The organism is Nocardiopsis suaedae (assembly GCF_027706745.1).
GTDB classification, from domain to species: Bacteria; Actinomycetota; Actinomycetes; order Streptosporangiales; family Streptosporangiaceae; genus Nocardiopsis_A; species Nocardiopsis_A suaedae.
On sequence record NZ_JAQFWP010000019.1, the window covers coordinates 56,790 to 97,633 of the forward strand.

A 40,844-nucleotide genomic window follows, 5' to 3' on the forward strand; every position below is an offset into this window, starting at 1 on the left:
CTGATCTTCCACCACAACTGGAAGGGCGCGGCCTCGGCGGTGAAGCGCCCCTACGACGCCTCCGACCACGTGCTCATCGGCGCCGCGCCGGACCTGGCCGCCGCCGACGCCGAGCTGGCGCCGCGCGTGACCGAGGGCCTGCTGCGCGATGTGGTGGGCCTGGTCCCCGAGGAGTGGCTGGTGGACGAGGCCGGGTTCGGGTCGGCCGGCGAGGTGCGCGAGGCCTACGTGGAGCACCTGCTGGCGCGCGCCTCCGAGCGTGTGTGGCTGCCGGAGGTGGGCCGGTGAGCGGCGGGCCGATGGTCTTCGAGTACGCGCTGGTGCGGGTGGTCCCGCGGCTGGAGCGCGGTGAGCAGGTCAATGCGGGCGTGATCGTCTACTGCAAGTCGGCCGGGTTCCTGGAGGCCCGGTGCGGCCTGGACGCCGACCGGCTGCGGGCGATCGACCCGGGGGTGGACGTCGAGGGCGTGCACCGGGCGCTGGAGGCGGTGCGGCGGGTGTGCCGGGGCGGTGCGGAGGCCGGTCCGGCGCGCACCGAGGCGCAGGGGGCGCGGTTCCGCTGGCTGACCGCGCCGCGCAGCACGATCGTGCAGCCGGGGCCGATCCACTCGGGGCTGACGAGCGACCCGGCGGCGGAGCTGGAGCGGCTGGCGGGCGCGCTGGTCGGCTGAGCGGTGGGCCCCCGGGAAGAGGGGCGCGGGGAGACCGGGTGGGCGCGGACGCGGGGCCCGTCCGCGCCCACTCCCTTTTTCGGCATTTGCTTAGTTAGGCTAGCTAAGTTTATGCTGGCCGGGTGCGACGGCACCACCCCGACCTGGCCCATCGGCTCGCCACGGCGCTGCGCGAGCTGGTCCTGCTGACCCGGCAGGCCACCGCCGACCAGAAGGTCTCCGCCCAGCAGCTCGGCGTCCTCGGGTCGCTGTCCGGCGGCCCGCGGCGGATGACCGCGCTCGCCCAGGAGCACGGTGTGCGCACGCCGACCATGACCGCGCACGTCTCCCGGCTGGAGAAGCTGGGCGCGGTCGAGCGCGGCCCCGACGCCGAGGACGCCCGCGCGGTCGCCGTGGGGCTCACCGGGCACGGGCGCGAGCTGCTGCGGGAGGGGCGCGCGGCGCGTGCGGCCTTCCTGGGCGCTCGGCTGGCTGAGCTCAGCGAACAGGAGCGCGCGGCCGTGGAGGCGGCGCTCCCGGCGCTGCGCAAGATCGCCGCCCCCAGGGACGGGGAGTAGGTCCTGCCGTCCGGATCCACCGGTTCCCCCGTCCGCCTACGGCGGACGCTTGATCGAGGAGGTCATAGGACGTCTATGTCCACTACGGATTTACCGCCCGCAGGCCGGTCCGTCCCCGCGCCCTCTGAGGGGGCGGGGACGGACCCGTGGCGCCAGCCGCTCTCGGTGTGGGCGACGGCGGGAGCCGCCGTCGTGGCGTTCATGGGCATCGGCCTGGTCGACCCGATCCTGCCGTCGATCGCCGAGGGGCTGGAGGCCTCGCCCAGCCAGGTGTCGCTGCTGTTCTCCAGCTACTTCCTGGTGACGGCCGTGGCGATGCTGGTGACCGGGTTCATCTCCAGCCGCATCGGCGGCAAGGCGACGCTGCTGCTCGGGCTGGCCCTGGTGGTGGTGTTCGCCGCGCTGTCGGGCGCCTCGGGGTCGGTCGGCGAGCTGATCGGGTTCCGCGCGGGCTGGGGCCTGGGCAACGCGCTGTTCGTGGCAACCGCGCTGTCGGTGATCGTCGGGGCCGCGGTGGGCGGCATGGAGTCGGCGATCGTGCTGTACGAGGCGGCGCTGGGCGTGGGCATCGCGTCGGGCCCGCTGGTGGGCGCGGTGCTGGGCGACTGGCACTGGAGGGCACCGTTCTTCGGCACGGCGGTGCTGATGGCGGTGGGCTTCATCCTGATCACCACGCTGCTCAAGGCGCCGCCCAGGCCGGCCCAGAAGACGCGGCTGGGCGACCCGCTGCGCGCGCTGGCGCACGGCGGGCTGTCCACAACGGCGACTACGGCGCTTTTCTACAACTTCGCCTTCTTCACGGTGCTGGCGTTCACGCCGTTCGTGCTGGGGATGTCGCCCTACGGGATCGGCGCGGTGTTCTTCTCCTGGGGCGTGCTGGTGGCGGTGTCCTCGGTGGTGGTGGCGCCGCGCCTGCAGCACCGGCTGGGGTCGGTGCGCACCCTGCACGTGGCGCTGGGGCTGCTGCTGGTGCTCCAGGCCGCGATCGCGGTCTCGGCGGGGCTGGACGCCCGCGCGGGCGTGGTGGCGGCCGTGGTGCTGACCGGTGTGCCGATCGGCATGAACAACACGGTGTTCACCGAGGCGGCGATGGAGGTCTCCGACGCGCCCCGGCCGGTGGCCTCGGCCGGGTACAACTTCGTGCGCTGGATGGGCGGCGCGCTGGCGCCGTTCGTGGCCACGAAGCTGGGCGAGGAGGTCAGCCCGGTGCTGCCCTATGTGGTGGGGGCGGCGTGCTGCCTGGTGGCCATGGGGGTGCTGGTGCTGCGCAGGCACCACTTGGGGGCGCTCACGGCCTGAGCGCCCGCGAAACAGTTTCTTCGGCGCCCCGCGAAGGGGCCGCGCGCGCAGGGGAGCCCAGGTCGGGAGGCCGACCGGGGCTCCCCTCGCCGTCTCCGGGGGCCGAGTGGGGCGTAAATCACTTCGTCGGGGGATGGGATGTATGCGTGAATGTGTTGTCGGGAGAGTCGGCGCCCCGTGACGGGGCGCCGTTCTTTGCGCCCCGCCCGCCCGCCGTCGAAAGGAGCCCCCGGCGTGTCCCCAGCGTCATCGCCCTCCGCCCCGCCGCCCACCGCAGGCCCGGAACCGGCTCCCGGCACGGGGCCCGGAAAGGGGCGCCGCCGCACGGCGGTGCTGGTCCTGGTCCTGGCCACGCTCACCGCGACCGGGCCGCTGGCGACCGACCTCTACCTCCCGGCGTTCCCGGTGATCGCCGAGGACCTGGGCTCCACCGAGGCCCAGATCCAGCTCACGCTGACCGCGATCATGCTCGGCATGGCCGTGGGCCAGCTCGTGATCGGCCCGCTCAGCGACTCCCTGGGGCGGCGGCGCCCGCTGCTGGTGGGCGTGGCCGTGTTCGCCCTGGCGTCGCTGGCGTGCATGGTGGTGCCCTCGGCGGGGGTCTTCGCCGGGCTGCGCTTCGTGCAGGGGGTGGCGGGCGCCGCGGGCGCGGTGATCTCCCGCGCGGTGGTGCGCGACATGTTCGAGGGCGACGACGCGGCCCGGTTCTTCTCCCGGCTCATGCTGGTGACCGGGCTGGCCCCGCTGCTGGGCCCGGTGCTGGGCGGGCAGCTGCTGCGGGTGGGGCCCTGGCAGCTCAGCTTCGCGGTGCTGGCGGCGGTGGCCGCGACCAGCTGGGTGGTGGTGTTCTTCGGGCTGCCGGAGAGCCTCCCGGCCCGGATGCGGCGGCCGCTGCGGGCCGGGTCGCTGGCGCGGACGGTGGCCGGCCTGGTGCGCGACGTGCGGTTCATGGGCCCGGCGCTGACGCTCGGGCTGGCCTTCGGGGCGATGTTCACCTACATCAGCTCCTTCTCCTTCGTGTCGCAGAACGAGCTGGGGGCCACCGCGCAGCAGTTCAGCCTGGTGTTCGCGGTGAACACGCTGGGGCTGCTGATCGGCACCCAGGTCAACGCCTACCTGATCGGGAAGGTGGGCACGCCGCGGCGGCTGGCCGGGGGCCTGGCGGGGATGCTGGCCGCGGTGGCGGCGCTGGGCGTGCTGGCGGCCGTCGGGGTGTCCGGCGGCTGGGCGCTGCCGGTGCTGACGGCGGTGTTCTGGTCGCTGATGTTCAGCGTGGGGTTCGTCTTCCCCAACGCCACGACGCTGGCGATCTCCAGCCAGGAGCCGTCGGTGGCCGGGACGGCGTCGGCGCTCATGGGGTCGATGCAGTTCGCGCTGGGCGGGGGCCTGTCGTCGCTGGCGGGGCTGACCGCGACGGGGCAGGCGAGCCTGGTGAGCATGGCGGTGGTGATGGGGGCGATCGCGGTGGCGGCCGCGGCGGTGTTCGCGGTGACCGCCCGCCGCACGGCCCGCGCGGCGGTCTGACCGCGCGGCCCCGCCCCCGCGGGCCCGGACGGAGGCGCTCCGGCCGGGCCCGCTTCCTGCTCCCCAGGGGCGGGGAGCGGGGGCAGTCCAGGTCGGGTCAGTCCAGGTCGTCGCCCTCGACGTGGAAGGGCTGTGCCTGGCCCTGCCCGCCGCCGGGCAGCGGCTCGCCGCGCTCGGGGATGTCGTCGGCGCTGTCCGGGTCGACCGCGAACAGGGAGCCGTCCGCGGCGCTCTCGGCGAGGGCGTACATGGAGTCGTAGGCCGAGGCGATCTGGGCCTGCTCCATGTCCGGGCCGGTGGCGCTCAGCTCCACCAGCACGCTTCCGCTGCCCAGCAGCCCGTAGGCGTTGCGGGCGATGCCCTCGTAGGTGCCGCCCGGGTACAGGCTGGCGTTGGCGCCGTCGTAGGAGTCCTCCATGGCCCGCGCCGAGACCGCCACCGCCTGGCGGGACAGGTCGCGCTCACCGTCGCCGACGCCGTCGTTGGTGGGCCACATGAGCGAGGCGGTGATCTCCTCGCCGTCGTCGTCGATGTAGCGGCCCTGCATGTGGTAGTCGACCATCAGGTGCGGGTCGAACGCCTCGTACTGGCGCCGCACCGCCGCCGCCTCGGGGACCGGGTTGTCCTCCGGGGCCAGGGCGGGGGAGTGGTAGCGGTTGGGGTCGTAGCCCACGCCCGGCTCGCCGTACTCGGGGTCGGCGTCGGGGTCGTGGTTGTAGCGCTGGTCGAGCTCGTGGCCGTCGGGGTTGGCGCGCACCACCACGGACAGGGTGACGCCGTCGAGCACGGCGCGTTCGTCCCTGCCGGGCCGCACGCCCAGGTCCTCCAGGAGTTCGAGCGCGGCGGGCGTGCCCAGCGGCTCGTCGCCGTGCTGCTGGGTGACGTACATCAGCCGCAGCGGGCCCCGGCCGACGGTGGCGTTGAAGATCGGGCGGCCCTGGTTGGTGGTGCCGATGGCGGCGACGTCCACGGCGCCCCGGCTGCGCTTCTCGATCTTCTCGAGGTGGCGGCGGAGCTCCTCGGTGCTGGGGCGGGGGTCGACGGGCCTGCCGGGGACCTCGGGGGCGTCGGCGAGGGCGGGGGAGGCGGGGGAGAGGAGGGCGAAGGCGGTCACGGCCGTAACGATGCGCCAGTTTCGCTTCATGGAGGGGCATTGTGCACTCTGTGGTCATCGGGGCACAAGGTGCGCACGGCACGCGCGCGGGCGCGCGCAGGGAACACGGAGGGGAGCGGAGGGAACCGCGCATTCGCCCGGTGCATCGGATCGGACGGCCGCCCCGACCCTCTAGGGTTCGGAGGGGACCCCGATGTGCGAGCGAGAAGGAGTTGCCGACGATGGAGTTCAAGCGGCTGCTGGCCGGCCTGGGATTCGGCGGGGCCGCGGTGCAGACGGTCCTGCGTGAGGGCGAGGTGCGCCCCGGCGGGGTGCTGGCCGGAACGGTGCACGTCGAGGGCGGCGAGGTCGACCTGCACATCGACGAGGTCACGGTGGGGCTGCAGGCCCGCGCGGAGATGGACAAGGGCGAGGTCGAGTGGGACATCGAGCTGCAGCTCAAGCATGAGCGCGTCAAGGAGTCCCTGGAGCTGGCCGAGCGCGCCAAGGTGGACGTGCCCTTCGAGCTGGAGCTGCCCTGGGAGACCCCGCTGACCCGCTACCGCGGCAAGCCGATCCGCGGCATGGGCGTGGGCCTGTACACCCAGCTGCACGTGTCGGCCGCCGTGGACCCCGAGGACCTGGACCCGGTCGCGGTGGCCCCGCTGGCCTCGCACACCGCCGTACTGGACGCCGCCGAGGCGGCGGGCCTGCCGCTGCGCCGGGCCCGCCTGGAGCGCGGCACGGTGTCCGGCATGGAGCAGCGGCTCCCGTTCTACCAGCAGCTGTGCTTCGGCGCCGCCGACCGCGGCCCCGAGGTCGACATCGTCTTCGTCACCGGAGAGCGGGCCTGCCAGGTGCTGGCAGAGCGCCGCGACGGGCACGGAGCCCCCTGGCAGGGCTCGGTGGACCACGACGGCCCGGCCGCGGGCGCGGCCGAGCTGTCCGCGTGGCTGGAATCGGCCGCGCGGCCCTGACACGCGGTGATCACCCCTGGTCACGCCCTGTACGCGGGTCCTTACCCGGGTTGACGGGGGGTGCGCACCCGGGCACAGTGGGCGGGATTCGACGCGCGCGCCCCGTCGGCATCGGCCGTACCGGGGCCACCGCGCGGACCCTGAGGTAGCGGGAAGGCGGACGCATGCGGGAGAGCGGCGCGTGGCAGGGGGCCGTTCCGGCCGGGACGCTGAACGGGCTGGCCGGGGTGCTCTACCGCAACGCGGAGGATCTGCCCGCCGCCGAGGTGGTCTCCCGGCGCGGCCCCGACGGCTCCTGGGAGCGGGTGACCTCCGCCCGCCTGCTCAGCGAGGTCACCGCGGTGGCCAAGGGGCTCATCGGCGCCGGGGTGGGCGTGGGCGACCGGGTCGTGCTGGTCGGCGACGCCCGCTACGACCAGGTGCTGCTGCAGTTCGCCGTGTGGGCGGTGCGCGCCGTGGCGGTGCCGCTGCCGGCGGCGTGCTCGCCCAAGCGCCTGCTGGCCGTGGTGCGCGACTGCCGCCCGGCCGCCGTGGTGCTGCAGGACGGCCGCCAGGCCGACGCCGCCGCGGCGGCCTCCCGCGAGGTCCCCGACCTGGGGCGGGTGTGGCGCCTGGACGGCCCCGAGGGGCTGGAGGCCGTCACCCGCCCCGGCGCCTACATGGACTCCTCCTCGGTGCGCTTCCGTATGGAGGAGGTCGTGCGCGAGGACCCGGCCGTCATCGCCTACCCGGCGTCGGTGGCCGGTCCCGGGCGGGGGGCGGTGCTCACCCACGGCAACCGGCTGGACGCCGCCGACGCCCTGGTGCGGCGGCTCTCCCCGGCGCTGGCCGGGATGGAGCCGGGGGAGGCCAGCGCGCTGATGCGGCTGCCGCTGGCCGACCACTTCGGGCAGGCCGCCCTGGCCGCGTGCATGGTCGCGCGGGTGCGGCTGGGGGTGCTGGAGCCCCGGGCCGACCTGCCGGGCGAGCTGCGCACGTTCAAGCCCACGGTGCTGGTGGCCGGCCCTGAGCTGCTGGAGCGGCTGTACCGGGCCGAGTCGGACAAGGCGCGCCAGACCGGCTGGGACAACCACAACGCCTTCGGCGCCGCCACCGAGCTGGCCGTGGACTTCGACAAGGCCGGGCGCAAGGGCGCCTGGCGGCGGGTGTCCAAGGCCATGTACGAGTGGATGTACACGCGCATCCGCGAGGCGCTGGGCGGCCGGGTCAAGCTGCTCGTGGTCGCCGGCGCGCCGATGGGCGCGCGGATGGACCACTTCTTCAACGGCGCCGGCGTCCCCCTGGTGCAGGTCGGCGGCACCGCCGAGTCGGGCGGGGCGTTCTGCGCCAATGGGCCCGAGGACCGGCGCGCGGGCACCCACGGGCGGGCCGTGGAGGGCACCGAGGTGCGCCCTGGGCCCGGCGGAGAGCTGTTCGTGCGCGGGCCGGGGGTGTTCCCCGGCTACTGGAACGACCCGGACGCCAGCCGGGAGGCGCTGCGCGACGGGTGGCTGGCCACCGGTGTGTCCGGGGAGGTCGACGGCGACGGGTACGTGACGGTGCAGGGGCGGCTGCGGGTGCAGGCCTGCGCGGCCCCGGTGCGCCCGCGCGGGGCCGAGGCGGCGCCCGGGGGCGCCGCGGCCCAGGGCGCCCACGACGCGCGGGACCCCCGGGCCGACGGCCCCGCCGGGGCGGGCGCCGCCGAGCCCGAGCGTCCGGCCGCGGCCGCGCCCCAGCCCTCACCGGAGGAGCTGGTGGCCGACCTGGAGCGGCGGCTGCGGTCGCACTCGCTGGTCGGCCAGGCGATGGTGATCGGCCGGGGGCGCCCCTACTGCACGGCGCTGGTGACGCTGGCCTCGGACCAGCTGGAGTACTGGCGGCTGGTGAACAACCGGCCGCTGAGCACCCCGCCGGAGGAGATCGCCTCCGACCCCGAGCTGCTGCGCGAGATCAGCGCGGCGGTGGGCGAGGCCAACCAGGCGGTGCCGCCCCAGCTGGCGGTGCGGGCCTTCCACGTGCTGGCCGAGGAGTTCACGGTGCAGAGCGGCCTGGTCCTGCCCGGGGGCGAACTGTGCCGCGACGCGGTGCTGCGCGCCTTCGCCGACGAGATCGAGGGCCTGTACCGCTCCCCGGAGTCCCACTCCCGTTGATCTCGGGAATAACGCCCCTAAAACCGCGCGTGTAGGGTCGTTTCTCCCGAGATCAACGCCGATGGCGGGCTTTTCCCTCGCACGGCCCGCACGTGCGGCTGCGGTCAGCGAATCGCTGCCGGGTAAGGCGGAACGTGGACAGCGGCGGCTTCGGAGAGGATGGCGTGACGTCTCTCGACCGAGAGCTCGCTGCCGCAGGAGGACGGCTGGTCACGGAACCGGACAAGGTGCGCGGCCTGCAACGCCTGTGGGCGGAACCGGCGGCACACGCGCTCTCCCCGCCGGACAGCCGTGATTTCATGAGAAGGGTTTCCGGTGCTCCCTGAGCAGTTCGGAAAGTCGCCGTACTCTCAGGCGCAAGGCGACTGCGTCGCCGCCCGGATCGACGACGAGGGGTGGGTGGAAGTCCAGGACACGGTGAACCCGGACCGGGTCCTTGGCCTTCCCTCCGCCGAACGGGTCGCACTCCTCAGAGCCCACGGCCGGTCGTCCGCGTCCTGACCCGCCGGCCTTCGTAGCGAGAAGGCGTTCCTCCACGGCTTCCGTCGAGAGGCACGCCCGTTCATGGCGAGGGGCGTCAGTTGTTGTTCAGCCACGCCAGGACCGCGCGTACGCGGCGGCTGTCGTCGGTGCCCGGCGGCAGGTCCAGCTTGGTGAAGATGTTGTTGATGTGCTTGCTCACCGCCTTCTCCGTGATGAACAAGCGCCCCGCGATCGCCGAGTTCGACCGGCCTTCGGCCATCTCGGCCAGCACCTCCTGCTCGCGCGGGGTCAGCGACGCGAGCGGGCCCTCGTCCCCGTGCTTGGCCAGGAGCTGGGAGATCACCGCCGGGTCCATCGCCGTGCCGCCCTCGGCCACCCGCCGCACCGCGTCCAGGAACTGCCCCACGTCGAACACCCGGTCCTTGAGCAGGTACCCCACCGCCCCCCGGTCATCGGACAGCAGCTCGCGCGCGTAGAGCTGCTCCACGTGCTGCGAGAGCACCAGGATCGGCAGCCCGGGCACCTGCCCGCGCGCCTCGATCGCCGCCTGCAGCCCCTCGTCGGTGAAGGTCGGCGGGAGCCGCACGTCCACCACGGCCACGTCGGGCCGGTGCTCCACCAGGGCGTCCCGCAGCTGCGGCCCGCTCTCCACAGCCGCCACCACGGTGAACCCGTGGGCCTCCAGCAGCCGGATCAGCCCGTCGCGGAGGAGGGCCAGGTCTTCGGCGATGACAACGCGCACGGCAGCTCCATGGTCACGATGGTCGGCCCGCCCGTCGGGCTGACGATGTTCATGGTGCCATCGAAGGAGTCCAGTCGGCGCCGGATGCCCCGCAGCCCCGAGCCCCCCGACTCCGCGGCCCCGCCGCGCCCGTCGTCCCCGACCAGGACCATCAGCCGTCCGCGCACGTGGGTGATGCGCACCCACGCCCGGTCGGCGCCGGAGTGCTTGACCGCGTTGGTCAGGACCTCGACCACGGCGAAGTAGGCGGCCGACTCGACCGGGTCGGGGGCGCGCCCGGGAAGGTCGATGTCGACGTCGATGGGCAGCTGCTGGGACACCGCGAGCGCGCGCACCGCCCCGTCCAGGCCGCGTTCGACCAGCACCGGCGGGTGGATGCCGCGCACCAGGTCGCGCAGCTCGTCGAGGGCCTGGCGGGTGGCCTCGCGGGCCTCGGCGAGCAGCCGCCGGGCGGTGTCGGGGTCCTGCGACAGCAGCTCCTCGGCCATGCCCAGGCTCATGCCCAGCGCCACCAGCCGCGCCTGCGCGCCGTCGTGCAGGTCGCGCTCGATCCGGCGCACCTCCGAGGCCTGGGCGTCGATGGTGTCGGCGCGGGAGGTGGCCAGGTGCTCGACGCGGGCGTGCAGGCGGGCCTTCTCGGTGGGGGCCAGCAGCCAGCGGCTCATCCGGGCGTACAGCCGCAGCAGGGCGGGGGTGGTGCGCCAGAACAGCGCCAGTTCGACCACGGCGGGCACGAGCGCCACGAAGGCCTCGGTCTGGTTCTGCACGGGCAGGCCGTACAGGTCGGGCACGAACCGCCACAGGACGGTGGCGTAGAGGGTCTGGTAGACGGCGTGCCCGACCAGCACCGCGGGCAGGCCGGCGACCATGGCGCCGACGGTGCCGTTGAACAGCAGCCAGGCCATGTCGCGCCAGGTGCCGGGGTCGGTGAAGACGGCGCGGATGCGCGCGGGGAAGGTGCCCTGCGGCAGAGGGCTGTAGGGGGAGGGGATGGGGCCCTCGTCGAGGAACTGGCCGAGCACGCGGCGGCAGGTGTCGGCCAGGCTGCGGATGAGGGGGGTGAGCATGACGGCGATGGGCAGGCCGATCCAGATCGCCGTCAGGACCATGGCCACGGAGAACAGGGCGAGCAGCACCACCCCGGTGGCGGCCAGCGCGACCAGCAGCAGCGACCACGCCAGCAGGTACAGGCGTCCGGCGGCGGCGGGTCGGTCGGCGCGGATCATGGGCGTCCTCGGCGGTGTCGGCGGCGCGGCGGGCGGCCGTTCGGCGCAGGGCACCGGGCCGCTCGGTCCATTGTGGCGGTGCGTGAGCACCGCGCGCAGTGGTGCGCGGTCCCCTGTCGGGGGCTCCCCTGAGGGGCCATGGCGCGGCGTCCGCGAGGCGTCGGGAACGGCCCGTGGGAGGATGCCCGGCAGCGCGCGGCCCTGCGACGACGGGGTGCGCGCCGACGACGGGTCGGATCGGACGAGGAGAGCGGACGGCGATGGGCGCAGCGGCACCGGAGCGGGGCGAGGGCGAAGGGCGTGTGGCGGTCGTCACGGGCGCCGGTAGCGGGATCGGGCGCGCGGTGGCGCTGGAGCTGCTCGGGCGCGGCTACGCGGTGGCCCTGGCGGGGCGCAGGCGGGAACGGCTGGAGGAGACGGTCGCGCTGGCGGCGGCGCCGGAGCGCGAGCGCGCTGCGGCGGTGGGCTGCGACGTGTCCGACCCGGACGCGGTGCGGGCGCTGTTCGGGACGGCCGACGAGCGCTGGGGGCGCGTCGACGTGCTGTTCAACAACGCGGGCGCGATGCCCGCCCCGACCGCGGTGGACGAGGTCGGCGACGAGGAGTGGCGGCAGGTGGTGGACGTCAACCTGACGGGGGCGTTCTGGTGCGCGCGCGAGGCGTTCGCGCGGATGCGCCGCCAGGACCCGCGGGGCGGGCGGATCATCAACAACGGGTCGGTGTCGGCGCAGGTGCCGCGGCCGATGTCGGTGGGGTACACGGCGACCAAGCACGCGCTGACGGGGCTGACGAAGTCGCTGGCGTTGGAGGGGCGCCCGCTGGGGATCGCGTGCGGGCAGATCGACATCGGCAACGCGGCCACCGAACTGACCGAGGGCATCGCGGCGGGCACGCTCCAGGCGGACGGGAGCCGCGCCCCGGAGCCGGTGTTCGACGCGGCCTATGTGGCCCGGGCGGTGGCGGACATGGCCGCCCTGCCGCTGGAGGCCAACGTGCAGTGGATGACCCTGATGGCGACGGGAATGCCCTACATCGGCCGGGGGTAGGCGGGCGCCCGCTTCCGCCGGGCGAATCCGGTCGCCGGTGTCGGAGGTGCCGGACCGGCCTGGTATCGGTCACGGTATGGAGACCACCGAGATCATCGCGACCGCCGCCGGATGCCTGAACCCCGCCGAGCGGGACGACCGGACGTCGGGCGGAGTGGCCGCCGCGATCGTCGCGCGCGGCGGGGAGGTGTTCCTCGGCGTGTGCATCGACACCGTGTCCGGTATGGGGTTCTGCGCCGAACACGCGGCGGCCGCGGCGATGGTCACCGCAGGGAGGTTCGAAATCGCCCAGGTCGTGGCCGTGACCCGCGACGAGGCGACGGGCGGCCTGCTGGTCCTGCCGCCCTGTGGGCGCTGCCGGGAGTTCCTGTACCGCATCGACCGCCGGAACCTCGGCGCCGAGGTCGTCCTGGGAGCGGACTCCGTGGCGGCCCTCGGCGACCTGCTCCCGGCCCGGGACGGCGTCCACGTACCCGGCACCGTCGCGTGACCGGTCCCGGTCGGCAGGGCCCGGCACCGTCGAACGGAGTGGGTGCGGCCCGACTCTCACTCCCCGGGCCGCCGTTCTCACGCGGCTCTTAGGAGGGGAGTCCAGGATGGGCCGCATGAGCGAGAGAACACACCCCCGACAGCGCCGCAAGCACCTCCGCCCCCGTGATGCGGTGCTCGTCGGGGCAGGGGCCCTGGTGGCGCTCCTGCTGGCCGGGCGCCTGCTGGTCCCCGGGGACCTCGGGGTGTTCCTCGACTCCGGACTGCCCTGGGTCGGGCTCCTCGTCCTCCCCGCCGCCCTGGGCGCCCTCCTGCTCCGCTCCCGCCCGGGCGCCGCGGCCGTCGGGGTCGCGGCGCTGGTCTGGGCGCTGCTGTTCGTCCCCGCCTACGTCCCCGGGCTCGGCGCGGGCGGCGGTCCGGACACGGGCTCGGGCCGCCTGACCGTGGCCACCCTCAACATCGGCGCCGACAACCCCGACCCCTGCGGGACGCTGCGGAAGGTGTCCGAATGGGGCGCCGACGTGGTGGCGGTCGTTGAGGCCGCCGGCCCCCTCGAATGCGCCGCCGACGAACTCGGGGACGAGGGCGCATGGGTCCGCCAGGGGACCGTGGGCCTGTGGAGCCGCCACCCCGTCGACGGGACCGCGCCGCTGGAGATCGCCGTGGGCATGAGCCGCGGGCTCCGCGCGACCGTGCACGCCCCCGGCGGCGACGTCGCGGTGCTGGTCGGCCATGTGGCCTCGCTGCGCCCCCGGGCCGTCGGCGAGCGCAACGACTCCTTGGAGGCCCTGGCCGCCGACGCCGAAGCGGAAGGGGGCGGGCCGGTGGTGGTCGCGGGCGACCTGAACACCGCCGCCACGGACCGCGCCATGGACGCCTTCGACGGCTTCGGCGAGGCCCAGCGCGCCGCCGGGTGGGGGCCGGGCTTCACCTGGCCCGCGTCCGCCCCGATGGTGCGCCTGGACCACGTCTTCTACCGGGGCATGGAGGCCCGGTCCGCCGAGGTGCACGAGGTCGCCGGCAGCGACCACCGCGGCGTGGTGGCCGAACTGGCCTATTGACCGCGCGGCGCACCGGCGCCGGGCCTATGGCCAGCGCACGTCCGTAGCGTACGGCAGGTCGCCGATGCGGGTCTCGGAGTGGGCGTTGAGCTCCTTGCGCAGCTGCGTCCACGCCGCCTTGGCCGTGTTGTCGGTCCGCTCGCACCCGCCGCGCTGCTTGCAGGCGATGCGCTGCGACATCGACCCCGCGAAGCGCACCGGCCCCCGGCCCCGGTCCGCGCCCCAGGCGCTGACCGCCGCCCACTGGCGGGCCTGGATGCCGTCGGTCCGGTAGATCTGCGGGACGGCGTGGATCCGGCTCGACGCCCCGGAGGACACGTAGTGCACGTCCGACAGCGTCCAGCCGTTGTTGCACCCGGTCGCGGACGACCCGTACTGCGGGCACCCGCCCGCGGAGTTGGCCGCGTACAGGCGGGTGGAGGAGCCCGAGGTGTAGGCGTCGACCCACGCCCGCGCCCAGGAGGCCGAGGACCACTCCGGTTCGGCGTCCACGGCCCCGGCCACCGACACCCGGCCGCCGGATATGCGCGCGGCGGCCCGGTCGACCACGTCGGCCCACGCGGACCCGGCGCCGGACCCCGAGGCCCTCCCGTCGGACTTGTTGTTGACGCCCAGGGCCAGCTCGGCCTCGGCGCCCCCGGAGGCGCAGTCCTCGAACCCGTCGGCCCAGGCCGCGGCGGCCCGCACCGCCCGGTCGGCCGACACGCGCGGGGTGCGGCTCCCGGCGCTGGTGCCCGGCTGGCGCAGGTCGCCGCCGGCCTCCTGGGTGCCGAAGAACAGCACGCGCGGGCCGCTGCGCCCGGCCTCGCCCTCCGAGCACCCGGCCGAGCGGGCGCCGCTGAGGTCGGACGGCGATCCGTTCAGCGGCACGTAGCGGCTGACGGTGTACCCGGGGTAGGTCTGGGCCTGGGCGGGCGCGGGGGAGAGCGCGAGGGCCAGCGCCGCGCCCGCCAGGGCGGCGCCCGCGCGGCGGGCGGGTCCGGAGCGGTCGGGGAAGCGTCGGGCCGGGGACATGGTCGTTCCTCCTCCTGGGGCGTCTGCCGTGGCGGTCCCATTCAGCCGCAGGAGGCGCGCACGGAGCGCGACCCTTCGGAGTCGGGTGATTCCCGTGCGTAACGGAAGCGGGCGGTCGAACGGGCGGCGGCGGAAACGGGAGGGGCGGCTCGGCCCGAGGAGGCCCGGAAACGGGAACACCCCGCCCGAAGGGCGGGGTGAACGGTGTGTGCGGGCCGGTACGGCGGTCGCCTCACGGCGCAGGGCGCAACGCGGCTCCGAAGGCCGCCGGGTCGCCCGAGGGCGCCCGACGCGGTATTCCGCGAAGGCATTGAATGGAGCCCGGGGGACACTTTCTACCGCACCGGCCCGCACCCCCTCCAACGGAGGGCGGGGCCACCCTATTCCACATGGAGGGGGTGGCGCATCCGCTCACGGCCCCTCGGCGGGCCGAAGCGACACACGACACACCGCGCACCCGGCGAAGGGGGCGAATCGGCCGATCCTCGGGGGCGATTCGGGGGACTCGCGCCCGCCGGTTTCCCGCGTGCGGGTCCGACCTGTGATGATTCACCTTGTGTGGCGTGAACTGATCGGTGAACTTCATCCCGAGGCCGAACCCGCGGCCCCGGCGGACGAGGCGGTGCTCTCCGAGGTGGAGAAGGCGCTGTCCCTCCCCCTGCCCTTCGAGCTGGCCTCCCTGCTGCGGGAGACGGACGGCGTGTACAACGAGTACGGCGACGCCGTGGTGTGGAACGCCGAGCGGCTCGTCGAGGACAACCTCGCCATGCGCTCCGAGCCCGACTACGTGGAGCTCTACGCCCCCTTCGACGAGATGATCTTCTTCGGCGACAGCGACATGGGGCCCCAGTTCGCCTACGTGCACACCGACTACGGCCCCGGCATCGTCGTGTGGGACCACGAGACCGACCGCCGCCGCCTGGCGGTGGTCTCGCTGCGCGACTACCTGGTGCGCTGCTTCACCCAGGGCAACGGCTGGTACCGCTGAGCCGGACCATCGGCGGGCCCCGCGGGCCGAGCCGCGCAGGGGGCGGGGAAAACCGGTGGGGCGGCGGCCGCCCCGGCTTCTAGGATCGGGCACGATGAGCGAACACATCGACCTGATCCGATCCAGCGACCGACTCACCGACGACATCGACTACGCGTACGCGGCGGTCACCACCGCCCGCACCGTCTACACCGCCGGGGCCTGCCCCCTGGACGTGGACGGCTCCACCGTGGCCCCCGGCGACTTCCAGGCCCAGGCGCGCCGCTGCGTGACCAACCTGGAGGCCGCCCTGGACGAGGCCGGGGCGGCCCTGACCGACGTGGTCAAGTACACCGTGTACGTGGCCTCCTCCCGGCAGGAGGAGCTCGTGGAGGCCTGGGACGCCGTCCGGGCCTCCTTCGGCGGGCACGACGCCCCCGCGACCCTGCTCGGTGTGGCGGCGCTGGGCTATGACGACCAGCTCGTCGAGGTCGAGGCGGTCGCGGCCCTCAAGTGAGGCGCGGCGCCCCGGCCCCCGCCCCGGCCCTGCGGCCGGGGCGGGGGCCGGGGGCCTTACAGCCGGTCGAGCAGCTCGGCCTTCTTCGCGCTGAACTCCTCGTCGGTCAGCAGCCCCTCGGCGTGCAGCCGCCCCAGCTCGCGGATGCGCGCGTAGATCACCCGGCTCTGCGGGTCGGGGTCGTCCCCCTCCGCCGCCGGGGCGTCCTGCTCGGCGGAGGGCGGCGCGCCGACCTCCGGGGGTGCGGGGGCCAGGGGCGGCCCGCCCGCCGCCCCGCCCGTCCGGCCCCCGTCCTCGGCGGCCCACAGGTGGGCGGTCACGGTCGCCGCCATCAGCAGCGCCCGGCCCTGCTCGGCGCCCTCGTCGAACAGCAGGCACGCCAGGTCCTTGGCGGGCTTGACGGCCTTGCGCTCGCCGCCGCGCTCGACCACCCGCAGCAGGCCGTACTCCCACCCGTCGGAGGGCACCCACTCCACCTTCTCGATCGCTTCCAGCGGGTACTCCATGCGCTGGCGCGCCCGCTTGGGCCCGGAGGCGTTCCCGGCCCACTGCAGGCTCAGCGACGCGCCGTCGAAGGCCGCGGTGCCCTCGTGCACCTGGATGTGCAGCGGCAGCGGCGCCACCAGCCGGGCGGCGGTGCCGGGCTCGGGCGGCCCCGCCTGCTCGGCGGCGAAGCGGATCTGGTCGGCGTGGTATTCGGCCACCAGTTCCTGCTTGGCGTCTCCGGTGAGCAGGAAGGGCTCGTCGCGGGAAAGGGCGGCGCCGACGAAACTGTAGGGGTCGGTGCGTTCGTGCAGGCGCAGCCGCAGCTCCCAGCCCTTTTTCATGGCGCCGCCCTTGCGCGAGCGGAATTCCACTCCGGCGATGGCCGCCATGGGCACCTCGGAGCGCGCGAGCGCCTTGTGCAGGGCGGGTGCGAGCCACCCGGACGCGTATTGGATGACGACCTTCTCGTCGTCGAAGCTCCACGTTGCCTGCTTCCCGGCGAGTTCGTCCATTGCCATTGCACGATCATATTGGCGTGCGGCCGCCGGCCGGGCCTGTGGCCCGGGCCGCTCGCGGCCGTCGGCGCCGCGCACATGACCTGGGAATTTATGCTATTTTGCGAAGGTCTGCGCGGCGGCGGGCGACCCCCTGCGCACCCCGGCCATCAGGTGATGTGGAAAAGAGCGAGCAGCGCATGTCCGAGCAGTCCACCCCCGAGCAGCCCGTCGACACCCGGGTGCGCGTGCAGGGCGAGCCCGTCGACGACTTCCCCGCGACGGCCCCCGGGGCCGCCCGCGGCCGGGTGCGGCCCATCACCGTCGTCGGCGACGAGGTCCTGCACCGGGCGAACAGGGACGTGGACCCCGCCATGCTCGGCGGAGCCGAGCTGTCCGGCCTCATCGACGACATGTTCCTGACCATGTACGCGGCCGAGGGCGTCGGCCTGGCCGGCAACCAGGTCGGCGAGGACCTGCGGCTGTTCGTCTACGACTGCCCCGACGACGACGGCGTGCGCCACGTCGGCCACGTGGTCAACCCGGTGCTGGCCGAGCGCGAGGCGGGGGCCGCCCTGGCGGTGGAGAACGAGGGGTGCCTGTCGGTGCCCGGTCCGCACGCCGAGCTGCCGCGCGCCGAGTACGCCCGGGTGACCGGCGTCGACAAGGACGGCGCCCCGGTGGAGATCGAGGGCACCGGGTACTTCGCCCGCTGCCTGCAGCACGAGACCGACCACACCTACGGCCGGCTCTACATCGACCGGCTGGCCGCGCGCCCGCGCAAGAAGGTCCTCAAGCAGATGAACGAGATGTCCGCCGACGTGTTCGCGCGCCGCGAGGCCACCGCCGCCAAGCTGCGCGAGGAGGGCATCGGCCGGGGCTGATCCGGCAGGGGCCCCGGCGCGCGGGGCCGGGGGACGAAGGCGGAGCGCGTCCGAACGATGGCATCATGTGTCGGAGTTCCCCTCCCGGCGGCGCCGCCACCGTGTTCTCGTGCGCGGTCCGGCGCGGCCGCCGACGACCCCACGGTAAGGAATGTCCCCGACGATGCTTGCGGAAGCAGTGCGGACCCCCCGCCTCGCCCTCGTCCCGGCCGCCGCCGTGCTCGCCCTGACGGCGTGCGCGGGCGGCGCGGAGGAACCCGGCCCGGCCCCCTCCACCGAGCAGGCCGCGGCGGCCGAGGAGGAGTCCTCCGGCCCGTCCGGCGCCGAGCCCCCCGGCGAACTGGAGCAGGGCGAGGTCCCCGAGGAGCAGCCGGGGCTGGACGAGGCCGACCTGCCCGACGAGCCCGCCGACGATGCCCCGCTCGGCGACCGCATCGCCTTCGAGGCGCTGGAGAAGATCTCCTCCTTCGCCCAGGCGGCCGACCCCGGGGCCGGGTACGCCTGCCCCGACATCGCGGGTGAGGAGGGCGAATCGGCGACCTGCACGGTCACCTACATGGGCGAGGAGTTCGACTACTCCGTCGACATCGAGTCCTCGGGGTTCATCGTGCAGTACCAGCAGGACATGCCCGAGGGCCCGGTGGTGCGCGAGGCGGTGCAGGACCAGCTCCGCTACAGCACCGGCGCCGAGAAGGTGCTGTGCGACATGGAGGACGTGGTCCGCGCCGAACCCGAGGCCGAGGTGGAGGACGCCACCTGCTTCTACGAGGACGGCGGCGGCGAGATCCGCCAGACGGGCGTCTCGGTCGGCACCTACGGAGTCCCCGAGTTCGACGACGTCTAGAGCGTTCCCGGGAGACCCCGGAGCGCCCCCATGCCGCAGGGGCCGTGCGGGGCGCCTTCCCCGCACGGCCCCTGCTGCGGCACGGCCCCTGCCCCTACGTCCGGACCCGCCGCCCCTCCAGGAGCGCGGCCACCGCTGCCGCAGCCGCGGGGTGGCGTTCGACCAGGGAGGCCGCCCCACCCGCCGCGGGGGAGGCGGCGCCGCCCGCCCCGGCGTCCGGGCCCGACCACGCGCCGTCGGCCCCCAGGACCGCCGCCACGGCGTCGCAGGACGCCCGGTGGCGGTCCAGCAGCTCGGCGGCGGGGCCTCCGCCCCCGGACGGCGCCGCCGCGTCCCCGTCGGCGGCGGGCGCCTGCTCCCGTGCCCACGGCGGCGTCCAGGCGTCCAGCGCCCCCGGCTTCCCCGGGAACGTGCGCCCGGCCTCGCGCACCAGCGCGGGCATCATCGTCCCGGCGTCCTTGCGCAGCGTCTCCACCAGCACCGGCAGCCACGGCAGCAGCACCCGGTCGGGCAGCCGCGCGAACGCCTCGGACACCGCCTCCACCACGAACGGCGCCAGCTCGGGCACCGGCCCCAGCGCCTGGGCGAACCCGCTGAGGTAGCGCGGGTAGGACGGCACGACCAGCGGGTTGGCCAGCAGCTCCGCGCAGCGCGCCCGCAGCTCCTCCCGGGCCAGCGCCCCCAGCCGGTGGCGGCCCGCCCACAGCAGCGCCACCTTGGCGGCGTCCTCCGGGTGGGACTGGGCCACCGCCAGCTCCAGCTGGTCCCGGTCGCACCCCAGCGCCAGGGCCGTGCTCTCCAGGGAGAACAGGAACGACAGCATCGCCGCCACCTGCCCGACGCCCGCCTCCTCCTCGGCGAAGGCCCGCGGCAGCAGGGTGCAGTAGTGCGCGTACCCCGCCTTCACGAACTCCTTGCACCAGGCCGGGAGCCCGGCGCCGGTGCCGCGGAAGTGCGCCACCAGCGCCCGGAAGCGGCGCAGCACCTCCGGGGCGCCGTCGGCGGTGCGCTCGGAGGCCAGCACCTCGACCGCCCGCCGCCCCAGGTCGGCCACCAGGGCCGGGGAGTCCAGCAGCACGAGGGCGTCCTCGGCCGCCTCCAGCACCGAGGCGGCGGTGGCCCCGGGGTCCCAGGCGGCGCGCCGCAGGCGCTGTTCGAGCACCTGCTCGACGGTGACGCCCTCGTACCCCAGCTCGATCAGCGTGCGCTGGTCGCGGCCGAGCGAGACGTCCCAGCTCTCCTGCACCGACCGGTCGCCCAGGGCGCACGCCCCGGCGATGGGCCGCACCGGGGCGCCCAGGAGCCGCCGCAGCCGCCACAGCAGCAGGGACGCCGGCTCCAGCTCCGGCTCGGCCCGCAGGTCCACCAGGATGCGCTGCACGGTGCGCTTGCCCAGGTCCACCCCGAGCGGCTCCAGTCGGTCGGCCACGTCCTTGGCCAGCGGCGGCATCGAGTGGTAGCCGACCGACCCCACCCGGTCCCCGCCGAGCAGGATCTCGCACAGCCGCCGCACGTCCCGGCGGCCCGGCACGGTGTCCTTCTCGATGCAGGTGACCGCCGCGTCCTGGAAGTCGTAGGGGGTGGGGCGGGCCCGGTCGCGCATCCCCGCCAGCAGCACCGCGGTCTCGTAGACGGCGATGGCGTCGGCGGTGCTGGAGGCGTAGCCGTTGCGGCGGGCCAGCCGCACCAGGTCCACGCACCAGGTGCGCAGCTCCGCCTCGTCGAGCGGGTCGAGCTCCGGCGGCGCGGACAGGAACCCCGACAGGCGCCCGGGGTCGGGGGCGGTGGGCCCCGCCGCGGCGCCCGCCGCGGCGGGCACGGCCGACCGCTTGCCCGCCGCCCCCGCGCCCTTCTGGCCCTTGAGGCGGAACGGCCGCACCGACCGCGCCGACACGTGCTTGGCCCAGGTGGCCGAGGCGACCGACACCGCCCCCTGCGCCAGGGAGAACTGGGCCTCGATGGCCGAGTTGCTGGAGGGGATGAGCCCGTACAGCCAGCCGGTGCCGGTGGGCGGCGGGATGGTGAAGCCGCCGTCCCCGGCGGTGGAGGAGGCCTCCTCCACCGGGCTGGCGGCGTGGAAGGCGCCGCACACGAACACCGTGTCGGCCGGGTCGGTGCCGGTGGCGGACAGGTGCTCGCGGATGCGCCGCCACATGTGCCGCTCGCGGTCCTCGTCCACGGCGAGGCGGGCGTCGCGCGGCGACAGGCGGCGGAACAGCCCGCCGACGGCCACCATGACCTGCCGGTAGGTGTCGTGGTCGGCGCGGGCCAGCGGCTGCTCGACGTACTGGTCCCACCACTCCGACCAGTGGCGCACCCGGCCGCGGTGCAGCAGGTGCTCCTCCAGGTCGGCGAAGCGCGGCCGCAGGTCGCCGATCTCCACGCCCACGGCGCCGCCGTGCAGGCCCGCCGCCTCGGCGGCGCCGTCCCCCGAGTCCTGCCCGGCGTCCGGCCCCTGCCCGGCCTCGCGGGCCGCGTCCCACTGGAAGACCAGGTCGACCGAGCGGTCCACCGCCACCAGCTCCACCCCGGGGGTCTCCAGGGCGTAGGCGATGGCCTGGTACTCGGCCGAGGCCTCGGTGACGGGCGCGACCACGCTCAGCGGCCCGCCCGCGGAGGGCAGGCCCTCGGGCTCGGAGGCGAAGGCCTGCAGCGCCACGGGCAGCTTGCAGTTGCGCAGCTCGTCCAGGAGCGGCACCAGGTCCTCGCACAGCTCCACGAAGACCGCCTTGGGCCGCTTCTCCCGCAGGCGGCGGGCCATGGCCAGGGCGGCGGCCGGGGAGTGGTGGGCGACGGGGAAGACCTCGACCGGCTCGCGCAGCGCCCGGTCCACGTCGTCGACCATTCCGGCCAGGATGCCGGCGGCCGCGCCCGGGGCCCCGGCGAACTCCTCGGCGGCCTCCCGCAGCCGCTCGCGCAGCGGGGAGAAGGGGGCGGCGCCCGCCGGGGCGCCGCCGTTCGCGGGGGCCGTGCTCACGAGAGGGCCTCGATCGCCTGCTTGCCGCCCTCCAGGAACTCCTGCCACGGTCCCCCTTCGCCCTCGTCGGCGCCGCGCGGCTCCACCACGCCGTGCCAGAACTTGTTCAGGATGGCCAGGTCCTCGGGGGTGCGCCGGGCCAGCGAGCCCACCAGGGACCCGGCCAGCGTCCCGGCGCGCAGCGTGCTGTCGCCGAAGAAGTGGCCGTGCAGGATGGCGTCCTCCAGCACGCCGATCTGCTCGGCGGTGGAAAGCGCCGACTCCAGGCGCTCGTCGTCGCTGGAGGCCGCCGCCGAGGCGGCGCGCAGGTCGGTGAAGCTCTGCAGCAGCACGTCCAGCAGCGAGGGCGGCACCTCCAGGGCGATGTCGTGCCGGCGCAGCAGCTCGGTGGTGCGGAACCGGACGATCTCGGCCTCGCTCCGGCGGTTGGACACCACCGGGATCTTCACGAAGTTGAAGCGCCGCTTCAGTGCCGAGGACAGGTCGTTGACGCCCTTGTCGCGGCTGTTGGCGGTGGCGATGACGGCGAAGCCGGGCTTGGCGAAGACGGTGTTGTCCTCGTTCAGCTCCGGGATGGACACGTACTTCTCCGACAGGATGGAGATGAGGGCGTCCTGCACGTCGCTGGTGGAGCGGGTCAGCTCCTCGAAGCGGCCGACGGCGCCGCGCTCCATGGCGGTCATGATCGGCGAGGGGATCAGCGCCTCCCGGGACTGGCCCTTGGCGATGACCATGGACACGTTCCAGGAGTACTTGATGTGGTCCTCGGTGGTGCCCGCGGTTCCCTGCACCACCAGGGTGGAGTCGCCGCAGATCGCCGCGGACAGCAGCTCGGCCAGCCAGCTCTTGCCGGTCCCGGGGTCGCCGATGAGCAGCAGGCCGCGGTCGGAGGCCAGGGTGACCACGGCGCGCTCGACGAACGTGCGGTCGCCGAACCACTTCTGGGAGATCTCGCGGTCCAGGCCGTCCCCGGGCTCGGAGCCCAGCACGAAGGCGCGCACCATCTTGGGGCTCAGCCGCCAGGTGAACGGCTTGGGGCCGTCGTCCACCGACTCCAGCCAGGCCAGCTCCTCTGCGTACTGGACCTCGGCGGGGGCGCGCAGCATCTGGTCGGTCATTGAGGGGTCCACTCCTAGCCGAGAAAGTTCTTCAGTTCGAAAACGAGCTTCTTGACGTGCCCGGAGAGCACGGGGGTTCCCATGTCCTTGAAGCGCTGCCGGAACCACGGGTTGACGCTCTGGCGGCCGCCGCTGGTCACCGACCCGACGGGGATGAAGCGCACGCCCGAGCGGTGCAGGGCCTCCATCCCGCCGAACACCGTGCGCTCGTTCCACTCGTAGAAGTCCGAGATCCACACCACGACGGTGTTGCGCGGGTCGGCGATCTTGGGGCGGACGTGCTCCAGGGCCGCCGTGCCGTCGGTGCCGCCGCCCAGCCGGGTGCGCAGCAGCGTCTCGAAGGGGTCGTGCACCCAGGGGGTCAGGTCCAGGGCCTGGGTGTCGTAGGCGACCAGGTGCACGTCGACCTTGGGCAGCCCGGTGAAGATGGAGGCCAGGATGGTGCAGTTGACCATCGAGTCCACCATCGAGCCCGACTGGTCGACCACCACGACGAGCCGGGCGGGCTCGATGCGCTTGGAGGTGTGCCGGTAGTACAGCCGGTCCACGTAGAGCCGCTGGTCCTCGGGGCTCCAGTTGGGCAGGTTCTTCCAGATCGTGCGCTGCAGGTCCAGGTTGCGGAAGACCCGCTTGGGCGGTACCGAGCGGTCCACCGTGCCCGCGCTGGCCTGGGCCACCTGGGTGCGCAGCACCTCGGCCACCTCGTCGATGTAGCGCCGGATCAGCGCCTTGGCGTTGGCCAGCGCGGTACCCGACAGGTTCGACTTGTCCCGCAGCAGCTGCTCGATCAGCGACATGCTCGGGGACAGGCGGGAGGCCAGGGCGTCGTCGGCCAGGACCTCGCGCAGCCGCATCCGGCGCACCAGGTCCCCCTCCAGCTCGCCCAGCGTCCCGGCGAGGCCGCCGTCGCGGGGGCGCCCCCGCATCGACCCGGGGGCGTGTCCGTAGGCCTGCTCCAGCCACCCGGCGTCGGACTGCCAGGACGACAGCTGTTCGGCGGTGACGTTGCCCGAGCCGGTGGAGAACACGTTGAGCAGGAGCTTGGACATCAGAGCGGCGCGGCGCACCTCCTGTTCGCCCACCGGGGCGCCAGGGGCGGGCGCGCCCTCGGCCCCGGCCCCGGCGGCCTCGGAGAGGCCCTCCAGGTCGGCGGCGAGCTCGGGGAAGCGCTGCACCAGGGAGTCGACGCTCACGCCGGGGTCCATCACGGCCGGGGGCAGCCCGGCGTCCTCGGCCGCGGCCACGCTCGCCGACTCCAGGGCGGGCTGCTCCTCGGCGCCGGACAGGCGGGCGAGCAGGCGCCAGTACAGCACCTGGCGGCGGTTCTCGTGCGGATTGGGGCCGTCCGCCCCGCCCGCAGGCGGCGGATCGGTCGGGGCCATGCTCACTTCCTCAGCAGCTTCCCGGCGCGCTCGCGGAGCGTGCCCAGCGGGTCGGAGTTCCTCAGCGCGGTGGCGAACTTGGGGTCGGTGGGGCCCAACGCCCAGTCACCGGTGTGCGTCTGCTCGGCCGGGGCCTTCTTCGCGGCGACCCCGAGCATCTGCACCGACCACTGCCCGGCGTCCCAGCGCATCAGCCCGAGGCAGGCGCCGGAGGACGCCGCGGCCTTCATGTCCAGCGAGGAGCTGTCGGGCCGGCGCAGCAGCGACACCGGGAGGCGGGCGCCGTCCAGGTCGAGCTCCAGGCCGGGGGCGGGCCTGGTCCTCTTCTTGGCCGTGTAGCCCTCCAGCAGGACCGGCTCGGCGATCCGGGCCGGGTGCCGCTCCAGGGCCGGGACGGCCGGGGCGGCGGCACCGGCCAGGTGCAGCCGGGCGGCGGCGAAGCGGTCGGCGGGCCCGCCCAGTGCGGCGCGGCCCTCGTCCCAGAGCAGGTCCCCGCCCTCCAGCAGCGGCATGCCCTCGACGTCCAGGGCGCGGTGCTCGGCGAGCGCGCGCAGCAGCACGGTGTGCTCGGCCAGCAGGCCCCACACCGACTCGCGGGTGAGCACGTCGACCTTGAGGGCCGACACCGAGGTGCGCACCAGGCGGACGGGCCCGCCGTCGGAGGGCTCCAGCAGGGCGTGGACCTGCACCTGGAAGGCGGTGGGGTGCTGGTGGACGTCGGCGCCCAGCGGCAGCAGGCGGCCTGTGGCCTGCCGGGCGGGGGCGCCGGGCCAGACAGGGAACGCGTCCTGGGCGAGCAGCACCGCGCGGGCCCACAGGTCGCTCCAGCGGCGGGCCGGGGGGTCCTGGTCGCCGGGCAGGGGGCAGTGGGCGCGCAGCTCGGCGCCGAGCCCGTCGAGCAGCACCGCCAGCCGCCGCCGGGCCGGGTCCTCCAGCAGCGGGGTGAGGGCGGCGTCGGCCCCGGCGGCCAGGTCCCGGTCGACGCCGCGCCACCCGGCCATGGCCAGCTCGGCCAGCCAGGAGCGGGCGCCCTCCAGCTCGGGTGCGGGCGCGGGTGCGGGCGCCGCGGGGGCGTCCGCCTCCTCGCGGGTGCGCCCCAGCGCGGTGTCCAGGGCGGCCAGGAGGGCGTCGTGCACGGCCCCGGTCAGGGCGGTGCGGGCGCCGGCGAGCGCGGCCAGGCAGGCGGCGCCGACCGGCCCCGATCCCATGGCGGAGGCGGCCTCGCGCACCGGGGCGGCCAGCGGGGAGGAGCCGGTGGCGGCGGCGAGGTCCTCCAGTGCCCGGGCGCCTTCGGCCCCGGGCCGGGCCAGGCCGTCGGTGAGGACGGCGTCCAGGCGGTCGGTGAGCTCCAGCGCCTCGTCGGCCCCGGGCGGTGCGGAGGCGAGGAGGCCGGTCAGGGCGGCGGGGCGCATCAGTTGGACCTCCCTGCCGGGAACCAGTGCAGTTCCGGGATGGGGGCGGCGGCGCCCGGGTGCTCCAGGTAGGACAGGTAGCGCAGGAAGCGGGTGAAGACCACGCCGGTGGGGCCGGGCTCCACCGGGCCGTGCAGGTCGGCGAGCGCGTCCTTGGCCTCCTTCCCGGCGTCCGTCCGCAGGTGGGCGGCGACGCGCTCGGCGCCGTAGTGGCGGCAGGCCTCGTCGATGAGGGACCGGATGTGCTTGCAGGCGCGGCCGCCGAGCCCGCCGCAGGGGCGGTTGTTGTTGGTCGCGCAGCTCAGGGCGTGGGAACCGGCGCTCACGGAGGACACGTAGACGCGTTCTCCGGCCGATCCGCTGGAGACCACCCCTTGGACCCGCCCGTCGGCGAGTTCGACGTAGGGGACCTTGTTGAGCTTGCGGCCGTAGACGGTCGGGACCATCGACAGCACGCTCGCCGGTCCGGAGTCGTGGGGAGCCACGGCATCACCTTCTCGGGGGAGGGCATGATCGGGAGGGCCGATGGACGGGTCCGGAACGGCGGCGCCGGGCCGGTCCTCGATCGGCGATGGTGTATTTCTATCGGTCCCCGGTGACAAAAACGGAGCCGCTGGGACTCGGGAGCCCCGAAGCGGCAGGCGGTGTGGCGCGTGTCCGCTCATGGGCCCCGGGCGCTCGGGGCGTCGAGGGCGGCGGTTTCGCCACCCGGTCCGCCCTGGGACGACAGGCGGGCGTCAGAGGAGCGCGGGCGCGTCGGGGACCAGGTGGGACGTGAAACCGGCCTCCACCAAGGCCTTGTGGGCCGCACGGACCCCGGGCGGGATGTCCACCGGGGCGCTCCAGCCCCGGCCGGGGTAGACCGCCAGGCGCTGCAGGTCGCCGACGAGGAACGCCACCAGTTCCTCGGGCAGGTGCGCGTCGTCGGTGTAGCCCTCGTAGCCGCCGCCGAAGGCGTTGAACGCCCATTCGGCCTCCGGCCAGTGGACCGCGGCGGCGGCCAGCGCGCGTCGGGCCATGTAGGGCTTGGCCGTCGCCACGGCCGTGCGCACGCGGATGCCCCGCTCCTGGCACAGCAGGCGGGCGCAGCCGAAGTTCTCCCCGGTGTTGGTGGCCCGGCCCTCCAGCAGGACCGCCTCGGGCGGCAGCCCCGAGGCCTGGAAGAACACTTCGGCCTCCGGGAGCGCCCACCGGTCGTGCCCGTCTCCTCCGCCGGTGCGCCGCCCCCGGTCGCCGGAGAACACCACCAGCGGTGCGGCGCCCTGATGCCAGAGGCGGGCGGCGTGGTGGGCCACGCGGACGTCGTGGCTTCCCAGGGCGAGGATGATGTCGCCCTTCACGACCTCGGCCGCGGGGGCGGCGTGGAAGTCCCACAGGACCTTCGCCCAGGCGTGCTCCCGTGCCCCCACGGCCGGCGCGCGGGTGTTCCCGTCCTGCTCCACAGAGTCCACGGCAGGCACACTAGCGCCGCCGCGCCGTGCCCGCAGCCGCGGGGGCTCCTGCCGCCCGGGGCGGCCCGGGAGGGGGACGTCCCTCCCGGGCCGCTGCCGCTGCGGGCGTATGCCGCTTGTCGGTGGGGCACCAGGGAGCGAAGGCGCTCCGGGGAGGGTGGTGCCCCTCCGTCGGCGGGTTCCGTCCCGCCGCGGTCGTCCAAGTCCAGCGCCCCCGGTCGGCGCGGCGCAAAGGTTGCGGAGAGTTGCATGTGCGCGCCGGTGTGTCACGGGGGCGCGGAGGGGGTGGGGCTCCGCGCGGGCCGGGGGACGGTCCCGGTCCGCGCGGAGCCCGTCCTGGGCGGACGCTTTCGGATGGTGCTCGGGGCGCCGGTTCACATGCAATTGCATCGAATGCGTCGAACGGGTCAGGAATCTAGCGGAAAGAGAGGAATCGGGGCGATGAGTCACGTTCCGTAAAGGAACCGGAAGGACGGTTTCCTGAACGCGCAGGGTGAGACGGCGCCTACGGGGGCGGAGGAAACGCCGGTTCCGGTCGACGCGCCGGTTACCAGGGGTAGTGGCGGCGGGGCCGCACCGGGCGTGGAGCGGGGGGTGGAATGACCGGATCAGGTCAATCTGTCGGTGCGGGGTTTCACGTGTAACGCCGCAGGTCACAGCGGTATTGCACACAAAGCGTAGTGAACGGTGGAAATCCGGGCCGGGACCCCCGGGAGCGGCCGAAGGCCCCGCCGGGGCCGGGAGGGGCCGGCGCCGGCGGGGCCCGGGGTGGGGCGGCCCCTCGGCGGTGGGCCGCCCCCGTCGGTGCGGTCAGCCTGTGAGCAGGGTCAGGTCCCACTGCGACAGGACCGGGCCGAGCGGCTGGAAGTAGGTCGTCCCGCCGGAGGTGCAGTCGCCCGAGCCGCCGGAGGTCACACCCTGGGCCTCGGTCCCGCTCAGCCACGAGCCGCCGGAGTCGCCCCCCTCGGCGCAGGCGCTGGTCCGGGTCAGCCCGTGCACGGCCCCTTCGGCGTAGTTGACGGTCTGGTCCTTGGCCTGGACGGTCCCGCAGTGCCAGCCGGTCGTCTGGCCGGAGCGGCACACCGAGGCGCCGACCGGGGCCTCCTGGGAGCCGGTCACCGTGACCGTGCCGCCGCTGTGGTCGCTGACCCGCGGCACGGGCGCGAATCCCGGCTCGGTGCGGACCCAGGCGGCGTCCTGGCCGGGGAAGACCGACTCGGCGACCGTCCCGGTCCGCGTGGTCCCGGGGGCCTCCTGCCAGGTGGTGCTCCCGGCCGCTCCGCAGTGCCCGGCGGTCACGTAGCCGCCCTCGACGGGGAAGCCGACCGAGCAGACGTACCAGCCGTCGGGCTTCTCGAAGTAGTAGGGCGTGCCGCCCACGATGTCGGCGAGGGGCCGCGGCGCCGCGGCCTCCTCCTCGACGCGCACCGCGTCGGCGGGGACGCCCGCGGCCTCGGCGAAGGCCTCGGCGGCGGCGCCCTCGCCCGCGCCGGCGGTGATGACCACCGTGTCGGCGGAGGTGTCGGCGTACCACCCGTGGACCTGGGGTCCGGCCTGCCCGGCGGAGGCGTCCAGGGTGTCCATCACCGCACCGAGGCCGGCCTCGCCCCGGTCGACGACCTGCGGCTCGGCGCCGGCGCCGCGGACGGCGCCCGCCGCATCGGCGTCGGTCACCTGGACCGTCAGGGTCGCGGTGCCGATGTCGAAGACGGCACCGCCGAAGTCGTCGCCCAGCTCGTCGCGCAGCTCGGACTCGGTGGAACGGGCCTGCGCCTCGGCGTCCATCAGGTCGAGGGCCTCGGCCTCGGTCAGCCCGAGGTCGCGCTGCATCGCGTCGATCTGCTCGGGGGGAGCGGCGGGGGAGGGGGCGTCGGCCTGGGCCGCCGTGGCGGTGGCGGGGAGCAGGCCGAACACCAGGGCCGCGCCTCCGAGGAGGCGCAGTGCGGGGGATGTGCGGGGGAACCGTGGCAACTCGGGTGCCTTTCCAGTCGCGGGGGAAACCGTGCGGGTGGGCCTGCGCCGAGCGGGGGCGCGGCGGTCAGTCCCCTCCCGTCCGCGCCGTGTGGGGCGGCGCGGTACCGGTGTCCGGTGGACGTCCACCGGACGAGGAGGGAATTTAGGTCAATCGCACGGTGTGCACCAGGGCGTCACGTTCAGTGAACTTAACGACTGGAAAGTTTTCTTATGACGGAAAGTGAATGATAGTGACGGGGAAGCGCGGCATGTCCCTATTCGCGACCGAAGAGGGGTGGCGCTCCGTGAGGGCCGCCTGTGGGCTCCGGGAACAGGAGGGGTTCAAGTGGCCGTATGCGGCCAATGCGACCTATGTGTGTTTCGTCTTTGACGGTGCAGGTCGCAGCCGGGGTGTGTGCGGTATGTAGCCGAACGGGAATCCCCGCCGCGCCGGTCGGCGGAACCGGGCGTCCGGGCCGGGGCGGGGCGCCGGGAAAACCCGGTGCGCGGCATTCGGAGGCGTTGCTAGCGTCCCCGCCATGGAGCACCTGCCCGCCGACCTGGACGACGCCCTGATCGCCGACGCCCTGAAGCACTGGGGGATCGACGCCGCCGACCTGGACTACGTGCCCGTGGGCTTCGGCGACCACCACTGGCGCGCCGCCGGGGCGGACGGGCGCGCATGGTTCCTCAGCGTCGCCGACCTGACGGCCAAGCCGCACTGCGGGGTCGGCGTCCAGGCGGCCCGGGAGGGACTGCGCGCCGCCATGGACACCGCGGCCGCTCTGCGCGGCGCGGGCCTGGACTTCGTCGTCGCTCCCCTGCGGACCGCCTCCGGAAAGACCGTGCTCGACCTGGACCGGCGGCACACGCTCAGCGTCTTCCCGCTGGAGGAGGGCGAGGCCGGGGACTACACGACGGAACCGTCGGAGCAGGAGCGCGGGCGCGTCATCGACCTGCTCGCGGCCCTGCACGGCGTCGCGCCGCCCGACGGGGCGCCGCGGGCCCCGCTGGACCCGCCGCTGCGCGGCCGCCTGGAGCGCGCCCTCGACCAGACGGGGCGCCCCTGGGGGGAGGGGCCGTTCTCCGAACCGCTGCGGGGCCTGCTGGCCGACGCGGCTCCGCTGCTCCGGCGGCGCCTGGAGGAGTTCGACGACCTGGTGCGCCGGGTGCGGGAGGGCGGGGTCGCGCCCGTGCTGACCCACGGCGAGCCGCACCAGGGCAACGTGCTGCACCAGAGCGGGCGGCGGCTCCTCATCGACTGGGACACCTGCGCCCTGGCGGTCCCCGAACGCGACCTGTGGTCGGTCGTGCGGGGGCCGGAGGACCTGGAGCGCTACGCGGAGGCGGCGGGCAGGCGCCCCGACAGCGCCGCACTGGATCTGTACCGGCTCCGGTGGGACCTGGACGAGGCGGCGGTCTACACGGACTGGTTCCGCGCGCCGCACACCCGCACCCCGGACATGGAGACGGCCTGGCAGGGGATCGAAGAGGTCGTCGCGCACCTGGCGGAATGACAGGGGCGGGCTCCGGAAGGCGCGGTTCGCCCCCTTCGATCGGGGGTACCCGGCAACGGACGGCGATCCAGGTCACACCGCCACGCCTGGGCCAATCAGGTTCCGGGCGGCCGCATTCCGGTCCAGTGGCTGGGCCGATGGCGGGCGGTGGCACTCGGGCGGCCCTCATTGGCCCCTTGCGGGCGTCCCGAACCCGCGTCCGTGGGGGGTGCGGCGGCATCTACGTCGGTGGCGCTTCCCCTCTGAGGCCCTCTTCGCCGAACAGAGGTGCGCGCGGAGGGCCCACGGGTAAGCTGGACGCATGACAGCACCGCTGCCCGACACGGCACCGCTGACAGCGCCGCTGCCGGACTGGGTCATCCCGCCGCCCGAGGGGTTTTCGGCGGACGATTTTCTGCGGATGTCCGGACTTCCACCGCACACCGAGCTGATCGATGGAAGCCTGGTCTTCGTGAGTCCGCAGAGGAAATGGCATTCCGGTGTCGTCGGCCGCTTTTGGGTCGAACTCGACGCCCAGGCGCCCGAGGGGTGGCGGGCCGATCGGGAGATGGCGTTGAAGGTCGGCGTCCGCCAGGTTCCCGAGCCTGATGTGCTCGTCGTGCAGGAAGAGGCGTTCCTGCGTAAGGAGCCGGACACCTATTACCTTCCCGAGGAGGTCCTCCTCGTCATCGAAGCGGTCTCCCCGGATTCGGAAGAGCGCGACCGTGAGACGAAACCGGGAAAGTACGCCCGGGCCGGAGTTCCCCATTTCTGGCGCATCGAGGAGGCCGACGGCGATTCGGCCGTCGTCTACGCCTACGAGTTCGACCCCGCGACGCGGGCCTACGGTGTCGCCGGTATCCATCACGACCGATTCAAGGTCTCCAGCCCGTTCCCGGTCGACATCGACCTGAAGGAGATCCGCCGCAAGCGGGCGCGCTGACCGATCCGACGACTCGGCCGCGGTTCCCAGCCCCCCGCCCACCGGGGGAGGACGGGGGAATCCGGTCAGCCGCCGGTCTCGGGGGTGAACCGCACCGGGAGGCTCAGCGGCCCCCGCATGATGCCCTCGGGGATCCTCGGCGGCTCTGCTCCGGGCTCCTCGGCGGCCATGTCCGGGAAGCGGGTCAGCAGCTCGCGCAGGCCGATGACCGCCTCGGCGCGGGCCAGCGGCGCCCCCAGGCAGTAGTGCACGCCGTGCCCGAAGCTCAGGTGGCGCGCGTCCTTGCGGGCCACGTCCGCCTCCGCGCCGTCGGCGTCCAGGTTGGCCGACCCGAGGGCGACCAGCACCGCCTCGCCCTTCTTCACGCGCCGCCCGCCCAGCTCCATGTCCTCGGCGGCGAACCGCGCGGGCGTCAGCTCCACCGGCGCCTCGGTGCGCAGGAACTCCTCGACCGCGCCCGGCAGCAGGTCCGGCTCCTCGCGCAGCCGGTCGGCCTGGTCGGGGCGGCGCAGCAGCACCGCCAGGGCGTTGCCCAGCAGGTTGACCGTGGTCTCGTGCCCGGCGATCACCAGCAGCACGGCCGTGCCCAGCAGCTCCTCGTCCGACAGGCGCCCGTCCTGCTCGTCGTGGACCGTGATGAGCGCGCTGAGCAGGGCGTCGTCGGGGGCGCGGCGCTTGTCCTCCAGCAGCTCGGCCAGGTAGCGGTTGAGCATGACGCCGCCCTCGATCCGGTCGCCGCCGGTGACGCCCATGGCCTGGTTGGACCACTGCTGGAATTCGTCGCGGCGCTCCTCGGGCACCCCGAGCAGCTCGGAGATGACGGTCATCGGAAGCGGGCGGGTGTAGTCCAGCACCAGGTCGGCCCGGCCCTCGGGGGCGATGCGGTCCAGCAGGCCGCGGCAGATCTCCTCGATGCGCGGCCTGAGGCGCTCGGTGCTGCGCGGCGTGAACGCCCCCGAGACCAGCTTGCGCAGGCGCGTGTGGTCGGGCGGGTCGGCCATCAGCATGTTCCCGGCGAACCCCGTTCCGGGGCGGTAGGTGTCGGGCCGGACCGCGGCAGCCTCGGGGTCCTTGACCAGGCCGGGGTGGTTCAGGGCGCTGCGGGCCAGCTCATGCTCGACGACCACCCAGCCCGCGGTCCCGTTGGTGAAGCGGGCCGGGTGGATGGGGCCGCGCTCGCGCAGCTCGGCGAAGCGGGCGGGGGAGTCGGGTTTGAAGTCGGGGCCGTCGAGGAGCGGCGGCCCTCCGCCGGGCGTGCCGACGGCGCCGGTGTTCCGGTCGTGCGCGGACATGGGGTCCAGGTCCTCCAGGCGGGCTCTCGGGGCCCGGCGCCGCGGCGCCGGGGAGGGGCGTGGTGGGCCCTCCCCCGGATGCGGCGGCGGCAGCGGCCGGCGTCCGCATCCGGACGCGGCCGGGCGCCCGGCGCGGCGGCTGGGCCCGGCCGGACACGCCTGCGGTGCGGGATCGCGCGGGCGCGTCGGTGCCGGGGGGTAGCCTTCGCCTCCCCGGTGCCCAGTGACCCGTGCGACGAAGGGGCGGCAGGACGATGTGCGGACGCTACGTCAGCGCGCGGAACGACCATGAGCTGCGGCTGCTCTTCGACGTGGAGCGGCGCGTCGGGGAGGCGCTGGCCCCCTCCTACAACATCGCGCCCACCCAGCACGTGCGGATCGTGCGCGAGGAGGCGGACGGCGACGGCGGGGCGGCCGTGCGCGAGATGCGCAACGCCCGGTGGGGGCTGCTGCCGGTGTGGGCCAAGGACCGCCGGATGGCGTCCCGGCTGATCAACGCCCGCTCCGAGACCGTCACCGACAAGCCCGCCTTCCGGGCGGCCGCCGCCAGGCGGCGGTGCGTGCTCCCGGCCGACGGCTACTACGAGTGGCAGAAGACCGCCGGCGGCAAGGTGCCCTACTACCTGCACGGGCCCGAGGAGGAGGCGCTGGCCTTCGCCGGGCTCTACGAGCGGTGGGCCGACCCCGGGGTCGGCGGGGACGACCCGGACCGCTGGGTGTGGACCTGCACCGTCCTCACCCGCCCGGCCTCCGACTCGCTGGGGCGCATCCACGACCGCGCACCGGTCGTGCTCCCGGTGGACATGGTCGGCGACTGGCTCGACCCGGAGGCCACCGCCAAGGAGCGGGTGCGGGAGATCCTCGACGCCGTGCCCGAACCGCACCTGGTGCCCCGGCGCGTGGGCGGCGCGGTCGGGTCGCCGCGCAACAACGACCCCTCGCTGCTGGCCGAGGCCGACTGAGCCGGTGTGGGGCCCATCAGCGCGCGTGCGCGGGCTCGGCGGCGCCCGGCGCGGACTCCGCGCCCGCGTCGGGGGAGCGCCGGTCCAGCAGGCCCGAGACCAGCGCCAGCCCCAGGCCGACCACGGCCAGGCCCGCGCCCATCAGGTTCGGCGCCGTGTAGCCGTACCCGGCGGCGATGACCAGCCCGCCCAGCCAGGCGCCGGCCGCGTTGGCGATGTTCAGCGCCGCGTGGTTGAGCGCCGCCGCCAGCGTCGGCGCGTCCGAGGCGGCGTTCATCAGCCGCATCTGCAGCGACGGGATCAGCGCGCTCCCGGCGAAGCCCAGCAGGAACACCGCGGCCACCGCGGGCGCCTTGTAGGAGGCGACCGCGTGCATCAGCAGCAGCACGGCGGCGATCGCGGCCATGCACACGTACATCGTCGGCATCAGGGACCACCGGTCCGCGGCCCGGCCGCCGACCAGGTTCCCCAGGGTCATGCCCACCCCGTAGACGGCCAGGATGAGGGTGACGGCGCCCGCGCCGAACCCGGCGACGTCGGTCATCATCGGGGAGATGTAGCTGTAGGAGGCGAACATGCCGCCGAACCCGACCGCGCCCACGGCCAGGGCCAGCCAGACCTGCCCGCGCTTGAGGGCGCCGAGCTCGGCGCGCACCGAGGTGCCCGGGTGCGGCTTCTGCGACGGCACCCACGCGGCCAGCGCCAGCAGCGTCACCACGCCCACCGCCGTCACCAGCAGGTAGGTGGCGCGCCAGCCGAAGGCGTGCGAGACGGCGGTGCCCAGGGGGACGCCCACGATGTTGGCCACCGTCAGCCCGGCGATCATCAGCGACACGGCCTGGGCGCGCTTGGTCGCCGGGACCAGGGAGGCGGCGACGACCGCGCCGACGCCGAAGAAGGTGCCGTGCGGCAGGGCGGTCAGGAACCGCGCCGCGAGCAGGAACTCGAAGTTCGGGGCCAGCGCCGAGGCCAGGTTGCCCAGGGTGAAGGCGCCCATCAGCGCCATCAGCAGGTGCTTGCGGTCCACCCGGGCCCCCACCGCCGCCAGCACCGGGGCGCCGATCACGACCCCGAGCGCGTACCCGGAGATCATGTACCCGGCGGTGGGGATCGAGACGCCGTAGGCCTCGGCGACCTCGGGCAGGATGCCCATGGCGACGAACTCTGTGGTGCCGATCCCGAAGCCTCCCAGGGCCAGGGCGAGCAGGGCGATGGGCAAAGCGCTCCCTTTCTCGGGTGGTCGGATGATGGGGCGGAAAAGGTCCCCGGCCCAGCCAACACCCTTCGCGCGCGCGGCGCTTCCCTTTGACCGGGATCGGCGGTGTGAGAGTCGTCGCGCCCGGGCGGCCGCCGCGTCACACCGGGTTCGGTGCGCCTGCCCGGTGCGGACGCCTGTAGGTGAGGCGGCGCAGCAGCGCCTCGGCCGGGCCGGGCCGTCCCGCGCGTTCCAGGGCGGCGGCCGCCGCCACCGTGACCAGCCAGACCGCCGCGGCGAACAGCGCCATCCCCGCGCTCCCCATGTGGGCGCCCAGCCCCAGCCCCCAGGCCGCGAGCGCCGGGGCGAACAGCAGCGAGTGCGCCATGTAGCCCGACAGTGACCGCTTGCCGAGCGCCGCGACCGCCCCGGCCGCCCGGCCGGGACCCCCGCGCGCCGCGATCCGGTGCGCCGCCAGGGTGAACAGTGCCGCGTACCCCAGCCCGCACAGCAGCCCGGTGGCCGACTGCAGCGCGGGCAGCGGCCCCTCCTCGGCGATCGCGGCCGGGGCCGCCTCCAGGACACCGACGTGCACCAGCGCCGACGGGAGCCCGCCCAGCCAGCCGACCGGCACGCCCACGGCCGCCGTCCAGCGCAGCAGCCGCAGATGGCGGCCGGGCTCCTCCAGCACCCGGCGGCGCGCCGCCCACATCCCGGCCGCCATCGCCGCCAGGGTGGTCACCCCCAGGAGCGAACCGGCCGCGGTCACCACGAGCCAGGTGGTGATCCGGGTACGGGCGGCCGCCGCCCAGTCGGCCTCACCGGCGGCGTAGTAGAACGTCGAGGGGGCCTCCGGCGGCGCCGTCGCGGTGATCCCGGTCAGGCCCTCGGACGCGACGGCCCACAGGCCCTGCGCCGCGGGGACGGCGGCGACCAGGGCGAGCACCGCGGCCACGCCGAGCAGGACGCGGTCGGAGCGGCGCACCAGCAGCCATGCCAGCACGAGCCCGGTGACGCCGTAGGCGCCGACGATGTCCCCGGCCATGAGCAGGGAGGCGTGTACGGCGCCGAAGGCGACCATCCACAGGCTCCGGCGGGTCAGCAGCAGCGACGCGGCGCGGCCGGAGGCGCCGTGGGCGACCTGGCGCTCGTACAGGCGCATCATCCCGTAGCCGAACAGGAACGCGAACAGCGGGTAGGCGCGCAGGTCCAGTGCGGTGATCATGGCGAACTGAACCGCGCCGTCCAGGGGCGTGCCGTCGACCGGGTGCCAGCCGGAGGGGCCGTGCTCGGCCGCCCACAGGTGGAAGGCGGTATTGGAGAGCACGATCAGCAGCAGCATCGCACCCCGGGCCAGGTCGGGCGCCAGCGCGCGCTCACGGGCGCGGACCGGCCCGCGCAGGGAGGGGGCGTCAGGTGACGGTTCGGGCATGGCACCGACGCTAGGAACGCGGGGCGCCGCCGGGCATCGGGCGTCGGTATCGGGCCGCGCGTCGGCGGACCGACGCCCGCGCCCGGGCATCGGCCGAAAGTCGGAACGGCCCGCCCCCCCGGAGCGCCGCACTGAATACCGCTCGGTATGGTCGGACCACCCTCCCACCCCCTCGGCGCCCCGGCAGGCGCGGGAAAGGCGGCCACATGAGCACGGACACGCACGCGACCGACCCGGCCCTGGCCCGCAAGGCGTGGGCGTCCCTGGAGAACTACCACTCCGGCGCCTACTTCGCCCCGGAGGTCCAGAAGAACTACGAGGAGCTGGGCGCCCACCCCCGCCACTCCTACTTCGGCGGGCGTGCGGCGCCGATGGGCGCCGTGCCCGCGGAGGTCGTCATCGCGACCTTCCACAACTTCTGCCCGGACCTGGTGCGCCAGGCGGTGCCCGCGGTGTGGGAGGCCGCCTCCCCGGAGGACTACCTGCGGGCGCGGCTGGACGGCATGGACGCCGCGCTGCGGCGCGTCCTCGGCGACCGGGTGGACTCCCCGGAGATGCGCCGGGCGGCCGAGCTGGCGCGCACCGCCGCCGAGGCGGCGTGCGAGCGGGTGGACGGCCGCCCGCTGTTCTCCGCCTACGCCGCCCTCCCCTGGCCCGGCGAGCCGCACCTGGTGCTGTGGCACGCCCAGACCCTGCTGCGCGAGTTCCGGGGCGACGGGCACATCGCCCTGCTGGTGGCCCAGGGCACCAGCGGGCTGGAGGCGCTGGTCGCCCACGCGGCGACGGGGAACATTCCCGTCAAGTTCCTGACGATGAGCCGCGCCTGGCCTGAAGAGGAGTGGGACGCGGCGGCCGAGCGGCTGCGCGACAAGGGCCTGGTGCGCAAGGACGAGCTGGCCCTGACCGACAAGGGGGCCGAGCACCGGGCCGAGCTGGAGGCCGCCACCGACCGGCTGTCGGCGGCGCCGTACGCGGCCCTGGGCGACGAGGGCTGCGAGGAGCTGGTCCGCTTGGGGGGTCCGCTGGCCAAGGAGGTGGGCGAGGCCCTGCTCCCGTGGGCGAAGCCGAAGAGGTAGGGGCGGGGCACGGCTCAGGGCGCGCAGCACAGCACAGCAGGACACAGCACGGCGCTGCTCCGTGCGGGGCGTGGGGCCGTGTTCGGAGCGACCGTGGGCCGTCGGCAGGCGTGTCGGTGGCCCGCCGCCCCATTCGGACGGGTGAAGGTCGAAGGGACGCGCGGTCGATGGCCGTGGATGGCCGTGAGGATCGGGCCTTTGGGAGCCGCCGGAGTGTCCCGCAGTGTCGGCGTCCGCTGCGACGGTGCGGCTTTCGGTGGCCGTGGCCGTGACGGTCCTCGGTCGGCGGTCCGGGCGCGGTCCAGGGGGCATGGAGGACCCGACGACCCGGCCGGGTGGTGGATGGCGCCACTCCAGCGGACATGCCCTCTCGTAAAGGGGGCGGGGCACGTCCAGGTCGACGGCTGGGCCTCCGACAGCCGTGTCGCCGCCCGCACCAGCCCGGCCAGCGCGGCAGCGGCAGGTCCGGCAGGGCCTCCAGGAAGCGAGACGAGACGAACGCTTAGGTCGAGGGCGACCCTTCCAGTGCGTCTGGCATTGTCTCGTATTTTCACCCCAATGAAAGAGGTAAATCGATAAGCTGCTTGAGTGAAGATTGTTGTGCAGGTGAAGCTGCTCCCCGACGCCGCTCAGAAGGCGGCGCTGTGGGAGACACTGAAGCTGTGCAACCGTGCGGCCAATTGTGCCTCTCAGCGCGCACACAAGACCGGAGTGAAGGACAAAGCGCCCCTTCAGCGTTTGGTCTATGACGACCTCAAGGCGATGGGCTTGTCCGCCCAGCCCGCGATCCATTGCGCACGCAAGGTCGCCGGGGCCTACGCCACACTGGAGGCCAACCTCGCTGCCGGGAACTACGGCCGCAGGGGCTCCAAACGGCGCACCCGGGCAGAGGACACGCCGGTCAGGTTCCGCAAGGACAGCGCCCAGCCGTTTGATGACCGATGCCTGTCGTGGCAGGTGGATGCTCGCGCCGTGTCGATCTGGACTGTACGCGGTCGACTCAAGGGCCTGGGCTTCGTCTGTTCGCCGGAGCAGGCGAAGATGCTCACCGAGTACCGCAAGGGCGAGTCCGATCTCGTCCGGCGCGGAAACAACTGGTACTTGTACGCTACGTGCGAGGTTCCCGAAGCCGAGGAGTACACCCCCGACGGGTTCCTCGGCGTCGACTTGGGCATCGCCAACATCGCCACCACCAGCGACGGCGCGATTCACTCTGGAAAGCGTACGAACAACGTCCGCCACCGGCACCGTCGTCTGCGCAGGCGGCTGCAGAGGAAGGGCACCAGGTCCGCCAAGCGCGTGCTGCGCCGGCTGTCGGGACGTGAGAGGCGGTTCGCGGCCGACACCAACCACCGCATCTCCAAACGCATCGTGACCGAGGCTCAACGCACCTCGCGCGGCATCGCCCTGGAAGAACTGGGCGGCATCCGCAAGAGGGTACGGCTACGAAAGCCCCAGCGGGTCACGCTGCACTCATGGAGTTTCGCCCAGCTCGGGTCCTACATCGCCTACAAGGCGAAACGGGCCGGGGTTCCGGTGGAGTACGTGGACCCGGCCTACACCTCGCAGGGGTGCAGCGCCTGTGGCCACACCGATAAGGGGAACCGGCCCGCCCAGGCCACCTTCTCATGTACGTCGTGCGGCTTCGCTGAGCACGCCGACGTCAACGCGGCCCGCAACATCTCTTCGCGGGGTGTTGCGGGTTGGGCAGTGAGTCACGCTGCCGACGACGCGGCCTGAAGCACACCCGCCAGGTGTGAACAAGAGCTGCAAGCCCGGTCCCACGGGGCCGTGAAGTTGACCGACGATGGGGCGATTCCGTGGTGGCCGGGCTCCGCCCGGAGGACGCCACTGCTCCGACGGCGGCCCCGGACCCGGCCCTGAGCCGTGCCGGTCGCCCGGCTCCAAGGCGGCGTGACACCGCCCGTGGCCGTGACCTGCCGCCCGCCCCGGGGTGAGTATGCACCGACGCGATCAGCGGACCGGGCGTCGGTCCGCAGGGCCGCAGGCCGAACCGCCCCACGCCTTAGCCGCGGCGGCTGGCCGGAGCAGGGACGGCATTCGACGGGACCGGACACGGCCGTCGAATGCCGTCCCCTCCAGCGGACGCCACCGGAACAGGAGGAGCCGCGTGCCGGTTGGCACTGGGGGAGTGCGAAAGCGGGCGAAAGGGGCGGGTGTGGAGGCGGGTGCGGACCTCGACGTGGCGGTGGTCGGTGCGGGGCAGGCGGGGCTGGCCGTCGGCTACCACCTGCGCCGTACCGGACTCGGCCACCTGCTCCTCGACGGGAGCCCCCGCCCCGGCGGGGCCTGGACGCGGTACTGGGATTCGCTGCGCCTGTTCTCCCCTGCCGAGCACAGCCCCCTGCCCGGGTGGTGGATGCCCGAGCAGCCGGGCGAGCCCTTCCCCACCGCCGGCCACGTCGTCCGGTACTTCACCGGGTACGAGGAGCGGTACGCCCTGCCCGTCCGGCGCCCGGTGCGCGTGCGGGCGGTCCGCCCCGACGGGGACCGGCTGGCGGTGGAGGCGCACACCCCCGACGGCCCCCGGGTGTGGCGCGCCCGTGCGGTGGTGAGCGCCACCGGCACCTGGGGGCGCCCCCGCACACCCGACCACCCCGGGCGGGACCGCTTCGGCGGGCTCCAGCTCCACGCCGCCGACTACCGCCGCCCCGACCCCTTCGCCGGGATGCGGGTGGCCGTCGTCGGCGGCGGCAACTCGGCGGCGCAGATCCTCGCGGAGCTGTCGCAGGTGGCCGAAACGCTGTGGGCCGCCCGGCGCGAGCCCCGCCTCATGCCCGACGACGTCGACGGCCGGGTGCTGTTCGACGTGGCCACCCGCAAGGCGGCGGCGCGCCGGGAGGGGCGGGAGGCCGACGGGGTCGGCGCCCTCGGCGACATCGTGATGGTCCCGCCGGTGCGCGAGGCGCGCGACCGCGGCGTCCTCAAGGCCCACCCGATGTTCGAACGCCTGACCGGGCGGGGGCTGCGCTGGTCGGACGGCCAGGAGTGGGAGTGCGACGCGGTGGTCTGGTGCACCGGCTTCCGGCCGGATCTGGAGCACCTGGCGCCCTTGGTGGCGCCGGGCGGGGACGGGACCGTGCCGACCGAGGGCACCAGGCTCCTCGCGGACCCGCGCGTGCACCTGGTCGGCTACGGCGACTGGACCGGCCCGGCCTCGGCCACCGTCATCGGCGCCGGAATGGCGGCCAAGGCGGCGGTGAAGGAGATCAAGGCCCTGCTGGAGGGGTGAGACGGGGTGAAGACGCCTGTCGTGCCGCCTCCCCGCTGCAGTGGTGTCCCTCCCGCGCCCATGCCTGGTCGCCGTCCGTCGGACCGTCGGAGTGGGCGGCGGCGACGACTGAGGGCGGAGGCGCTACCTGCAGCGCTGTCAACCGCCCGGCGTGTGCGTGGTCACCGTGGATGGCGGCGACGGCGAAAGCGGGCGTCCCCCGGCCTTGCTTCCCGTCCGCTGGGCCCCTCGCGGTCCGGGGGGCGGGCCGCCAGGGTGTCTGGGAGGAGGAGCGGCGACGACACGGGGGAGCGGGGCCGGGCGCCCCGGTCGGCCGCCGGGACTCCGCGCCCTGCGTGTCTCGGCATGTGCGGCCCTTCGCCGAGTTGCGCCTGGTGGCCGGTATCCGGGCCTGAATAC

Annotated in this window: 36 protein-coding genes (1 of these 36 only partly in view); 21 read left to right on the top strand and 15 right to left on the bottom strand. The window is 74.6% G+C overall.

Annotated features, from left to right (window positions below):
* The 5 genes from O4U47_RS12400 to O4U47_RS12420 form a co-directional block, all read left to right on the top strand.
* Positions 1-288: the 3' portion of a HipA family kinase gene (locus tag O4U47_RS12400; protein ID WP_270678006.1), read on the top strand. 480 nt of this gene lie to the left of the window's left edge; only the last 288 of its 768 coding nucleotides appear in the window; the start codon falls outside the window, past its left edge; its stop codon occupies positions 286-288.
* Positions 289-299: 11 nt separating this feature from the next.
* Positions 300-671 carry a DUF3037 domain-containing protein gene (locus O4U47_RS12405; RefSeq protein ID WP_270678007.1) on the top strand — a complete coding sequence of 124 codons (372 nt, stop codon included), beginning with the start codon at positions 300-302 and terminating at the stop codon, positions 669-671.
* A 122-nt stretch (positions 672-793) separates the two neighbouring features.
* The gene (locus O4U47_RS12410) at positions 794-1,228 is read left to right on the top strand and encodes a MarR family winged helix-turn-helix transcriptional regulator (protein ID WP_270677971.1); all 435 of its coding nucleotides are present in this window, start codon (positions 794-796) and stop codon (positions 1,226-1,228) included.
* A gap of 75 nt (positions 1,229-1,303) precedes the next feature.
* Positions 1,304-2,527, top strand: coding sequence for an MFS transporter (locus O4U47_RS12415; RefSeq protein ID WP_270677972.1), 1,224 nt, complete (start codon positions 1,304-1,306; stop codon positions 2,525-2,527).
* A 234-nt stretch (positions 2,528-2,761) separates the two neighbouring features.
* A complete protein-coding gene (locus tag O4U47_RS12420; RefSeq protein WP_270677973.1) occupies positions 2,762-4,051 on the top strand; it encodes a multidrug effflux MFS transporter in 1,290 nt (429 codons plus the stop codon).
* Between the two features lie 97 nt (positions 4,052-4,148).
* Here the strand turns inward: O4U47_RS12420 and O4U47_RS12425 are convergent, their stop codons facing one another.
* A complete protein-coding gene (locus tag O4U47_RS12425; RefSeq protein WP_270677974.1) occupies positions 4,149-5,195 on the bottom strand; it encodes a M14 family zinc carboxypeptidase in 1,047 nt (348 codons plus the stop codon).
* A gap of 191 nt (positions 5,196-5,386) precedes the next feature.
* On the opposite strand from O4U47_RS12425, the gene O4U47_RS12430 reads away from it, so the two are divergent.
* The 3 genes from O4U47_RS12430 (at position 5,387) to O4U47_RS12440 (ending at position 8,751) form a co-directional block, all read left to right on the top strand.
* The gene (locus O4U47_RS12430) at positions 5,387-6,121 is read left to right on the top strand and encodes a sporulation protein (RefSeq protein WP_270677975.1); all 735 of its coding nucleotides are present in this window, start codon (positions 5,387-5,389) and stop codon (positions 6,119-6,121) included.
* A 164-nt stretch (positions 6,122-6,285) separates the two neighbouring features.
* Positions 6,286-8,250 (top strand): AMP-binding protein, encoded by a 1,965-nt coding sequence (locus tag O4U47_RS12435; RefSeq protein WP_270677976.1) that lies wholly within the window; start codon positions 6,286-6,288, stop codon positions 8,248-8,250.
* Between the two features lie 315 nt (positions 8,251-8,565).
* Complete coding sequence (locus O4U47_RS12440; protein WP_270677977.1) at positions 8,566-8,751, top strand: DUF397 domain-containing protein; 186 nt, start codon at positions 8,566-8,568, stop codon at positions 8,749-8,751.
* 76 nt (positions 8,752-8,827) lie between these two features.
* Here the strand turns inward: O4U47_RS12440 and O4U47_RS12445 are convergent, their stop codons facing one another.
* Together O4U47_RS12445 and O4U47_RS12450 are read right to left on the bottom strand one after the other, a co-directional pair.
* Positions 8,828-9,475: a LuxR C-terminal-related transcriptional regulator gene (locus tag O4U47_RS12445; RefSeq protein WP_270677978.1), complete on the bottom strand. Its 648-nt coding sequence runs from the start codon at positions 9,473-9,475 to the stop codon at positions 8,828-8,830.
* A complete protein-coding gene (locus tag O4U47_RS12450; RefSeq protein ID WP_270677979.1) occupies positions 9,427-10,701 on the bottom strand; it encodes a sensor histidine kinase in 1,275 nt (424 codons plus the stop codon). The genes O4U47_RS12445 and O4U47_RS12450 overlap by 49 nt, the downstream gene beginning before the upstream one ends.
* A gap of 260 nt (positions 10,702-10,961) precedes the next feature.
* Here O4U47_RS12450 and O4U47_RS12455 point away from each other — a divergent pair, with 260 nt between their 5' ends.
* The 3 genes from O4U47_RS12455 to O4U47_RS12465 all read left to right on the top strand — a co-directional run bounded on the left by O4U47_RS12455 (position 10,962) and on the right by O4U47_RS12465 (position 13,297).
* On the top strand, positions 10,962-11,747 hold the full coding sequence (locus tag O4U47_RS12455) for an SDR family oxidoreductase (protein WP_270677980.1): 786 nt from the start codon (positions 10,962-10,964) through the stop codon (positions 11,745-11,747).
* A 76-nt stretch (positions 11,748-11,823) separates the two neighbouring features.
* The gene (locus tag O4U47_RS12460; protein ID WP_270677981.1) at positions 11,824-12,237 is read left to right on the top strand and encodes a cytidine deaminase; all 414 of its coding nucleotides are present in this window, start codon (positions 11,824-11,826) and stop codon (positions 12,235-12,237) included.
* Positions 12,238-12,352: 115 nt separating this feature from the next.
* A complete protein-coding gene (locus tag O4U47_RS12465) occupies positions 12,353-13,297 on the top strand; it encodes an endonuclease/exonuclease/phosphatase family protein (RefSeq protein ID WP_270677982.1) in 945 nt (314 codons plus the stop codon).
* Between the two features lie 24 nt (positions 13,298-13,321).
* Here the strand turns inward: O4U47_RS12465 and O4U47_RS12470 are convergent, their stop codons facing one another.
* Entirely contained in the window at positions 13,322-14,311 is a 990-nt protein-coding gene (locus O4U47_RS12470; protein ID WP_270677983.1) for a hypothetical protein, read from the bottom strand.
* 544 nt (positions 14,312-14,855) lie between these two features.
* Here O4U47_RS12470 and O4U47_RS12475 point away from each other — a divergent pair.
* Both O4U47_RS12475 and O4U47_RS12480 read left to right on the top strand, forming a co-directional pair.
* Positions 14,856-15,299 carry an SMI1/KNR4 family protein gene (locus O4U47_RS12475; RefSeq protein WP_270677984.1) on the top strand — a complete coding sequence of 148 codons (444 nt, stop codon included), beginning with the start codon at positions 14,856-14,858 and terminating at the stop codon, positions 15,297-15,299.
* Positions 15,300-15,393: 94 nt separating this feature from the next.
* Entirely contained in the window at positions 15,394-15,795 is a 402-nt protein-coding gene (locus O4U47_RS12480; RefSeq protein ID WP_270677985.1) for a RidA family protein, read from the top strand.
* 56 nt (positions 15,796-15,851) lie between these two features.
* Here O4U47_RS12480 and O4U47_RS12485 read toward each other — a convergent pair whose 3' ends face one another.
* Entirely contained in the window at positions 15,852-16,793 is a 942-nt protein-coding gene (locus O4U47_RS12485) for a DUF4429 domain-containing protein (RefSeq protein ID WP_270678008.1), read from the bottom strand.
* A 182-nt stretch (positions 16,794-16,975) separates the two neighbouring features.
* Between O4U47_RS12485 and def the strand changes: the two genes are divergently transcribed.
* Complete coding sequence (gene def, locus O4U47_RS12490) at positions 16,976-17,659, top strand: peptide deformylase (RefSeq protein WP_270677986.1); 684 nt, start codon at positions 16,976-16,978, stop codon at positions 17,657-17,659.
* A 163-nt stretch (positions 17,660-17,822) separates the two neighbouring features.
* Positions 17,823-18,503, top strand: coding sequence for a hypothetical protein (locus O4U47_RS12495; protein WP_270677987.1), 681 nt, complete (start codon positions 17,823-17,825; stop codon positions 18,501-18,503).
* A 94-nt stretch (positions 18,504-18,597) separates the two neighbouring features.
* On the opposite strand, the gene O4U47_RS12500 is transcribed toward O4U47_RS12495, so the two are convergent.
* The 7 genes from O4U47_RS12500 to O4U47_RS12530 form a co-directional block, all read right to left on the bottom strand.
* Complete coding sequence (locus tag O4U47_RS12500; RefSeq protein ID WP_270677988.1) at positions 18,598-21,480, bottom strand: DUF5682 family protein; 2,883 nt, start codon at positions 21,478-21,480, stop codon at positions 18,598-18,600.
* Positions 21,477-22,598, bottom strand: coding sequence for an ATP-binding protein (locus O4U47_RS12505; protein ID WP_270677989.1), 1,122 nt, complete (start codon positions 22,596-22,598; stop codon positions 21,477-21,479). Before O4U47_RS12505 ends, O4U47_RS12500 begins: the two co-directional genes overlap by 4 nt.
* Positions 22,599-22,612: 14 nt before the next feature.
* Positions 22,613-23,980, bottom strand: coding sequence for a VWA domain-containing protein (locus O4U47_RS12510; protein WP_270677990.1), 1,368 nt, complete (start codon positions 23,978-23,980; stop codon positions 22,613-22,615).
* A 2-nt stretch (positions 23,981-23,982) separates the two neighbouring features.
* Positions 23,983-25,392 (bottom strand): hypothetical protein, encoded by a 1,410-nt coding sequence (locus O4U47_RS12515; RefSeq protein ID WP_270677991.1) that lies wholly within the window; start codon positions 25,390-25,392, stop codon positions 23,983-23,985.
* Positions 25,392-25,838: a hypothetical protein gene (locus O4U47_RS12520; protein WP_408638960.1), complete on the bottom strand. Its 447-nt coding sequence runs from the start codon at positions 25,836-25,838 to the stop codon at positions 25,392-25,394. Before O4U47_RS12520 ends, O4U47_RS12515 begins: the two co-directional genes overlap by 1 nt.
* A gap of 291 nt (positions 25,839-26,129) precedes the next feature.
* Positions 26,130-26,843, bottom strand: a complete 714-nt coding sequence (locus O4U47_RS12525; protein ID WP_270677993.1) for a YdcF family protein — start codon at positions 26,841-26,843, stop codon at positions 26,130-26,132.
* An 810-nt stretch (positions 26,844-27,653) separates the two neighbouring features.
* Positions 27,654-28,814 (bottom strand): S1 family peptidase, encoded by a 1,161-nt coding sequence (locus O4U47_RS12530; protein WP_270677994.1) that lies wholly within the window; start codon positions 28,812-28,814, stop codon positions 27,654-27,656.
* A 521-nt stretch (positions 28,815-29,335) separates the two neighbouring features.
* On the opposite strand from O4U47_RS12530, the gene O4U47_RS12535 reads away from it, so the two are divergent.
* Both O4U47_RS12535 and O4U47_RS12540 read left to right on the top strand, forming a co-directional pair.
* A complete protein-coding gene (locus O4U47_RS12535; RefSeq protein ID WP_270677995.1) occupies positions 29,336-30,313 on the top strand; it encodes a phosphotransferase in 978 nt (325 codons plus the stop codon).
* Between the two features lie 301 nt (positions 30,314-30,614).
* On the top strand, positions 30,615-31,235 hold the full coding sequence (locus tag O4U47_RS12540) for a Uma2 family endonuclease (protein WP_270677996.1): 621 nt from the start codon (positions 30,615-30,617) through the stop codon (positions 31,233-31,235).
* Positions 31,236-31,300: 65 nt separating this feature from the next.
* Here O4U47_RS12540 and O4U47_RS12545 read toward each other — a convergent pair whose 3' ends face one another.
* Entirely contained in the window at positions 31,301-32,527 is a 1,227-nt protein-coding gene (locus O4U47_RS12545) for a cytochrome P450 family protein (RefSeq protein WP_270677997.1), read from the bottom strand.
* 254 nt (positions 32,528-32,781) lie between these two features.
* Here O4U47_RS12545 and O4U47_RS12550 point away from each other — a divergent pair, with 254 nt between their 5' ends.
* Positions 32,782-33,489, top strand: a complete 708-nt coding sequence (locus O4U47_RS12550; protein ID WP_270677998.1) for an SOS response-associated peptidase — start codon at positions 32,782-32,784, stop codon at positions 33,487-33,489.
* 16 nt (positions 33,490-33,505) lie between these two features.
* Here O4U47_RS12550 and O4U47_RS12555 read toward each other — a convergent pair whose 3' ends face one another.
* Positions 33,506-34,708: an MFS transporter gene (locus tag O4U47_RS12555; RefSeq protein WP_270677999.1), complete on the bottom strand. Its 1,203-nt coding sequence runs from the start codon at positions 34,706-34,708 to the stop codon at positions 33,506-33,508.
* A 136-nt stretch (positions 34,709-34,844) separates the two neighbouring features.
* Complete coding sequence (locus O4U47_RS12560) at positions 34,845-36,026, bottom strand: DUF418 domain-containing protein (RefSeq protein ID WP_408638961.1); 1,182 nt, start codon at positions 36,024-36,026, stop codon at positions 34,845-34,847.
* Between the two features lie 296 nt (positions 36,027-36,322).
* Here O4U47_RS12560 and O4U47_RS12565 point away from each other — a divergent pair, with 296 nt between their 5' ends.
* The 3 genes from O4U47_RS12565 (at position 36,323) to O4U47_RS12575 (ending at position 40,445) form a co-directional block, all read left to right on the top strand.
* Positions 36,323-37,192, top strand: coding sequence for an SCO6745 family protein (locus O4U47_RS12565; RefSeq protein ID WP_270678001.1), 870 nt, complete (start codon positions 36,323-36,325; stop codon positions 37,190-37,192).
* A 588-nt stretch (positions 37,193-37,780) separates the two neighbouring features.
* Positions 37,781-38,932, top strand: a complete 1,152-nt coding sequence (locus O4U47_RS12570; protein WP_270678002.1) for an RNA-guided endonuclease InsQ/TnpB family protein — start codon at positions 37,781-37,783, stop codon at positions 38,930-38,932.
* Positions 38,933-39,371: 439 nt separating this feature from the next.
* Positions 39,372-40,445 carry an ArsO family NAD(P)H-dependent flavin-containing monooxygenase gene (locus tag O4U47_RS12575; protein WP_270678003.1) on the top strand — a complete coding sequence of 358 codons (1,074 nt, stop codon included), beginning with the start codon at positions 39,372-39,374 and terminating at the stop codon, positions 40,443-40,445.
* Positions 40,446-40,844 lie beyond the last annotated feature (399 nt).

Coding starts and splice junctions, on each gene's coding strand:
- O4U47_RS12405 (WP_270678007.1), top strand. CDS start 300: ATGGTCTTCGAGTACGCGCTGGTGCGGGTGGTCCCGCGGCTGGAGCGC.
- O4U47_RS12415 (WP_270677972.1), top strand. CDS start 1,304: ATGTCCACTACGGATTTACCGCCCGCAGGCCGGTCCGTCCCCGCGCCC.
- O4U47_RS12425 (WP_270677974.1), bottom strand. CDS start 5,195: ATGAAGCGAAACTGGCGCATCGTTACGGCCGTGACCGCCTTCGCCCTC.
- O4U47_RS12430 (WP_270677975.1), top strand. CDS start 5,387: ATGGAGTTCAAGCGGCTGCTGGCCGGCCTGGGATTCGGCGGGGCCGCG.
- O4U47_RS12435 (WP_270677976.1), top strand. CDS start 6,286: ATGCGGGAGAGCGGCGCGTGGCAGGGGGCCGTTCCGGCCGGGACGCTG.
- O4U47_RS12450 (WP_270677979.1), bottom strand. CDS start 10,701: ATGATCCGCGCCGACCGACCCGCCGCCGCCGGACGCCTGTACCTGCTG.
- O4U47_RS12455 (WP_270677980.1), top strand. CDS start 10,962: ATGGGCGCAGCGGCACCGGAGCGGGGCGAGGGCGAAGGGCGTGTGGCG.
- O4U47_RS12460 (WP_270677981.1), top strand. CDS start 11,824: ATGGAGACCACCGAGATCATCGCGACCGCCGCCGGATGCCTGAACCCC.
- O4U47_RS12465 (WP_270677982.1), top strand. CDS start 12,353: ATGAGCGAGAGAACACACCCCCGACAGCGCCGCAAGCACCTCCGCCCC.
- O4U47_RS12470 (WP_270677983.1), bottom strand. CDS start 14,311: ATGTCCCCGGCCCGACGCTTCCCCGACCGCTCCGGACCCGCCCGCCGC.
- O4U47_RS12475 (WP_270677984.1), top strand. CDS start 14,856: ATGATTCACCTTGTGTGGCGTGAACTGATCGGTGAACTTCATCCCGAG.
- O4U47_RS12480 (WP_270677985.1), top strand. CDS start 15,394: ATGAGCGAACACATCGACCTGATCCGATCCAGCGACCGACTCACCGAC.
- O4U47_RS12485 (WP_270678008.1), bottom strand. CDS start 16,793: ATGGACGAACTCGCCGGGAAGCAGGCAACGTGGAGCTTCGACGACGAG.
- def (WP_270677986.1), top strand. CDS start 16,976: ATGTCCGAGCAGTCCACCCCCGAGCAGCCCGTCGACACCCGGGTGCGC.
- O4U47_RS12495 (WP_270677987.1), top strand. CDS start 17,823: ATGCTTGCGGAAGCAGTGCGGACCCCCCGCCTCGCCCTCGTCCCGGCC.
- O4U47_RS12505 (WP_270677989.1), bottom strand. CDS start 22,598: ATGACCGACCAGATGCTGCGCGCCCCCGCCGAGGTCCAGTACGCAGAG.
- O4U47_RS12510 (WP_270677990.1), bottom strand. CDS start 23,980: ATGGCCCCGACCGATCCGCCGCCTGCGGGCGGGGCGGACGGCCCCAAT.
- O4U47_RS12515 (WP_270677991.1), bottom strand. CDS start 25,392: ATGCGCCCCGCCGCCCTGACCGGCCTCCTCGCCTCCGCACCGCCCGGG.
- O4U47_RS12520 (WP_408638960.1), bottom strand. CDS start 25,838: ATGGTCCCGACCGTCTACGGCCGCAAGCTCAACAAGGTCCCCTACGTC.
- O4U47_RS12535 (WP_270677995.1), top strand. CDS start 29,336: ATGGAGCACCTGCCCGCCGACCTGGACGACGCCCTGATCGCCGACGCC.
- O4U47_RS12540 (WP_270677996.1), top strand. CDS start 30,615: ATGACAGCACCGCTGCCCGACACGGCACCGCTGACAGCGCCGCTGCCG.
- O4U47_RS12545 (WP_270677997.1), bottom strand. CDS start 32,527: ATGTCCGCGCACGACCGGAACACCGGCGCCGTCGGCACGCCCGGCGGA.
- O4U47_RS12550 (WP_270677998.1), top strand. CDS start 32,782: ATGTGCGGACGCTACGTCAGCGCGCGGAACGACCATGAGCTGCGGCTG.
- O4U47_RS12560 (WP_408638961.1), bottom strand. CDS start 36,026: ATGCTGCTGCTGATCGTGCTCTCCAATACCGCCTTCCACCTGTGGGCG.
- O4U47_RS12565 (WP_270678001.1), top strand. CDS start 36,323: ATGAGCACGGACACGCACGCGACCGACCCGGCCCTGGCCCGCAAGGCG.